Origin of the sequence: Halocynthiibacter styelae, assembly GCF_016123485.1 — a bacterium.
GTDB lineage: Bacteria > Pseudomonadota > Alphaproteobacteria > Rhodobacterales > Rhodobacteraceae > Halocynthiibacter > Halocynthiibacter styelae.
Genome location: NZ_JADCKQ010000018.1, coordinates 1 through 47,867, shown reverse-complemented (window position 1 = coordinate 47,867; position 47,867 = coordinate 1). Strand labels below are relative to the sequence as shown.

The 47,867-nt window shown below is 56.2% G+C and carries 44 protein-coding genes; 26 read left to right on the top strand and 18 right to left on the bottom strand.

Annotation, left to right across the window (positions count from 1 at the left end):
- Nucleotides 1-140 precede the first annotated feature (140 nt).
- Complete coding sequence (locus tag H1D41_RS17070; protein WP_228850060.1) at nucleotides 141-404, bottom strand: spike base protein, RCAP_Rcc01079 family; 264 nt, start codon at nucleotides 402-404, stop codon at nucleotides 141-143.
- 298 nt (nucleotides 405-702) lie between these two features.
- Here H1D41_RS17070 and H1D41_RS17065 point away from each other — a divergent pair, with 298 nt between their 5' ends.
- The 6 genes from H1D41_RS17065 (at nucleotide 703) to H1D41_RS17040 (ending at nucleotide 4,840) form a co-directional block, all read left to right on the top strand.
- Nucleotides 703-2,235: an acyl-CoA carboxylase subunit beta gene (locus tag H1D41_RS17065; RefSeq protein ID WP_228850059.1), complete on the top strand. Its 1,533-nt coding sequence runs from the start codon at nucleotides 703-705 to the stop codon at nucleotides 2,233-2,235.
- A gap of 102 nt (nucleotides 2,236-2,337) precedes the next feature.
- Nucleotides 2,338-2,754, top strand: coding sequence for a cupin domain-containing protein (locus H1D41_RS17060; RefSeq protein WP_228850058.1), 417 nt, complete (start codon nucleotides 2,338-2,340; stop codon nucleotides 2,752-2,754).
- Entirely contained in the window at nucleotides 2,751-3,206 is a 456-nt protein-coding gene (locus H1D41_RS17055) for a DUF6497 family protein (protein ID WP_228850057.1), read from the top strand. Before H1D41_RS17060 ends, H1D41_RS17055 begins: the two co-directional genes overlap by 4 nt.
- A 496-nt stretch (nucleotides 3,207-3,702) precedes the next feature.
- Nucleotides 3,703-4,068, top strand: a complete 366-nt coding sequence (locus H1D41_RS17050; protein WP_228850056.1) for a hypothetical protein — start codon at nucleotides 3,703-3,705, stop codon at nucleotides 4,066-4,068.
- Nucleotides 4,069-4,152: 84 nt separating this feature from the next.
- On the top strand, nucleotides 4,153-4,512 hold the full coding sequence (locus H1D41_RS17045) for a hypothetical protein (protein WP_228850055.1): 360 nt from the start codon (nucleotides 4,153-4,155) through the stop codon (nucleotides 4,510-4,512).
- 127 nt (nucleotides 4,513-4,639) lie between these two features.
- Entirely contained in the window at nucleotides 4,640-4,840 is a 201-nt protein-coding gene (locus H1D41_RS17040; protein WP_228850054.1) for a hypothetical protein, read from the top strand.
- A 52-nt stretch (nucleotides 4,841-4,892) separates the two neighbouring features.
- On the opposite strand, the gene H1D41_RS17035 is transcribed toward H1D41_RS17040, so the two are convergent.
- A complete protein-coding gene (locus H1D41_RS17035; RefSeq protein WP_228850053.1) occupies nucleotides 4,893-6,026 on the bottom strand; it encodes a DcaP family trimeric outer membrane transporter in 1,134 nt (377 codons plus the stop codon).
- 225 nt (nucleotides 6,027-6,251) lie between these two features.
- On the opposite strand from H1D41_RS17035, the gene H1D41_RS17030 reads away from it, so the two are divergent.
- Nucleotides 6,252-8,252, top strand: coding sequence for an acetyl-CoA carboxylase biotin carboxylase subunit (locus tag H1D41_RS17030; protein WP_228850052.1), 2,001 nt, complete (start codon nucleotides 6,252-6,254; stop codon nucleotides 8,250-8,252).
- Between the two features lie 380 nt (nucleotides 8,253-8,632).
- Nucleotides 8,633-9,847 (top strand): hypothetical protein, encoded by a 1,215-nt coding sequence (locus tag H1D41_RS17025; protein WP_228850051.1) that lies wholly within the window; start codon nucleotides 8,633-8,635, stop codon nucleotides 9,845-9,847.
- 22 nt (nucleotides 9,848-9,869) lie between these two features.
- On the opposite strand, the gene H1D41_RS17020 is transcribed toward H1D41_RS17025, so the two are convergent.
- Nucleotides 9,870-10,313: a DUF4174 domain-containing protein gene (locus tag H1D41_RS17020; RefSeq protein ID WP_228850050.1), complete on the bottom strand. Its 444-nt coding sequence runs from the start codon at nucleotides 10,311-10,313 to the stop codon at nucleotides 9,870-9,872.
- 157 nt (nucleotides 10,314-10,470) lie between these two features.
- Here H1D41_RS17020 and H1D41_RS17015 point away from each other — a divergent pair, with 157 nt between their 5' ends.
- From H1D41_RS17015 to H1D41_RS16975, 9 genes are all read left to right on the top strand, one after another.
- Nucleotides 10,471-11,475: a hypothetical protein gene (locus H1D41_RS17015; RefSeq protein ID WP_228850049.1), complete on the top strand. Its 1,005-nt coding sequence runs from the start codon at nucleotides 10,471-10,473 to the stop codon at nucleotides 11,473-11,475.
- The gene (scpA, locus tag H1D41_RS17010; RefSeq protein WP_228850048.1) at nucleotides 11,393-13,537 is read left to right on the top strand and encodes a methylmalonyl-CoA mutase; all 2,145 of its coding nucleotides are present in this window, start codon (nucleotides 11,393-11,395) and stop codon (nucleotides 13,535-13,537) included. Before H1D41_RS17015 ends, scpA begins: the two co-directional genes overlap by 83 nt.
- Before the next feature lie 175 nt (nucleotides 13,538-13,712).
- The gene (locus tag H1D41_RS17005) at nucleotides 13,713-14,183 is read left to right on the top strand and encodes a hypothetical protein (RefSeq protein WP_228850047.1); all 471 of its coding nucleotides are present in this window, start codon (nucleotides 13,713-13,715) and stop codon (nucleotides 14,181-14,183) included.
- A 140-nt stretch (nucleotides 14,184-14,323) separates the two neighbouring features.
- Nucleotides 14,324-14,797 carry a hypothetical protein gene (locus H1D41_RS17000; protein ID WP_107497033.1) on the top strand — a complete coding sequence of 158 codons (474 nt, stop codon included), beginning with the start codon at nucleotides 14,324-14,326 and terminating at the stop codon, nucleotides 14,795-14,797.
- Nucleotides 14,798-14,882: 85 nt separating this feature from the next.
- On the top strand, nucleotides 14,883-15,494 hold the full coding sequence (locus H1D41_RS16995) for a VOC family protein (RefSeq protein ID WP_228850046.1): 612 nt from the start codon (nucleotides 14,883-14,885) through the stop codon (nucleotides 15,492-15,494).
- Nucleotides 15,491-15,967: a GNAT family N-acetyltransferase gene (locus H1D41_RS16990; RefSeq protein WP_228850045.1), complete on the top strand. Its 477-nt coding sequence runs from the start codon at nucleotides 15,491-15,493 to the stop codon at nucleotides 15,965-15,967. The genes H1D41_RS16995 and H1D41_RS16990 overlap by 4 nt, the downstream gene beginning before the upstream one ends.
- A 41-nt stretch (nucleotides 15,968-16,008) precedes the next feature.
- Nucleotides 16,009-16,701, top strand: a complete 693-nt coding sequence (locus tag H1D41_RS16985; RefSeq protein WP_228850044.1) for a molecular chaperone DjiA — start codon at nucleotides 16,009-16,011, stop codon at nucleotides 16,699-16,701.
- A complete protein-coding gene (locus H1D41_RS16980) occupies nucleotides 16,701-17,708 on the top strand; it encodes an endonuclease/exonuclease/phosphatase family protein (protein ID WP_228850043.1) in 1,008 nt (335 codons plus the stop codon). The genes H1D41_RS16985 and H1D41_RS16980 overlap by 1 nt, the downstream gene beginning before the upstream one ends.
- Before the next feature lie 20 nt (nucleotides 17,709-17,728).
- Nucleotides 17,729-18,082 carry a hypothetical protein gene (locus H1D41_RS16975; RefSeq protein ID WP_228850042.1) on the top strand — a complete coding sequence of 118 codons (354 nt, stop codon included), beginning with the start codon at nucleotides 17,729-17,731 and terminating at the stop codon, nucleotides 18,080-18,082.
- Here the strand turns inward: H1D41_RS16975 and H1D41_RS16970 are convergent.
- From H1D41_RS16970 to H1D41_RS16955, 4 genes are all read right to left on the bottom strand, one after another.
- Nucleotides 18,079-19,659 carry a Ppx/GppA family phosphatase gene (locus H1D41_RS16970; protein WP_228850041.1) on the bottom strand — a complete coding sequence of 527 codons (1,581 nt, stop codon included), beginning with the start codon at nucleotides 19,657-19,659 and terminating at the stop codon, nucleotides 18,079-18,081. The genes H1D41_RS16975 and H1D41_RS16970 overlap by 4 nt on opposite strands.
- 97 nt (nucleotides 19,660-19,756) lie before the next feature.
- Nucleotides 19,757-21,946, bottom strand: coding sequence for an RNA degradosome polyphosphate kinase (locus H1D41_RS16965; RefSeq protein WP_228850040.1), 2,190 nt, complete (start codon nucleotides 21,944-21,946; stop codon nucleotides 19,757-19,759).
- Between the two features lie 39 nt (nucleotides 21,947-21,985).
- Nucleotides 21,986-22,663, bottom strand: coding sequence for an HdaA/DnaA family protein (locus tag H1D41_RS16960; protein ID WP_228850039.1), 678 nt, complete (start codon nucleotides 22,661-22,663; stop codon nucleotides 21,986-21,988).
- Nucleotides 22,663-23,766: an AI-2E family transporter gene (locus H1D41_RS16955; protein ID WP_228850038.1), complete on the bottom strand. Its 1,104-nt coding sequence runs from the start codon at nucleotides 23,764-23,766 to the stop codon at nucleotides 22,663-22,665. Before H1D41_RS16955 ends, H1D41_RS16960 begins: the two co-directional genes overlap by 1 nt.
- A 352-nt stretch (nucleotides 23,767-24,118) precedes the next feature.
- Between H1D41_RS16955 and H1D41_RS16950 the strand changes: the two genes are divergently transcribed.
- The gene (locus H1D41_RS16950) at nucleotides 24,119-24,430 is read left to right on the top strand and encodes a hypothetical protein (RefSeq protein ID WP_228847690.1); all 312 of its coding nucleotides are present in this window, start codon (nucleotides 24,119-24,121) and stop codon (nucleotides 24,428-24,430) included.
- 202 nt (nucleotides 24,431-24,632) lie between these two features.
- Here the strand turns inward: H1D41_RS16950 and H1D41_RS16945 are convergent, their stop codons facing one another.
- The 8 genes from H1D41_RS16945 to xdhA are packed head-to-tail and all read right to left on the bottom strand — an operon-like array spanning nucleotide 24,633 to nucleotide 34,513.
- Nucleotides 24,633-25,706 carry a BMP family ABC transporter substrate-binding protein gene (locus tag H1D41_RS16945; RefSeq protein ID WP_228850037.1) on the bottom strand — a complete coding sequence of 358 codons (1,074 nt, stop codon included), beginning with the start codon at nucleotides 25,704-25,706 and terminating at the stop codon, nucleotides 24,633-24,635.
- Nucleotides 25,703-26,476, bottom strand: coding sequence for an ion transporter (locus tag H1D41_RS16940; protein ID WP_228850036.1), 774 nt, complete (start codon nucleotides 26,474-26,476; stop codon nucleotides 25,703-25,705). The genes H1D41_RS16945 and H1D41_RS16940 overlap by 4 nt, the downstream gene beginning before the upstream one ends.
- An 11-nt stretch (nucleotides 26,477-26,487) precedes the next feature.
- Entirely contained in the window at nucleotides 26,488-27,420 is a 933-nt protein-coding gene (locus tag H1D41_RS16935) for an ABC transporter permease (protein WP_228850035.1), read from the bottom strand.
- Nucleotides 27,420-28,499, bottom strand: coding sequence for an ABC transporter permease (locus H1D41_RS16930; protein ID WP_228850034.1), 1,080 nt, complete (start codon nucleotides 28,497-28,499; stop codon nucleotides 27,420-27,422). The genes H1D41_RS16935 and H1D41_RS16930 overlap by 1 nt, the downstream gene beginning before the upstream one ends.
- Nucleotides 28,496-30,061, bottom strand: coding sequence for an ABC transporter ATP-binding protein (locus H1D41_RS16925; protein ID WP_228850033.1), 1,566 nt, complete (start codon nucleotides 30,059-30,061; stop codon nucleotides 28,496-28,498). The genes H1D41_RS16930 and H1D41_RS16925 overlap by 4 nt, the downstream gene beginning before the upstream one ends.
- Nucleotides 30,058-30,831, bottom strand: coding sequence for a xanthine dehydrogenase accessory protein XdhC (xdhC, locus tag H1D41_RS16920; RefSeq protein WP_228850032.1), 774 nt, complete (start codon nucleotides 30,829-30,831; stop codon nucleotides 30,058-30,060). The genes H1D41_RS16925 and xdhC overlap by 4 nt, the downstream gene beginning before the upstream one ends.
- A complete protein-coding gene (gene xdhB, locus H1D41_RS16915) occupies nucleotides 30,828-33,113 on the bottom strand; it encodes a xanthine dehydrogenase molybdopterin binding subunit (RefSeq protein WP_228850031.1) in 2,286 nt (761 codons plus the stop codon). Before xdhB ends, xdhC begins: the two co-directional genes overlap by 4 nt.
- The gene (xdhA, locus tag H1D41_RS16910; RefSeq protein ID WP_228850030.1) at nucleotides 33,110-34,513 is read right to left on the bottom strand and encodes a xanthine dehydrogenase small subunit; all 1,404 of its coding nucleotides are present in this window, start codon (nucleotides 34,511-34,513) and stop codon (nucleotides 33,110-33,112) included. Before xdhA ends, xdhB begins: the two co-directional genes overlap by 4 nt.
- Before the next feature lie 265 nt (nucleotides 34,514-34,778).
- On the opposite strand from xdhA, the gene H1D41_RS16905 reads away from it, so the two are divergent.
- The 3 genes from H1D41_RS16905 to H1D41_RS16895 all read left to right on the top strand — a co-directional run bounded on the left by H1D41_RS16905 (nucleotide 34,779) and on the right by H1D41_RS16895 (nucleotide 39,583).
- Entirely contained in the window at nucleotides 34,779-35,216 is a 438-nt protein-coding gene (locus H1D41_RS16905; protein WP_228850029.1) for a hypothetical protein, read from the top strand.
- 66 nt (nucleotides 35,217-35,282) lie between these two features.
- The gene (gene dnaE, locus H1D41_RS16900; RefSeq protein WP_228850028.1) at nucleotides 35,283-38,801 is read left to right on the top strand and encodes a DNA polymerase III subunit alpha; all 3,519 of its coding nucleotides are present in this window, start codon (nucleotides 35,283-35,285) and stop codon (nucleotides 38,799-38,801) included.
- 119 nt (nucleotides 38,802-38,920) lie between these two features.
- Nucleotides 38,921-39,583 (top strand): hypothetical protein, encoded by a 663-nt coding sequence (locus tag H1D41_RS16895; RefSeq protein WP_228850027.1) that lies wholly within the window; start codon nucleotides 38,921-38,923, stop codon nucleotides 39,581-39,583.
- 22 nt (nucleotides 39,584-39,605) lie between these two features.
- Here the strand turns inward: H1D41_RS16895 and H1D41_RS16890 are convergent, their stop codons facing one another.
- Together H1D41_RS16890 and H1D41_RS16885 are read right to left on the bottom strand one after the other, a co-directional pair.
- The gene (locus tag H1D41_RS16890; protein WP_228850026.1) at nucleotides 39,606-39,812 is read right to left on the bottom strand and encodes a SlyX family protein; all 207 of its coding nucleotides are present in this window, start codon (nucleotides 39,810-39,812) and stop codon (nucleotides 39,606-39,608) included.
- An 18-nt stretch (nucleotides 39,813-39,830) separates the two neighbouring features.
- On the bottom strand, nucleotides 39,831-40,622 hold the full coding sequence (locus H1D41_RS16885) for a phenylalanine 4-monooxygenase (RefSeq protein ID WP_228850025.1): 792 nt from the start codon (nucleotides 40,620-40,622) through the stop codon (nucleotides 39,831-39,833).
- Nucleotides 40,623-40,728: 106 nt separating this feature from the next.
- On the opposite strand from H1D41_RS16885, the gene H1D41_RS16880 reads away from it, so the two are divergent.
- The 4 genes from H1D41_RS16880 (at nucleotide 40,729) to hisG (ending at nucleotide 44,560) form a co-directional block, all read left to right on the top strand.
- Nucleotides 40,729-41,187: an Lrp/AsnC family transcriptional regulator gene (locus tag H1D41_RS16880; protein ID WP_228850024.1), complete on the top strand. Its 459-nt coding sequence runs from the start codon at nucleotides 40,729-40,731 to the stop codon at nucleotides 41,185-41,187.
- Between the two features lie 93 nt (nucleotides 41,188-41,280).
- Complete coding sequence (gene hisS, locus H1D41_RS16875) at nucleotides 41,281-42,768, top strand: histidine--tRNA ligase (protein ID WP_228850023.1); 1,488 nt, start codon at nucleotides 41,281-41,283, stop codon at nucleotides 42,766-42,768.
- Nucleotides 42,765-43,871: an ATP phosphoribosyltransferase regulatory subunit gene (locus tag H1D41_RS16870; RefSeq protein WP_228850022.1), complete on the top strand. Its 1,107-nt coding sequence runs from the start codon at nucleotides 42,765-42,767 to the stop codon at nucleotides 43,869-43,871. The genes hisS and H1D41_RS16870 overlap by 4 nt, the downstream gene beginning before the upstream one ends.
- The gene (gene hisG / locus H1D41_RS16865) at nucleotides 43,868-44,560 is read left to right on the top strand and encodes an ATP phosphoribosyltransferase (protein ID WP_107496381.1); all 693 of its coding nucleotides are present in this window, start codon (nucleotides 43,868-43,870) and stop codon (nucleotides 44,558-44,560) included. Before H1D41_RS16870 ends, hisG begins: the two co-directional genes overlap by 4 nt.
- A gap of 94 nt (nucleotides 44,561-44,654) precedes the next feature.
- Here the strand turns inward: hisG and H1D41_RS16860 are convergent, their stop codons facing one another.
- The gene (locus tag H1D41_RS16860; protein ID WP_228850021.1) at nucleotides 44,655-45,077 is read right to left on the bottom strand and encodes a DUF1489 family protein; all 423 of its coding nucleotides are present in this window, start codon (nucleotides 45,075-45,077) and stop codon (nucleotides 44,655-44,657) included.
- A 141-nt stretch (nucleotides 45,078-45,218) separates the two neighbouring features.
- Here H1D41_RS16860 and H1D41_RS16855 point away from each other — a divergent pair, with 141 nt between their 5' ends.
- Nucleotides 45,219-47,483 (top strand): adenosylcobalamin-dependent ribonucleoside-diphosphate reductase, encoded by a 2,265-nt coding sequence (locus H1D41_RS16855; protein WP_228850020.1) that lies wholly within the window; start codon nucleotides 45,219-45,221, stop codon nucleotides 47,481-47,483.
- Nucleotides 47,484-47,867: the final 384 nt, after the last annotated feature.

The following is a 47,867-nucleotide window of genomic DNA, read 5'->3' as shown; positions in this document are numbered from 1 at the left end:
TCTCAATACGATGTTCAAATAAAAAAACCCGCCTCAGTAGAAATACTGAGGCGGGCTTTTTTGTGCGCAGAGCGCGCTAATCATGCAGCCGATAGGCAGAAATCGAAGAACGTACTCCAAATGCGGCGCGGCGACTTGCCCTACACGACAAATCCATGAAGTCCGGACGCTGTTGTCCCGCTTGCATGAACCCGACGCGCCGCTACGGGTAGTATCGAAAAATCGCTCACAGAAACCGTCCGGACAGCCCCCGTTTCGCTGGTGAATACAATCGCGCCCCCCACTTCTGCATAAAGGCCGATGCAAATACGCGGAAGATCCGCTGCGTCATCCGGCGTTACTGGCAGCAGATCCCGTGCCGGGCCTGATAAATTCGGGCTGCGCCCTTCAAAAGGATTACTCATGGCTTCCCCACTGTTGAAGTATCTCTCTGGGAAATGTCAGTGAAAAGGCCTGGAAACCTGTTAAGCCAGCGTGCGGACTAGGTGCTTTCGAAGATTTTGCAACGCTTACAAAGAGAAACTCAGTTACTCTTAAAGTCATGTGTTCATATTTGCATATATTCATTTTCCTGGACTTAACTTGAGTGAAGTTTGCAAATTTGCTGAATTTCTCTTCCTTCTTACACTGGTTTCGCTCTAGTTTACTGAAACTATTCAACTCTGCATGTGATCGATGCGGAGCCAAAACCGGGAGCCCGTGATGAAAGATATTCTTCAGGAACTAGAAAGCCGCCGCGAAGAGGCCCGTCAGGGCGGAGGCGCGCGTCGGATTGAAAGCCAGCATAAAAAAGGCAAACTCACCGCGCGTGAACGCATTGACCTGCTGCTGGACGAAGACAGCTTTGAAGAATTCGACATGTTCGTGGCCCATCGCTGCACCGATTTCGGTATGGAAAAAGACCGCCCGGCGGGTGACGGTGTTGTCACGGGCTGGGGCACCATCAACGGCCGTATGGTCTATGTGTTCTCGCAGGATTTCACCGTGTTTGGTGGCTCTCTGTCTGAAACCCACGCGCAGAAGATCTGCAAGATCATGGATATGGCGATGCAAAACGGCGCGCCTGTGATTGGGATTAACGATTCCGGTGGCGCACGTATTCAGGAAGGTGTGGCTTCGCTTGCGGGTTATGCCGAAGTGTTCCAACGTAATATTATGGCGTCTGGTGTTGTGCCGCAGATCAGCCTTGTCATGGGCCCATGTGCCGGTGGTGCGGTGTATTCCCCTGCGATGACTGACTTTATCTTTATGGTCAAAGACAGCTCATACATGTTTGTCACCGGCCCTGACGTTGTGAAAACCGTGACCAATGAAGTTGTGACGGCGGAAGAACTGGGGGGCGCGTCTACGCACACCAGGAAATCTTCTGTCGCGGATGGCGCGTTTGAAAACGATGTGGAAGCGCTGGCCGAGGTCCGCCGTCTGGTTGACTTCCTGCCACTGAACAACCGTCAGAAACCGCCAGTGCGCCCGTTCTTTGATGATCCGGCCCGCATTGATGAAAGCCTTGATACGCTGATCCCGGATAATCCGAACACACCGTATGATATGAAGGAACTGATCACCAAGCTGGCGGATGAAGGGGATTTCTATGAGATCCAGGAAGATTTCGCCAAGAACATCCTGACCGGCTTTATCCGCCTTGAAGGTGGCACCGTGGGCGTGGTTGCAAACCAGCCGATGGTTCTGGCGGGCTGTCTTGATATTGATGCGTCCCGCAAGGCCGCGCGTTTCGTGCGTTTCTGTGATGCGTTCGAAATTCCTGTGCTGACGCTGGTGGATGTGCCGGGCTTCCTGCCGGGCACCAGCCAGGAATATGGTGGCGTGATCAAACACGGTGCGAAACTGCTGTTCGCTTATGGCGAAGCAACCGTGCCGAAAGTGACTGTGATCACCCGCAAAGCTTACGGCGGTGCCTATGACGTGATGGCGTCGAAACACCTGCGCGGCGATTTCAACTATGCCTGGCCCACAGCGGAAATCGCGGTGATGGGTGCAAAAGGTGCGACCGAGATCATCCATCGTGCTGACCTTGGCGACGCTGAGAAAATCGCACAGCACACTCAGGATTATGAAGACCGTTTCGCCAACCCGTTTGTGGCTGCGGAAAAGGGCTTTATCGACGAGGTGATCATGCCGCAATCCACCCGCAAACGCGTGGCCCGTGCCTTTGCGTCTCTGCGTGGCAAAAGCCTGCAAAACCCGTGGAAAAAACACGACAACATCCCGCTTTAACCGCTTCATCGTCGCGCAAGCGACGGTATGCACCCGCCGGCCCCATGGCGGGTGCATGCGCACCCACCCGGGCAGGCGCATACCGCCGATAAGGAACGTCATATGACCCGCCTTTACAAAAATCAGGCCTTCACAATCTGTCATGCGGATTCTGTGCCGTTTGAAGGGGCGGGATTGCGGCCGTTTTTTGAGTACCGGCAGCTGGGTATTCGTGAGGCGACGCAAGGGGCATATGGTGCCCATGTCATCCGGGCGGTGCCGGGGATGCGCAGCCCTGCGGAATGGCATTCCCATGATCTGGATCTTCAGATGGTCTATGTCACCAAAGGCTGGGTGGAATTTGAATATGAAGGCGAGGGGGCGCATATCCTGCGTGAAGGGTCCTGTGTTTTGCAGCCCCCGGGGATTCGCCATCGTCTTGTAAAGAACTCTGACGATATGGAACTGGTGGAAATCACGTCTCCGGCTGAATTTTCTACTCAACCAGAAGGCAAACCCGATGAGGTGAAAACAAAATGACGCGCTGGCTGATCATAGCGGCCGGGCTGGCCTTTTTGTTCTGGCTTTCTGCCACCGCAACCCTGCGCCTTGTTGGGCAGGGTGGTGGCGATCTCGTCAAGGGGACAGAGGTATCTGTGCCTTCCGGTCAGCGCGTCTGGTTTCTTGATCGCGACATCGGCGTCAGTGGTGATGCCGGTCAAACTGGTGGTTCTGCGCGAGTTCTGTATCGATTTGTTGCCCCACAGGTTGTTGAAAATGAATATAAATTTGATGATGTCAGTCAGGATATGCTTCATCTCTGTCAGGTCATCCTTGCGATTCATCCGGCAGATGAAGCACTGGAGTTTGAGCAAATTGTCGTGGCCCTGGCCGAACGGGAAACCACTATGGGCGAGACAAACCCGGACGTTGCAAAGTTTTTTGAAGCGTTCCGTTCAGCGGACAATACATGCGTCAGAGAGGTGTTCTGATGTTGTCATTTGTTGGGCGAAAATGGAAGAAAACCCCTTTAACTGTGGGAATTAAACCTCAACCCTGGCTGAAAAACGCCTGGAGGAAAATGCCTCTGTGTGCTTGCATTGGAAACCATGTAAAGGGTAGATTTAGTGATAGCCATCAAGGCTGCCGCTTTGAAACTTCCGGGAACCTCCCGGTATTCACTAACAGGAGATTGAAATGTCCCGTACCGTTAAAGCACTCGTTGCACTCAGCCTCGTCGCATTCGTATCTGCATGTGCAGGTCAACAGGAAGAGCCTGTTGTATACGAACCAGTTGTTGCTGAACCAGTATCCAGCAAACTGTAATTTCGTCTGGGGGTGGGCCAGCTCTGCCCCCGACACCTCTCTGACAGGTCTCGCTGCGCTCCCGCAGGGTCTGATATCCGATAACACCCCACGCAGTGTTGCCGGAAAACGTAAAATTTGCTATGCTACGGGCTCTATTTTTACGTTTCTATGGAGCAAAATATGTTTAATTCAAAAATTGCGACTGGCCTGTGTTTCTCACTTGTGGTTGTGCTGGGGGCATGTGCGCAGCAACCTGAGCCACTGCGGATTACGCCGCAACCAATCTACAATAAGCACGGCGATGTGGTCGGTTGCGAAGGTGGCGGTCAGTACGACTCGACCTCTCAGCAGGAAAATCCGTGTGAACCGCCTGAAACCGGGTGTGAATATATTCCGGGTTCCAACTATCCGTGCCTGCCACCAGAGCAGGATTGCGATCCGCAATCGAATGATGGCCATTGTTATGGTGTGCCGAACGACAAGGATAATGACCCGGATCCGCAGCAACCAACTGGTCCGACCAGCCCAACAGGGCCAATTAACTAAGCGTTTCAGCTTAACGGATTATCTTTACCGTCCGTTTGCTTTACAGGCTTTCCCCGTAACCACCACTTTGCGGGGAGAGCTTCCATGTTAAAGCACCGCGGTTTCCCGGGCCGTCTTCCGGGTACTGATTTTCAGTTTACCATCCGTCGTCCGAACAAGGGCGGCGTCACGCCACTGACTGCGCGTGAACGCTATGCCGACCGTCGCCCACCTGACCGGCGTGCGGATGCAGGATTTATCAAGGCGATTGTTGAAAACTTCGGCACTGAACCTTTTGAGCGCGGCAATCTGGATGCCGGGCGTCTGTCCTGGTTCTTTGGGCGCGAAATCATCGCCGCCGAAGATCCCTTTGATCCGGAAAGCTATGATGCGCTTCTGGTTCTGAACGAAGACCTGGCCCGCGCCAATTTCCCTGACGCTTTTGCGGAGGATGACTGGTCGTGAGCATCTTTCCGCTTTTCCCTGCGCAATATGCTGCCGGTTGTGTCGCTACGGCGCATCCGGGGTGTTGCTTTATGGGGAAGGCGGTAGGATTCCTGCTGAGAACACATATCACAGGAAGGCAGAAACCATGTCTGTTAAACATATCGCAGCAGCACTTTTCACATTCACACTTCTGGCGGGCTGTCTCGACAGTGATCTGGAACGCGGTGTCGCAGGTGCGGCTGCGGGGGCCGTTATTTCTGACGCAACTGGTGGCAGCGCCACAACAGGCGCGATCATCGGCGGGGCTGCCGGCGTCTTCTGCGACGACGTCAACATCTGTAACTGATCAGAATAATCCCGGGGGGGCACCTTTATCCCCCCGGAACCCGGGCTTTGGATCAGAAGTTAAACTGAACCGAAGCCTGAATGCGGTCAGCATCCGCAGTGCTGCCGTCAAACAATTCGCGTTCGCCGGTGAAATATTCCAGGCCGACGTTGACGTTCTCAACCGGGGCGTAGTTCACGGTGAAATGCACGGTTTCAAGGGAACGGGTGCCCGTGGCAACACCGGCGTCATCCCGACGGTAACCGTAAGCGGTGCCAAGGCTCCACTTGTCATTGATTGCATGGGTGATACCCAGGCTTGCACCTTCGGTTTCGACCGCATCATTGGTGCCGCCATCGTCATAGAAGCCGCTGCCGCCAAACTGGAAGTAGGGCGCAATGGCTTCACCGCGGGTATAGGTCGCGCTGATCAGCCCGCCATCCCAAAGCTGCGCGGTACCGCCAATGCTGGCACCCCAGGCGTCGACATCGTTGCTGCCGGTATCCAGTGTCCCGTACAGAACCGCACCGCGCAGGCTGAAGCGATCATTCGCCCAGTCAAGCGACGCAGTGGCAACCGGATCACTGCTGTCAAACACCGCATCTTCCACAGAGAAGGATGCGCTCAGGTTCTGGGCAAAGTCATGCGTGTAACGCACCTGGGTCTGACGGGCGAAGGTCAGGCCAGCCGGTCCCTGGAAATCCAGCGTGGTCGGGAAGGCGTTGAGCTGCATGAAGTTACTCCAGCTCTGACCAACCAGCCAGTTGCCCAGCGTGGCATTCGCGTGACGCAGGCGGAAGTTGCCGCCGTCGTCGCCCCCAAAGAAATCCCCTTCGATCTGAAAGCCAATGTCGCCAATACCGCTTGGGGCTGTACCACGCACGCCAAGGCGGGACTGGAGGGCATGAGCCTGGAAATTTTCATCGCTGGCGAACCCTGGGGTCAGGCTGGCAAGTCCGAATGTTGTGGTGCCAAGGTCAGCGTCCAGGTCCTGGATGAAATCGGCCTTCACATAGCCGTAAATATCAATTGTGCCGCCATTGCCAAAGCTCAGGCCGCTGGCGCGGTTGTTTTCAAGTTCAGCCAGCCGTGCGGTCAGCTCATCCACCCGGTGTTCCAGGTCTGCAGCGGTATCCGCAACAGCCGGGGCGGCGATCAGCAGGGCCAGCGCCGAGGCGGCAAGCGTGGTGTGTCTCGTCATGGTCATAAGAATGCTCCCTTCATGCGGCGCCCGGTTAGTCGGGGCCGTCAGGAATATATCGTAACTAATCGGTTCACTTTCACCTCACGAAGCGGTGCAGCACAGAACTGTGTTCGCGCCGTGAACCGACCGCCAAATCACAACAATGTGTCTGACCCTATGCCAACGCATTGTCCCATCCATTCCGGCACCCTGCGTGCCGCCTGATACCGATAGAACGAGGATCTGATCATGTTCAAAAAAATACTTATCGCCAACCGGGGTGAAATCGCCTGTCGTGTGATCAAATCTGCCCGGGCCATGGGCATTCAGACGGTTGCGATTTATTCCGATGCGGACCGCAACGCGCTGCATGTGAAAATGGCGGATGAGGCCGTGCACATCGGCCCGCCCCCTGCGAACCAGTCCTATATCGTGATCGACAAAGTGATGGATGCGATCCGCCAGACCGGTGCCGAAGCCGTGCACCCGGGTTATGGTTTCCTGTCTGAGAATTCCAAATTTGCCGAAGCCCTGGCGGCCGAAGGCGTGGCTTTTGTCGGCCCGCCAGTGGGTGCGATTGAAAAGATGGGCGACAAGATCACGTCCAAGAAAATCGCGAAAGAAGCGGGCGTATCCACTGTTCCGGGCTACATGGGCCTGATCGAGGATGCGGATGAAGCCGTTAAGATTTCGAATGAAGTTGGCTATCCGGTAATGCTGAAAGCCTCTGCCGGTGGTGGTGGTAAAGGCATGCGGATTGCCTGGAATGACGAAGAAGCCCGCGAAGGGTTCCAGTCGTCCAAGAACGAAGCTGCGAACAGCTTTGGCGATGACCGGATCTTCATCGAGAAATTCGTGACTCAACCCCGTCATATCGAAATTCAGGTGCTGTGCGACGCACATGGCAACGGCATTTATCTGGGCGAACGCGAATGTTCTATTCAGCGCCGTCAGCAAAAGGTGATTGAAGAAGCGCCAAGCCCCTTCCTGGATGAAGAAACCCGTAAACGTATGGGCGATCAGGCCGTCGCACTGGCGCAGGCGGTGGATTACGCCAGTGCGGGCACAGTGGAATTCATCGTCGATGGCGACAAGAATTTCTACTTCCTTGAGATGAACACACGTCTGCAGGTGGAACATCCTGTGACCGAAATGATCACCGGTGTTGATCTGGTTGAACAGATGATCCGGGTTGCAAATGGTGAACCGCTGACCATCAAACAGGAAGATGTGAAATTGAACGGCTGGGCGATTGAAAGCCGTCTCTATGCCGAAGATCCGTATCGCGGGTTCCTGCCGTCCATTGGCCGTCTGGTGAAATACCGTCCACCGGAAGAAGTCGTGCAGGCGGACGAAGTTGTGCGCAATGACACCGGCGTTTTCGAAGGCGGCGAAATCAGCATGTATTACGACCCGATGATCGCAAAACTGTGCACATGGGGCCCGGATCGCGCCACAGCGATTGAACATATGCGCAATGCTCTGGATGGGTTCGAGTTGGAAGGCATCGGTCATAACCTGCCGTTCCTGTCCGCCGTGATGGACCACCCGAAATTCACGTCCGGTGAAATGACCACAGCCTTTATCGAAGAAGAATACCCCGAAGGGTTTGAAGGCGTGGAACTGGATCGTGACGCGGTTCAACGCATCGCGGCCTCTGCCGCTGCCATGCACCGCGTCGCTGAAATTCGCCGTACCCGCGTGTCGGGCCGGATGAGCAACCATGAACGCAAAGTCGGCACCGAATGGGTTGTCAGCGTTCAGGGCGAAGACATCCCCGTGTCGATTGAAGCAGATCACGACGGATCTACCGTGCATTTCGATGATGGCCGCACCCATCGTGTGGCATCTGACTGGACACCGGGCGACAGCCTTGCGCGTCTGTCCGTTGACGGCAGCCCGCTGGTTCTGAAGGTCGAAAAGATCACCCAGGGGTTCCGTATCCGGTCCCGTGGTGCTGATCTGGAAGTCCGCGTGCGCAGCCCGCGTCAGGCGGAACTGGCGGCCCTGATGCCGGTCAAAGTTGCACCGGATACATCACGCCTGTTGCTGTGCCCAATGCCCGGTCTGATCGTGAACGTCGCGGTTTCCGTTGGCGATGAAGTGCATGAAGGTCAGGCGCTTTGCACCGTGGAAGCCATGAAGATGGAAAACATCCTGCGCGCCGAAAAGAAAGGCGTCGTCAGCAAAATCAACGCCGCTGCCGGTGACTCGCTTGCGGTTGATGATGTGATCCTTGAGTTCGAATAAGAAAAATGTCTGCTGAAGCTCCGATAAACAGTGCGAACAGATCTTTGCCTGCAGTGATAAGCCTCATCGCTGTGCTGCTGGTCTGGGGGCTTTTTCAGGCTGTCAGCTGGTATATTGCCGGGCAGTTCGAATATCCGCTGGATGATGTTTATATTCATCTTGCTGTTGCCGAACAAATTGTTGCAGGCGGTTATGGGGTGAACGCAGGCGAATATAGCTCAGCGGCGTCTTCCCCGCTGTACCCCTTTTTGTTGACGCCATTTGCAGGCGGGACCATGCATCGTTTCCTGCCTGCAATTATAAACCTTGGGGCGCTTATCGCATCAGCACTGCTTTGGGCGCGTTTTGTAACCCGGTGTTTTCAGGTTCCGGGTTGGCAGATGTGGGTTGTTCTGATCCTTGGCCCGATCGGGCTGAACTTTGCCGGTGTTGCCTGGGCTGGGATGGAACACGCTCTGCATGTGGCCGCGACGCTTGCAGTTCTATGTGGTATTCAAACCTATCTGCAAACCGGGCAGCTCACTTGGCTCTTGCTCTCAGGTGTACTCTTTGGACCATTGCTGCGCTTCGAGGGGCTGGCTGTGTCATTGGCTGTCGCTCTTGTCATTGTGCTTACGTCCTCAGGTAAGGGTAAACGTGGAATGTCGCGGGTGGCGGGGATCATCTGCCTTGGGATTATTCCCGTGTCATTGTTTTGCGTTTTTCTGATGCAGCTTGGCCTTAGTGCCCTGCCAAATTCAGTTCAGGCGAAGTTGGCCAATGCATCGTCACATGATGCTTTGACGACCAGTAATTTGGTTGAGGTTATTTCAAGTAAATTTGACAGGTTTCCGGCTGTTGTCCTGTTCTCTGTGCTGCTGGTTGCGATGATGATTTTTCTTTGGAACTTCCGGTCTATGCCACCGAAATTCCGGGCGATTCTGGGGGCCATGGTGTTTGCCGGCGCAGGCCATCTCGCCCTGGGGCAGTTCGGATGGCTGAACCGTTACGAAATCTATATTATGACTTTCGTAGTGGGGCTGTTCATTTTGTTCGTAACCGAAAAATATGCCGCACGTCCTGCAATCGCGTTCTTCCTGATTGTGTCGCCGTTACTTGCAAGTGGCTATTATTATAGTCTGACGAACCAACTGCTTGCCTTCTCGTCCAGGGTCGTTGCAATGCAGCAAAAGCAGATGGCGCGTTTTGTGGATGAATTTTATCAAAACCCAGTCGCAGTGAATGATCTTGGGTATGTATCATGGCAGAACCCACATTATGTCCTGGATCTCTGGGGGCTCGCGTCTGCGCAGGCGCTTAGCATTCGCCAAAGCAATCCCGCTGCGGGTTGGGCCGTGCCACTTCTGGCAGACAATAGCGTGGAACTTGCAATGCTCTACAAAGACTGGCTCCATAATGCTGTCGGGCCGGATTGGGTGGAGCTGGGAGACCTGGTTATAGATGGTCCGTTGGGAGTCGTGGGGAATGCCAACGTAACGTTCTACGCAACAACTGAAGAAGCTGCGGTGCGGTTGCATGTGATGCTTTCTGATTACGCACGAACGTTGCCCGATGGGGTTGAGTTCCGGTTTTCTCAGCAGAGTGAGCAACCATGACAGCTTTTTCCGAACCTCTGCACTATTCTCTTCTGTCGCGGACTTCCTGCTGGCGCAGCGGGATTTTGTCGATGGATCGGCTGATTTCGCGCACGTCCCAGGCAAAGGGTTTGCGCAGGCGGATGACGCCGTCTTTGCCGATCAACACCATCATGAACCCACGCGGGCGCAATTCCTCGCGCCATTCGGATGCGCCTGCCGGGTCTGCGTCGGTGATCACCACGACATCGCGTTCCAGAAGGGCTTCTGCGCCATCTTCCAGCTTGGACAACTGGTCTGCAAAACGCGGATCAAGCGGGCTGTCGGCAAAGACAACAATCAGCCGTGCCTGCCAGAGAAATTCTTCTGCGATCACATCCGCGGCCTCCAGGAAAGCCAGTTCCGGGATGTCCTCTGTCGCCTCCTGCGCAAATACGGGCAGGGCCAGACTAAGACAGGCGGCAAGGGCACAAAGGCATTTTTTCATCAATAACTCCTCTCTTTCAGAGATAGCGTTTTACGCGCCGATTGCGAGGAAAAAACTGAAACCTCTTCCAGAAACCACCAGGTTTAACCCTTCTGAAACACCTGCCGTGCCAGTCTGTGCGATGGGGCGTGATGGCCAGGGAACAGGTGCCCGGGCTATGGATATGGTCGGGGTGGGCCTGATGGAACTGGTTCTGCATCTCGGGGCGCATTGCTCCGGGCATTTGGGTTTTCAAAAATTTCTGGCGGCGAATACTGCCGCACTGTCACAGGAAGGTATTGCAACTGCGCTGCCAGCACAAACGAAAGGCGGCATGCTGGCCGGCCTGATGGTCGCGCAGGGGCATGAAACCCCGCTGACAGATCACGCCGCGCACCGCTCCGCCGGGCTGATGCGTCTGCATCTGGCGGATCTTACACGCCAGGACATGCAGTTGCTTTTACTGTCTGAACCGGGCCTTCTGGGCAATGTGGCGCTGAACCTGACAAGCGGGCAGCTTTATCCCGATGCCGCATGGCGTCTTGCCCGTATGCGCAATACATTTGAACGCAGTGTTACCCGTATCTGTCTGACCATCCGCAGTTATGAATGCTGGTGGATGCAACAACTGGCCGCAGGCATGTTTCAGGGCCACGCCCTTCCGACAGAGGCGCAGCTTGACAGGCTGGTCACCCAGCCCCGTCGCTGGCGTCACCTGGCGCAGGAATTGCGCGATGCCTTCCCTGCCGCAGAAATCCTGATCCTGCCACATGAAGCCCTGTCCGATCAGCACCCGCGCATGCTGGCCTTGCTGACCGGGGCCATTCTTGCTGACCCGGTAACAGATTTCACAACGCCTGCCGATATCGCCGGTGACCTGGCGCAGCTTGTTGCAGACAGGGATGAGGATCCGGGCACATATGCAGGCCAACTCCATAAGGGCGGCACATGGATGCCTTTCCCCAATTTCCACCGCGAGGTGCTGCAGGACGCCTATCGCGAAGACCTGACTTGGCTGCGCGGCCAGGCCGACAACAACATCACATTGATTGAAAATACCGGGGCACACCCCGGACAGGAAGACGAAAGAGGACACAACGATGGTTTCAAAGAAGAACGTGCCGCTGCCCGAAACATGGGCGACCCGGGCAGAGAAAGAACTGCGGGGGCGTCCGCTGGATGATCTGACCTGGAACACGCTCGAAGGGATCGACGTCAAGCCTTACTATGACGCCGCTGATCTGGACGGTATGGATCACCTGAATTCTACCGCTGGCCACGCGCCGTTCACACGCGGTGTGAAATCCACCATGTACGCAGGCCGCCCCTGGACCATCCGCCAATATGCTGGTTTTTCAACCGCTGAGGAAAGCAACGCGTTCTACCGCAAAGCCCTTGCCGCTGGTCAGCAGGGTGTATCCGTGGCCTTCGATCTGGCAACACACCGCGGCTATGACAGTGACCATGAACGCGTGGTTGGTGATGTGGGCAAGGCCGGCGTTGCGATTGACTCGGTTGAGGATATGAAAATCCTCTTTGACGGTATCCCGCTTGATAAAGTCTCTGTTTCCATGACGATGAACGGCGCTGTGATCCCAATCCTCGCAAACTTCATTGTCACCGGCGAAGAACAGGGCCACGACAGATCCCTGCTGGCAGGCACCATTCAGAACGACATTCTGAAAGAATTCATGGTGCGCAACACCTATATCTACCCGCCTGAACCCTCCATGCGGATCATCTCTGACATCATCGAATATACGTCCAATGAGATGCCTAAGTTCAACTCAATCTCGATTTCCGGCTATCACATGCAGGAAGCGGGCGCGAACCTCGTGCAGGAACTTGCGTACACGCTTGCGGATGGTCGTGAATATGTGCGTGCCGCGATCAATGCGGGCATGGATGTCGATAAATTCGCAGGTCGCCTCAGCTTCTTCTTCGCCATTGGCATGAACTTCTTCATGGAGGCCTCCAAGCTGCGCGCCGCCCGTCTGCTCTGGCATCGTGTGATGCAGGAATTCGAACCAAAGCTCGAAAAATCCTCCATGCTGCGTACTCACTGCCAGACATCCGGCGTGTCTCTGCAGGAACAGGATCCCTATAACAACGTTGTGCGCACGGCATATGAGGCCATGGCGGCGGCGCTGGGCGGCACACAGTCCCTGCACACCAATGCATTGGACGAAGCCATTGCCCTGCCCACCGATTTCTCTGCCCGGATCGCACGCAACACGCAGCTGATCCTGCAGGAAGAAACGGGCATCACCAATGTCGTCGATCCGCTGGCCGGTTCTTACTATGTCGAAAGCCTGACCGCTGAACTGGTCGACAAAGCCTGGGCCCTGATGGAAGAGGTCGAGGAAATGGGTGGCATGACCAAAGCCGTGGCCTCCGGTATGCCGAAACTGCGCATTGAAGAATCTGCGGCCCGGCGTCAGGCCAATATCGACCGCGGTGACGAAGTCATTGTGGGCGTGAACAAATACCGCCTTGAGAAAGAAGACGCGATCGATATTCTTGATGTCGACAACGTCGCCGTGCGCGAAGCTCAGGTCGCACGTCTGACCAGCATCCGCGATACGCGGGATGCAGCGGCCTGTGAAGGCGCCCTTGCGGCGCTTGAACAGGGGGCTTCTTCCGGCAATGGCAACCTTCTGGCGCTCGCTGTCGAAGCCGCCCGCGCCCGTGCTTCTGTCGGTGAAATCAGCATGGCAATGGAAAAGGCCTTTGGCCGTCACAAAGCAGAGGTAAAAACATTGGCTGGCGTTTATGGCTCCGCCTATGAGGGCGATGAAGGCTTTGCAAAGATCCAGAAATCGGTTGAGGACTTCGCAACTGAAGAAGGCCGCCGCCCGCGTATGCTGGTTGTGAAAATGGGCCAGGACGGCCATGATCGTGGTGCCAAAGTCATCGCCACCGCTTTCGCAGATATCGGCTTTGACGTCGACGTTGGCCCACTTTTCCAGACACCGGATGAAGCTGCGCAGGACGCCATCGACAATGATGTGCATATCGTTGGCATTTCTTCCCAGGCGGCAGGTCACAAAACCCTTGCCCCAAAGCTGATCGAAGAATTGAAAGCCCAGGGTGCGGAAGACATCATCGTGATCTGCGGCGGTGTGATCCCGCAACAGGATTATGATTACCTTTATAAGGCAGGGGTGAAAGCTATCTTTGGCCCGGGGACCAATATCCCGGACGCAGCCGAAGACATCCTGAAAATCCTGCGTGGCATGCGCTGATATCAAATGACACCCAGGTCATTGACCGGGGCAGATCTGTTATTCACGAAAAAACACAAAAGGCGGGGCAGAAAAAGAACGGTCTCGCCTTTGATTTGTCTTAGTGTGATGGCAGACATGCGACGGCACGGAAGGGGCGGGGTTGCCCCTTCCTGGATTATATTCGGAGACCAAAATGAAACTGTTTTTTGCATCACTCTTTATGATGCTTTCTGCTACTGTTGCCAGTGCCTGCCCTGATTACACCCGCTGGGGCTCAGAGATTAATATCACCGGGGAACAACTTTACTCACCACGCCAGTTTTCTGTGGTTGCAGGTGGGGACCAGAACCTGGAGAACTGCAAAATCGATGCAGCGAACTGGGGCGGGTCTCTGACCGGCCATGTGATTTCCGCGCCAGATTATTCTATCAGCATCAGTGGTGTGTCCGGCTATGATCTGGAATTCCGCGTGATTGGCACCTGTGACACGGTTCTGTTGATCAACAACGCCCATGGCACATGGTTCTATGACGATGACAGCTACGGCGATGGCGATCCTAAGATCCGCCTGAACAATCCTGGCTCAGATGGTGTTTATGATGTCTGGATCGGCACCTTCAATGGTGCAGCCTGTGATGCGACGCTGATTGTTGAAAGCTTCTGATATATGAACCGGATCGGGGGCAATTGTCCCCGATCTGACCATTTAGGCAGGCTGTTTGTCTGCAAATTAATTTTGCCAAACGGTATTTCTGCGCTACGCTTACCCTGGGGAAACAATATCTGTTGTCGAAGGAGGCTATTATGCGCCATTTTTTATATTCTCTGTTTTTTGTTATTCTTGCCGGAGGCGCTCAGGCCTGTCCGGATTATCAGCTCTGGGGAAATGAGCGGTACGAACTGACCGGCCGTCAGCTCTACAGCCCGGTTTCTATTAATGTCGTTGCCGGTGGTCAGTATAACCTGTCCAATTGTGGTTTACGGGCGCGCAACTGGTCCGGGCCGATGCCGGGTTATGTGATTGGCCGCCCGGATTTCTCACTGACCATCAATGGAATCAAAGGCTATCAGCTGGAATTCCGCGTCGTCAGCCAGTGTGATTCAACCTTGCTGATCAACACTGCCGGTGTGAACTGGTATTTTGACGATGACGACAACGGCAATGCGGATCCGAAAATTCGCCTGACCCGCCCGGCGGGTGATGGGATCTATGACGTCTGGATTGGTACATTCGACGGTAGCCAGTGTAACGCACAGCTGATCGTCGAAACCTTCTGATCGCTGAAATAAATCGCAAAAGCGGGCGCGGGGCATTGATCTTCGCGCCCGCTTTTGCGTTTCTGGGGGCGAGGGAGAGCAGCATATGTTTACATTTGATCACATCGCCATCGCGGCGGAAAATCTGACAGAAGGCGTTCAGTATTTTGAGGACAGCCTGGGCGTGAAAATGGCCCCCGGCGGTGAACATGTGCTGATGAGCACCCATAACCGTCTGCTGGGTCTCAAGGACGGGCTTTACCTCGAAGTGATCGCCATCAACCCGGATACCCCTGATCCCGGTCGCCCGCGTTGGTTCGACCTCGATAACTTCCGGGGTGCGCCGCGCATCACCAACTGGATCCTGCGTTGTGATGATATTACCGACACAATCGCGACACTGCCGATCAAAGCGGGGGAGCCCGTGGCCTTGTCCCGTGGGGATCTGCGCTGGCAGATGGCCGTGCCTGCGGATGGTAAGCTGCCCTACGACAATATGGCTCCAGCCCTGATCGAATGGGAGGGGGAGGCCCACCCGGCCAAACGCCTGCCGCAATCCGGCGTCCGCATGACAGGTTTTGACATTCAACACCCGGAAGCTCAGGCTCTGAAAACGCTCTTCGGCACGACAGAAGGCCCCGCGCTGAATTTCCACACGGGTGATGCCCGCTTCACAGCCCATTTTGAAACCCTGCATGGCCCCAGGTCCCTGTCATGACAATCCGCCCGGCCATCCCGGATGACATTCCCCGGATTGCAGCGATCTGGAATGCCGAAATCCGCAATGGCACCGCGACCTTTACGACAGATGAAAAGTCCGAAGCCGATTTGCTGACCCGCATACAGGGCGATGATCCCTTCCTGACCCTTCTTGAGGGCGAAAAGCTCACCGGTTTCGCCTGTGCGGGCGATTTCCGCGCGGGGCCGGGCTATGCGCATTCAAAAGAAATCACGATTTACCTTGCCCCCGCCCATCACGGCAAAGGTCTGGGGCGTGCCCTTATCGCGGCCCTGGAACTTGAACTGAAAGCGCTGGGCACCCATCTGATGGTGGCGGCCATTTCCGGGACGAACTCGGGCGCACTGGCGTTTCACAATGCCGTGGGCTTCAACCCCGGCGGGATCCTGCCACAAGCGGGCCGCAAACACGGAAACTGGCTTGATCTTCACCTTTTGTTCAAGCACCTCTGATCACACGGGACATTCCCCGCGTTTGCCGTTAGGATTGTGGCATGAGCATCTGGAACCGCATAAGTGACGCGCTTTCTGCGCTGGCTTCGGGGGAATCCCTGTCAGAAGTCTTTGAAAAGCTGCGTTCCACGCCGGAACGCTCAGTCGCGTTTACAATCGCGGTGATCGCCCTTGGCGCGAAAATGGCCAAGGCAGATGGCCAGGTGACGCGCGACGAAGTCACAGCTTTCCGCGAAGTTTTTCAGATCAGCGCCGAAGATGAAATTCAAGCCGCCCGTGTCTTCAACCTTGCACGCCAGGATGTGGCGGGGTTTGAAACCTACGCCGAACGGATCGCCAATATGTTTGACGAACATGACGGGCGGATCTGTTTCCTGATGGAAGGCTTGTTTCATATCGCAATGGCCGACGGTGAATATCACCCGAAGGAAGATGATTTTCTGGCCCGGGTTGCGGATATTTTTGGCATGGATGAAATGATGTTTCGGTCCCTGCGTACGCGTTTCGTGCCGGATACCACGCCAAACCCCTATGATGTTCTGGGCGTGACGACAGACACCCCCATGGATGAAGTCCGCAAAAAATGGCGCAACCTCGTACGTGATATGCATCCGGACCGCGTCATTGCCCGGGGCCTGCCCCAGGAAGCCGTGAAACTCGCAGAAACCCGGCTGGTCGCGATTAATCAGGCCTGGGAAGAAATCCGGTCTCTGAAACAGCCAGAGCCCGCCTGATGCGTGTCGCGACATGGAACGTTGAATGGTTCAACAGTCTCTTTGATGATGAAGGTCAGCCGCTTGTAACCGGTGACTGGTCTTCGCGCTGGAATGTGAAGCGCAGTGATCAGATCGCAGCCATCGTACATGTTTTGCGCGCAATTGATGCCGATGCCCTGATGGTGATCGAAGCCCCGGATACCAGCCGCAAACGTGACAGTGCAACGGCCCTGCGCAACCTTGCGAAAAAGTACAACCTGCGCCTTTCCGATGCGGTCACGGGTTTTGCCAATGACACGCAGCAGGAAATCACCCTGATGTTTGATCCGTCAAAACTGACGGCCGTGCACGATCCGCGCGGTGGCAATGGGGCATCGCCACGTTTTGATCAATCCTTCCACATGGATCTTGATCTGGATGCGCGTCCCGATGACGTCGTCTTTTCCAAACCGCCGCTGGAACTTGCTGTGAAAACGAAATCAGGTACGGATCTGCGCCTGATTGGGGTGCATGCCAAATCCAAAGCCCCCCATGGTGCGCGCAATGACGAACAGGCGCGCAGAATTTCGATCGAAAACCGCCGCAAGCAACTGGCGCAATGTGCCTGGGTGCGTGCGCGGGTGGAAGAACATCTGACAGCTGGGGAAGAAATCATTGTACTGGGCGATTTCAACGATGGTCCTGGCCTGGATGAATTTGAAAAGCTCTTTGGTCGGTCCGGTGTTGAAATTGTCCTGGGCGAAAATGGCAACAACTGCCTGTTTGATCCGCATGCTCGCATGGCCCTGTCCCGCCGTGGTATTGCCATTCCGACGACCTCACGTTTCTTCATTCGTGACGAAAACCGCTTCCTGTCAGCCCTGCTGGATTACATCATGATTTCCGCGGGCCTGCGCCGCAAAAATCCCCGCTGGCGCATCTGGCATCCCTTTGATGATGGCGCGGCTTATAATGATCCGAAACTGCGCGAATCTCTGCTCACGGCCTCTGATCACTTCCCGGTCACGCTGGATATTACGCTCTGACCCTTAAAGAATCACGCCTCATGCCCTATATTAAGGGCATGAAACAGATCGCCACCCTGGGGCTTATTGCAGCCCTCGCAACCGCCCCTCTCGCCACATTGGCCGAGGATCAGCCGCCCACTGAAGAAGGCTTCAGCCTGATGGGAGAGGGCGCGCAACTGCTTTTGCGCGGGCTTCTTGAGGAAATGTCACCGGCACTGGAAGACCTTGAAGGGCTTGCAGAAAACATGGGTCCGGCCATGGAAGAACTGCGCGGCATGATCGGGGATTTCTCGGCTTATGAGCTGCCGGAAGTTCTGCCAAACGGTGACATTATCATCCGACGAAAAACCCCGTTGGAAGATCCGCTGGAGCCAGGCGAAACTGAACTCTAGGCCTCCGCCCGAACCGATTTCTTCCGCTTCAGTCGCGCGTCCGCATCCAGAGATTTCGCCAGCGACTGGAACCGTGATTCCGCGACTTCGCCAAACAACGCATCGCCTTCTTTTGTCAGTGCCAGTTCAAGCTGCTTCTTCTGTGGGAACAGCTTCAACGCGGCCACGTCATTGGGTTTATTGACTGAGAACATTGCGCCAAAACGCATGGCTTTCCCCAAAATTTCTGCATCGCGAATTTCTTTTTCCGTCAGCATATCAAACAGTTCTTCGAACCGCGTTCCATCACGGCTGTTCTTATAGCGATGCAGCAGAGACAGGCCCAGGAACACACGTTCGCGGTGGCGCAACCCGCCCAGATTGGCACGTGTTGCGTTGTCAAAACAGACCTCAGCCCGGAAATCCGGATGCGCGCGCCAGGTGACATCATGCAGCAGGCAGGCCGCTTTGATCAGACGCTGGCGGTCGGCATTGGCGGATTTAAACAGCGGGCTGACAAATTCATACAGCGCCTTGCCAAACCCCGGCATGCGCGCGTCTTTCACTTCGGCAAAACGGCAGGCTTCAATCAGCGGATCCCGTTTGCGCAGACGATCGGGCATCTGTTCATACAGCATCCCTTCCCGGATCCCGTAGGAGGACACAGCAATATCCACCGGCTTAAACGTGCGCACCAGCTGTTTCAGAACACGACTGGCTTCCGGGACAAGGATCATCCGGGCTTCCGACGTGCCGGTGCGGGCGCGCAGTTCTTCCAGATCGTTTTCTTCAATCCATTTTACCGTATCCATCACGGATTTCGGCGTCATGCGGTATTCGTGCAGAACCGTCAGAGGATAGCCACGTCGTTCCATATCCAGCCGTGCAATCGCCCGCCAGGACCCGCCGACAAGGTAAAGACGTTCATAGTCCCCGGGCATCGCATCGCGCAATTCTTCCACGCCGTCTTTAATATGCGCCTTCAGGCCCTTCTTGCCGCCACGCACAGCCTTCAGGTTTTGTGGACCCAGGGCAGAGGTAATCGCGCGTCCGACTTCGCCCTCGGAAACCTCCGCAAGCTCCATGGAAGAACCACCAATATCACAGACAAGCCCCCGCGCCGTTGGCCAGCCCAAAAGCACCCCCTGGGCAGACAGGCGGGCTTCTTCCAGGCCGTCAATCACATGGATGTTCAGACCGGTTTCGCGCAGGACTTCGGTACAGAAATCAAGGCCATCGGTGGCCTCACGCACCGCAGCGGTCGCAACCGCTGTCAGTTGTTCCAGCCCCATACCACGCGCCAGTTCCTGAAACCGCCGGATCGCAGACAAAGCCCGCGCACGCCCGGTGACAGACAGCTTGCCTGTCTGGGGCAGATCCGCACCCAGGGCACACATGATTTTTTCGTTAAAGAAATAGGCGGGGGATCGCGCCGCGCCGTCAAACACCACCAGCCGGACAGAGTTCGATCCAACATCGACAACGCCAACACGGGACAGGCTGCGGACGGCGGGATCTTCAAACAACGGGCGGCCAAACAGGCCCCAGTCATCATGCAAGTCACTGTCGCCGCGGGTGGTCATCTTCTTACGGGTCATAGGTGTTCCGGTGTTACTGGTACGGGCAGGTCACGGGGATGTTATGCACCACCATGACGACTGCTCTGATTCAGGTCAAATAGTGTCAGTCGCCGCTTTAATCGTCGTGGCTGTGTGTCAGTTGTGGCACATCCGATGCCCCCGCCGATCCGCGCCCGGACAAGGACGGGTTTTCCATGAAAAAACGGTGGCAGTTGAACGGGCGGGCATCTGGTGCAAAGTCAGGCCGGATGAAACTGCCATCGGGTGCCATGACCCAGCTTTGTGCTTCATCGGCCAGGTTCGCGGCCATCACCTGGTTCATAACCTGGGCTTTCACCGTGGCATTGGTGATTTCAATCAGGGTTTCCACGCGACGGTTCAGGTTGCGCCCCATCCAGTCCGCGCTTGAGATATAAACACGCGCCTTTTTGTTCGGCAGGCCCACGCCATTGCCAAAACAGACAATGCGGGAATGTTCCAGGAACCGCCCGACAATGGATTTCACGCGGATATTGTCAGACAGGCCTTTGATACCAGGCCGCAAGCCACAGATCCCGCGAATGACCAGGCTGATCTTCACCCCGTCACGGCTGGCGGCGTAAAGCGCGTCAATCACCTCGGGATCAATCAGGGAATTCATCTTTGCCCAGATCTCTGCCGGTTTGCCAGCACGGGCGAATTCTGCCTCACGCGCGATCATTTCCAGCAGACGCGGTTTCAGGGTCAGCGGCGAAATCGCAAGATTTTCCAGGGCCTGGGGCTGGGCATAGCCCGACAGGTAATTGAACACCCGCGTCGCATCGCGACCAAGTTTTGCGTCACAGGTGAAAAGGCTGACGTCTGTGTAAATCCGCGCGGTGATCGGGTGATAATTGCCGGTGCCGTAATGGGTGTAGGTCACCAGACGGTCGCCTTCGCGGCGCACAACAGTGGAAATCTTGGCGTGGGTTTTCAGATCAAGGAAACCATACACCACATGCGCCCCGGCCCGTTCCAGGCGGCGGGACTGACGGATGTTGGCGGCTTCGTCAAAGCGGGCTTTCAGCTCGACCAGGGCGGTGACAGATTTGCCATCTTCCGCTGCTTCACACAGCGCGCTGACGATGGGCGAGTTCTTGGACGTGCGATACAGCGTCTGTTTGATCGCCACCACATCCGGGTCGCGCGCGGCCTGTTGCAGGAACCGCACCACCATATCAAAGGTCTCATAGGGATGATGCAGCAGCATATCTTTCTGCTGGATCGCCGCAAACATATCGCCATCATGGTCTTGTACCCGTTCCGGCACACGCGGGGTGAACACGGGCCACAGCAGATCAGGGCGCTGATCCAGCACAAGTTCCGACAGATCCGCAAGGCCGATCATTCCGTCAATTTCCACCAGATCCGCCTCTGTCGCGGGCAGCTCTTCCATGATCATCCGGCGCAACCCCTTCGGCGCACCCGTGGAAAGTTTCATCCGGATCACCTGGCCACGGCGACGGCGTTTCAGGGCGACCTCAAATTCGCGGACCAGATCTTCGGCTTCTTCCTCGACTTCAAGATCGCTGTCCCGCAACACCCGGAAAGCGCAAGACCCTTTGACCTTATAACCCGGGAAAAGCTGTTCAATATGCAGCAGCAGATGCTCTTCCAGCGGCAGGAAACGGGTGCATGTGTCCGTCGATGGCAGCGCCACGAACCGGTCAATCTGATGCGGCACTGGCAGAAGCGCCTGCAGGGGGCGTTTGTCTGATTTACGTTCCAATTGCAGCGCCAACGCAAATCCCGCGTTGGGGATAAACGGAAACGGATGTGCCGGGTCAATCGCCAGCGGTGAAAGCACCGGGAACACGTCATTCAGGAAATGATCATCCAGATAAGCCAGGTCATCTTCCGTCAGCCCACCCGCCTTCAGCAGATGAATGCCCGCGTCTTCCATCTCGCCGCGCAGCACATCCCAGGTGTCCTGTTGCCGTTCCATCAGTGTGCGCGCATCGGCGTTGATCAGTCCCAGCTGTTCCTGGGGTGTCAAGCCATCCGCAGCCGGTGTCATATTCCCGGCCTGGGCCAGTTCCCGCAGACCCGCCACACGCACGGTGTAAAATTCATCCAGGTTCGTCGCGGAAATCGACAGAAACCGCAGCCGTTCCAGCAGGGGCACCCGGGGATTGCAGGCCTCTTCCAGCACGCGCCAGTTAAACGCCAGCCAGGACAATTCGCGATTAAAGAACCGTTTGGGTCCGCTACGGTCTTCTTCAGGAAGATCAACAGGGGCAGGGAAGGGCGCTTTCAGGAAGTCGCTGGCGTGAACAATATCAGTCATAGGAACCTCCTGACGTCTGAATGTAACGGTTTAATGACGTTATGCGCCCTCATGCGCAATATTGTCCAGAACTTCCCCGGCCAGACGCAGACCAATGGGTTTGCCACGTGCCAGGGCTTCCTGATCCAGGGCCTGCACAAGCTGCTGCACCGCACCCAGGCTGCGATCCATGCGTTTCACCAGGTAATCCACCACGGGCGCTTTCACATCAATGCCGCGATCCGTGAACAGTTTCACCATCACCTGCATCAGCAGCATATCATCCGGCGCATCAATGCGAATGGCCGGTGTGCCCGCCATCCGGCTTTTCAGATCCGGCAGGGCGATGGGCCAATGCGTGGGCTCTTCCCGGCCCGTGATCAGCAAGGGCTGGCGATTGGCCAGCGTCAGATTGTGCAGATGGAACATCGCGCGCTCCAGGTAAGGGTTGCCTGCGATGTCTTCCAGATGCTCAACAACCAGCGGCGCGCTTGCCAGGGCTTCCACGTCCGCTGTGTTCAACCGGCGGGCATCGGTGATCACCGCCTCATTATCCTGCGCCCAGACATGGGCCAGATGCGTCTTGCCACTGCCGGCCCCGCCAATCAGCGCAAGCTTGCCCGCAGGCCAGGCCGCAGGGTTTTCCAGCGCGGCAAAGGCCACGGCATTGCTGTCGGAAACCAGAAAATCATCCCGGCCCATGGCCGGAGCAAGAGGAAGATCAAAGCTAAGCTGCATTATGCCTCGTCGCTGTCCTCAGCCGCTTCTTCAGGATGGGTCAGCGCATAGCGCTCATGCCCCTGATACAGGAGGCTGTCTTCATACTGGCTGATGACAAAACGTACGATCACACCAATAGAGGCGGCAACAGGCACCGCAACCAACATGCCGACAAAGCCAAACAACGTGCCAAAGGCAGACAGGGCAAAGATCAGCCAGACCGGATGCAGCCCCACGGATTTCCCGACAAGTTTCGGGGTGATCACATTGCCTTCCAGGACCTGACCAACGGCAAAGATGCCTGCGACCAGACCGATAGACCACCAGTCGCCCCAGAACTGAAACAGCGCCAGACCAATCGCCAGGGCCCCGCCGACCAATGCGCCGACATAGGGGATAAACGTCAGCAGGCCCGCGATGAAACCGGCCACAATGCCGAAGTTCAGGCCAACAAACATCAGGGACACCGCATAGAATGTACCCAGCACCAGACAAACCGTGCTTTGCCCGCGGACGAAAGCCGCAAGGGTGCGGTCAATCTGACTGGCAATCTGACGGATCACCGGGGCATGGTCACGGGGCAGCAGGCGATCCACCTGTTCCACCATGCGATCCCAGTCCAGCAGCAGATAAAAGGCCACAACCGGCGCAATCACCAGCGGCACGACAATATTCACAACGCCCTGGGCTGAGGACAGCAGCGCCTGCAGGATTTCCCCACCGCGTGCCTGAACAACTTCGCCGATTTTCGCAAGCGCGGTGCTGATCGGCCCGCCTTCATCCATGATTCCGGGGAACCTGTTGCTGAGGAAGGTTTCAAGCTGCATGAACAGCTCTGGCGCGGTTTCCACCAGTGAGATCGCCTGGGTGACCAGCATCGGGATAACGGTGAGGGCGACGATCAGGAACATCAGAATCGCACCAAGCGAGATCACAACCGTGGCGCTGACCCGGGACAGGCCTGCCTCTTCCAGACGGTCTGCAACCGGATCCAGGAAATAGGCAATTGCACCGCCCAGAAGGAAGGGCATCATGACGTTTCCGATGTACCACAGAGCAATCAGAAAAACGGCGCTGGCAATGCCCCAGTATTTAAGCTGGCTTTTAACTGGTAATCCCACAGTGAATCCTTTCGCGTCTATAGCCTCTGTATGCGGGGCGGATGGGGGGGAATGCAAGCCTGTCGAACCTGTCAGGATGTCTCGGGTGATCTCTTACCAAATCCTGAACGCCGCGTTCCCCGTATATGCATAAGATGTGCATAGAAAGTGCATACGTTGTGCATGCGATATTCCGTCGAATTTATCTGTTTCAGCTGCTCACAGATTGGTGTGCATGTGTGAACATATAAAACGCAATCCTCACGGTTCTGTGTCTTGAAGGTGATCTGAAGCACCCCCAAATCAATCACATCGGAAGCACAAAGACTTCCTCCAAAATTCGAAACACCCAGACCCTTGAAAGGTTAACGCTATGAAAACTGTAATCGCATCCATCCTCGCCCTGACTGTTGCTGCTCCTGCTTTTGCTGGTGCCAAAGATGTTGAAGCTCACTTCGCCCAGGACAACACCGGTATTGAAAGTGTTGTTGTTGAACGCTCAAGCCCCGTCACTGCAGAAGCTGTTGAAATCTTTGCAGACCTGGCGGCTGAAGCCGGCACTGGCATCGAGACACAAGCCAACCCATCTGTCGGCGCTACCCTGTCCTCCAAAGGTGGTGTGAACCCGGTAGCAGCCGCATGGTTCGCAGGCCAGCTGGCATCTGAGAATGCATCTGACCGGTAAGGTTAAAAGTTAATAACTTTGATGAAACGAAAAGGCCCGGAGAAACCTCCGGGCCTTTTTGTATTGACATAAGGGTATTGAAAATAAAAAGTTTTCCGGTTTTCCGGTTTTCCGGTTTTCCGGTTTTCCGGTTTTCCGGCAAAAGAAAACGCCCCGAACCAACTGGCCCGGAGCGTCGAAAAATTCAACAGGATCAATAAGATCAGTTCGGAATGTCGCCTTCAACGCCTTCGACATAGAAGTCCATACCCGCGAGTGTTCCGTCATCCGCGGTCTCACCCTCAGCCAGCCAGACAGAACCGTCTTGCTTGTTCAGAGGACCAGTAAATGCGTGGTATTCGCCGGACACGATAGAGTCAGAAATCGCCTGTGCTTCTGCCTGAACCTCAGCTGGAACGCGGTCAGAGAATTCACCGATCTCAACCATGCCTTCTTTGATGCCATCCCAGGTGCTTGTGCTTTCCCATGTGCCGTCGATCACAGCCTGGGTGCGCGCGATATAGTAAGGCGCCCAGTCGTCGATGATGGAAGACAGACGTGCTGTCGGGCCGAATTGTGCCATGTCAGATGCCTGACCAAACGCCATGATGCCGCGCTCTTCCGCGATAGTCATTGCTGCCGGGGAATCTGTGTGCTGCATGATCACGTCAACGCCCTGCTCGATCAGAGCAGTCGCCGCATCCGCTTCTTTCGCAGGATCAAACCAAGTGTACACCCAGACGATTTTGAACTCGACATCGGGGTTCACTTTTTGTGCATGGATGTAAGCAGAGTTGATGCCGCGGATCACTTCCGGGATCGGGAATGACGCGATGTAACCAACCTGGTTGGTTTCGGTCATATGGCCGGCAATGGTGCCCAGAACGGCGCGGCCTTCATAGAAACGTGCGGAATATGTCGATACGTTATCAGCGTTTTTATAACCGGTGGCGTGCTCAAACTTCACATCCGGGAATTTCGCCGCAACGTTGATGGTCGGGTCCATGTAACCGAAAGAGGTGGTGAAGATCAGGTCATGACCGGACAGCGCCATCTGTGTCAGAACACGTTCTGCGTCCGCACCTTCAGGTACGCTTTCCACATAGGATGTTTCAACGGCGTCGCCAAAGTGTTCTACCACAGCAAGACGCCCCTGGTCGTGTTCATAGGACCAGCCAAAGTCACCGATCGGGCCCACATAAACAAAGCCGACTTTCAGCGGATCTTCGGCATAAGCCGCGCCGCCAAGGCCAAGCGCAAGGGTTGCGCCTGCCAGAATGGATTTAACAGATTTCATTGATCTCTCCCGTGTTGGTCGTCAGGTTCAGTTTTATTCTTCTCTTCATCGCGCAGTGGCCGCAGATTTGTCTGCGTTTCAAGCAACGCGGTGGTGATGATCGCCGAAGGCACGGCAACGATTCCCAGCCCTATGAATAGCACAATCGCGGTAAAAAAACGCCCGCCGGTGGTGATGGGTACCATATCCCCGTAACCCACTGTGGTAAACGATGCAATTGCCCACCAGAAGCTTTCCGGGATTGAGGTAAAGACATCCGGCTGGGCGTCATGTTCAAACAGATAGATCCCGACCGAACTGATATAAAGCATCACGCCTGACAGAATGCCAAACACGTAAAGTTCGCCTTTCACCAGATGCAGGGCGTCGCGCAGGCGAAACAGGATCCGTGAGGAATGGAACGGCTTTAACATCCGTAAAATACGCATCAGGCGCAGGGTGCGCACCGCCTGCCAGTGCGGGTTCAGAAGAGCCAGGGCCGGTGCACAGGACAGAAGATCAATGATGCCCCAGAAGCTGAAGATATATTTCAGCGGTTTTGGGGAACAGATCACCTTCAGCGCATATTCCAGGATGAACACGCTGAGAATAAAGACCTCGAACTTCCACAAAAGGCTTCCGGCCCAGTCTGGCAGGCCCGGCACGGTTTCAAGCGCGATGGCAACGGCGGACAGGCCGATCAGCACATTCAGCCCGGTTGAAACCGTATAGCCAACCGTGGGGTGGCCGCCGTCAAGGATCAGAATGATGTCCTGCCGTGTCAGCGCCACTGTCTTACCCTTTAATGCGTTGCGTGGAATTGCTTGCCCAGCGAGGCAGGCGCATTCATCGCGGCTTTGTTTTTATCTGCGGACATGATCACCAGAACGACAATTGTGATGACATAGGGCGACATGGACAGATATTCGACCGGGATACTAACGCCCGCGGCCTGAAGGTAAAGCTGCAGGAAGGTCACACCACCAAACAGCCAGGCCCCCAGCAGAACGCGCCAGGGCTTCCAGCTTGCAAAGACAACAATCGCCAGCGCAATCCAGCCCGCGCCTGCGGTCATGCCTTCGGTCCATTGCGGTACACGCACCAGCGACAGGTAAGCCCCGCCAAGGCCTGCACAGGCACCGCCAAACATGATCGCCAGCAGGCGGATGCGCACTACCTTATAGCCAAGTGCATGGGCGGCATCGTGGTTTTCACCAACCGCACGCAGGATCAGACCAGCACGGGTATATTTCAGCACGGCCCAGACGCCCGCGACCAGAGCAATGGCAAAGTAAACCATCAGATCATGGCTGAACAGGATTGGCCCGACAACGGGCAGATCAGACAAAACAGGCAGATCCAGCTTTTCCGTGGATGGTGGTTTGATGCCTGCATAGCTCTGCCCCAGAAGGGCAGAAAGCCCCAGACCAAACAGCGTCAGTGCAAGACCGGTCGCCACCTGGTTGGACAGCAGATATTGCGTCAGCAGGCCAAACAGCAGGGACAGAACCGCCCCGCCAACGGCTGCTGCGACGAACCCCAGAAACGGGCTGCCGGTGTTCACAGCAATCATGAAACCGCAGATCGCGCCGAAGATCATCATGCCTTCGACACCCAGGTTCAGAACGCCGGCTTTTTCAGCAACAAGTTCGCCAAGTGCGGCCAGAAGAATAGGTGTTGCGGCGATCATCATGGTGGTGATCAGCACCACCGGGTCAAAAGAAGAAAGATCCATTACGCTGCCTCCCGTCCGAAACGTATTCTGAAGTTTGTCAGCACATCCATTGCCAGCAGGAAGAACAACAGCATCCCCTGGAAGGCCTGAATTGCGGCTGCTGGAATGGACAGCTGCAGCTGCGCCATTTCACCACCGATATAAGTCAGCGCCATCAGAAGCCCTGCCAGCAGAATGCCGATTGGGTTCAGGCGGCCCAGGAATGCCACGATAATCGCGGTGAAACCGTAACCGACGTTGAATTTATCGGTGATCTGGCCTGCGGGACCGGTGACTTCAAACAAGCCCGCAAGGCCAGCCAGCCCACCGGAAAGCCCCATGCAGATCACAATCAGCAGGTTCGGGCGCACGGATGCGAAACGTGCGGCACGCGGGCTTTCGCCCGTCAGGCGGATCTGAAAGCCCAGGATATGGCGGCTTAACAGGATATAAGCTGCAATCACCGCGATAAAGGCGGCGACCACGCCCCAATGCATGCCGGTGCCTGCGATCAGTTCCGGGTTTGAGGACGCGGAATAATGCGCAAGGTTGCGCGATCCCGGGAAGCCATGGCCCTCTGGGTTTTTCAGCAATCCGTTCGCCATGGATTTCAGGATTTCCTGGGCGATATAAACCAGCATCAGCGAGGTCAGGATTTCATTGGTGTTGAATTTCGTCTTCAGGATCGCCGGGATCATCGCCCAGAGCGTCCCGCCCACGGCACCCGCAATTACCATCAGCGGGAAGATGATCCAAAGCTCTGCAGGATAAAACGCAAGCCCCACCGCCGCGCCGAAAATCGCGCCCATAATATACTGGCCCTCAGCGCCAATATTCCAGATGCCGGCCCGAAAGCCCAGAGACAGACCAATCGCAATCAGGATCAGCGGCCCGGCTTTCACCAGCAGTTGCGGGCGGAAATAATCCGCGAATTCACCAAGAATCGGATCCCAGAAAATCAGGCGGATCGCTTCCACCGGGTCTTTGCCCAGGGCGGCAAACATAAAGCCCCCCGCGATCATCGTCAGCAGAACCGCCAGCAAAGGCGCAGCCAGAGACCACTGTTTTGAAGGGGTTGCGCGTTTTTCAAGCCGGATCATGATGTGGCTCCTTCATGATGTTCATCCGGGTGGCTGTGTGCCACTTCCATCCCATGGGCCCCGCCCATCATCAGGCCGATTTCATCCACTGTCAGGCCGACCGCCGGGCGTGCATCTGACAGGGAGCCTTCATTCAAAGCCGCAAAGCGATCAGAAATTTCCATCAACTCATCCAGATCCTGGCTGATCACAATGATCGCCGCCCCGCGTTCTGCCAGATCCAACAGGCTTTGCCGGATTGAGGCCGCGGCAGAGGCATCCACACCCCAGGTCGGCTGGTTCACAACCAGAACATCCGGGTCTTGCAGCACTTCGCGACCGACAACAAATTTCTGCAGGTTGCCACCGGACAGAGACCGCGCCGCATTTGTTGATCCTGGCGTGCGTACATCGAATTTCTTGATGATTTCCCGGGCAAATTCACGGGATGCGCCCCAGTTCACAAAACCGGATTTCGTCAGATCTTTACGCACAGCCCCCGTCAGCAGAGCGTTTTCAATCAGGCTCATATCAGGTGCCGCAGCGTGGCCCAGGCGTTCTTCGGGGGCCGCCAGGATTGCAAGTTTGCGCCGTTCATTCGGGGACAGATTGCCCACGGCTTTGCCATGCACTGTCACGGCACCCTGATCCGTCTTTGCCTCGCCGGAAATCGCGGCCAGCAGTTCATCCTGCCCATTTCCCGCAACCCCGCCAATGCCCAGAATTTCACCGGCGCGCACTTCCAGACTGACGTTCTTCAGGCTGGTGCCAAAGGGGTTTGGGCTGTCCACGGACAGATCAGAAACCGACAATACAACCTCGCCCGCATCTTTGGCCGCGCGTTCCGGCACGTGCAGAACCTCACCCACCATCATTTCCGCCAGTTCACGCGCAGATTTTTCGCGGGGTGTGCAGCTGCCCACAACCTTGCCCAGGCGCAAAACCGTGGCCTCATCGCAAAGGCTGCGGATTTCTTCAAGCTTATGGGAGATATAAAGAATTGCGGTGCCCTCACGGGACAGCTGACGCAGGGTTTCGAACAGAATCTCAACTTCCTGCGGTGTCAGAACCGATGTCGGTTCATCCATGATCAGAAGCTTCGGATCCTGCAGTAGACAACGGATAATCTCCACGCGCTGGCGTTCCCCGGCAGACAGATTACCCACGGTCGCATGCGGATCCAGCGGCAATCCATATTCTTCGCTGACCTCTTTAATCTTTGCTGCCAGATCGCCCATCTTCGGCGGCTTTTCCATGCCAAGCGCAATATTCTCCGCCACGTTCAGCGCATCAAACAGCGAGAAATGCTGAAACACCATCGCAATGCCATCGGCACGTGCAGCCCGGGGTTCAGAAGGTTCAAACCTCTGCCCGCGCAGGGTCATTGTGCCGCTGTCGGGTTTCACAAGACCATAGATCATTTTCACAAGGGTGGATTTGCCCGCGCCGTTTTCCCCCAGAAGCGCGTGAACTTCGCCCTCACGGATGTCAAAACTGACGCTGTCATTGGCCACAACGCCGGGATAGGCTTTGGTCAGCCCGTCCAGATGCAACAAAACCGGTGCTTCGCCCGTGTCACTCATGATGCGATCTCTCCCTCTGTGCCTGTGGTTGTGTCCACAGATGTTTCGTTCCCATATGCCAGCAACTCGCCCGCAACACCAACAGCTATTTCTGCCGGATGTTTCCCTAAAGCGGGGTTACCAATGGGGCAACGGATGGTGCTGATTTTTGCGGCAGTATGTCCCGCCTCAAACAGACGTTTCTGAAACCGCGCCCATTTTGTGGCCGACCCGATCACGCCACAACTGGTGAACCCATGGTTCAGCAACGCATGGCAGAGTTCCAGATCAAGCGCGTGATCATGGGTCAGGATGATGTGATGGGCGTTTTTGGGTGTGTGTGGCACAAGCTGTGCCGGGTGTTTTGCGATTGCCGGGGTGATCCTGTCTGGCAGGTCTTCTGGCAGACGTTTTGCGTCAAAATCCACAAGCGTGATCTGAAATCCGGGCAGGGGGGCCATAACGCGGCAGATGGCTTCGCCCGTATGTCCCGCCCCCCAGATCCAGAACGGTGCTCCCATCTGTTCTTCAATCAGGCTGTCGGCGATGAAATCCAGAACAACGGTGCCGCCACAACACTGACCAAGGTTGGGGCCAAGAGGTATGGTCTGGCGGCTTTGTATTTTGCCATCGGCCAGCATCTGTCGCGCGATCTTTGCCGCTTCCCATTCCAGCCGGCCACCACCGATGGTGCCGTCCTGATGGTCCGCAAACACCCGCATAGAGGCCCCGGCCTCACGTGGCGCAGATCCCATGACCTGCGCCACAGTCACTGTGATCCAGTCACTCATCCGCGCGCCCGTTTCACAGCGGCCAGGATGTTTTCAGCCGTCGCCGGGGCCTGAAGATCTGCGAAAGTATCACCGCAGGCAGATACCGCATCCGACAATGCCATCAGCGCAGAAATCCCGTGGTTGAACGGTGGCTCGCCCACGGCCTTGGACCGGTAAACCGTTTCAACCGGGTTTTCGTTTTCATACAGCGTGACGTTGAAAATATCAGGCCGGTCGGAACAGGCGGGGATCTTATAGGTGCTTGGCGCATGGGTGCGCAGACGACCTTTATCATCCCAGACCAGTTCTTCGGTTGTCAGCCAGCCCGCGCCCTGAACATAAGCGCCTTCCACCTGGCCGATATCCAGCGCCGGGTTCAGGCTGTTGCCTGCGTCATGCAGAATATCCGTGCGCAGAATGCGGTTTTCCCCGGTTAACGTGTCGATCACGACCTCAGTGACAGAAGCCCCGTAAGCGAAGTAATAGAACGGCCGCCCGTGCCCCTTGATGCGATCCCAGGAGATTTCCGGCGTTTTATAAAACCCGGTGGAGGACAGTGAAATCCGGTTTTCATAAGCAAGCTTCGCGCTTGCAGCGAATGTCAGAACCTCCTGGCCGATATGCACCTGATCCTCGGTAAAACGGACCTCAGATGGGGCAATCTGGTAATATTCGCCCAGAAAATCTGCCATGCGCGCGCGGATCGTATCACAGGCCGCCTGTACCGCCATCCCGTTCAGATCAGCACCGGAAGAGGCCGCTGTTGCTGACGTATTCGGCACTTTCGCGGTGTCCGTCGGTGTGATCTTGACCGCATCCATGCTGACGCCAAAGCGGCTGGCAGCGACCTGCGCCACCTTCTGAAACAGGCCCTGGCCCATTTCCGTGCCGCCATGGTTCAGGTGGATCGATCCATCCTGATAGACATGCACAAGCGCGCCCGCCTGGTTCAGATGCGTCAGCGTGAAACTGATGCCAAACTTAACAGGCGTCAGAGCCAGGCCTTTCTTCAGGATGTCATTTTCAGTGTTCCAGACCTCAGTGGCTGCCCGGCGTGTCTGGTATTCGGCATTGTCGGCCAGTTCATCCACCAGATCATTGATGATACAATCCGTGATCTCCTGCCCGTAGGGGGTGGTTTGCCCGGCGTTATCAATCATATCCGCATAAAAATTCGCGCGACGTACATCCAGGGCGTCTTTCCCAAGATCCCGCGCGATGTGATCCATCAACCGTTCCATCCCCAGCATCCCCTGAGGCCCGCCAAAGCCGCGATAGGCGGTGGCGCTTTGGGTGTTGGTTTTCAACCGGTGGCTTTCGATTGTGACATGGTCCAGATTATACGTGTTGTCCGCATGCAACATCGCACGATCCGCCACAGGCAGGGACAGATCCAGCGCCCAGCCACAGCGGGCGTAATGGGTGAATTCAACGCCCAGAATACGGCCCACATCATCAACGCCTGCGCGATAGGCGATGCGGAAGTCATGGCGCTTGCCGGTGATCATCATATCGTCATCGCGGTCATAGCGCATCTTGCAGGGCCGCCCGGTCTGCAACGCGGCCACGGCGCAGGCACAGGCCAAAGCATTGCCCTGGCTTTCCTTGCCGCCAAATCCGCCGCCCATCCGGCGGCTTTCCACACGTACCGCATGCATGGGTTTGCCGATGGCATGGGCGACTTTGTGCTGGATTTCTGTCGGATGCTGGGTAGAGGACGACACATAGATGTCGCCATTCTCGGCAGGCATGGCCAGAGCTGCCTGGCCTTCCAGATAGAAATGTTCCTGTCCGCCCATCTCAAAGCGGCCTTCAACAACGCGCGGTGCATTTTCAATGGCCGCGGATGCGTCGCCTTTTGACCAGATGCGCGGACCGTCTTCAAACCGGCTGTTCGCTTCCATCGCCTGATCAATCGTCAGAAGGGGTGTCTTTTCCTCAATCGTGATCTCACCAAGCCGCGCTGCTTTGCGCGCGTTTAAGTGGCTGTCCGCAACCACCAGAAAAATGGGCTGGCCCAGGTAATGCACGGATCCTGTCGCAAGCAGCGGTTCATCATGAATGGAAGGCGAGACATCGTTTTCAAAAGGCAAATCATCCGCCGTCAGGACCGCAACCACGCCCGGTGCGGCACGCACAGCATCCAGATTGATCGCGGTAATCACCCCATGCGCAACCTCTGATGTGCCAAAGGCCAGATGTAGCGTGTTGGCGGGCATGGGTACGTCATCAAGGTAACGCGCGGTGCCGGTAACATGCAGGCGGGCGGAATCATGGGTCAGGGATTTTGCAACGCTCATGGTGTCACCTCCAGCACAGAAACGGGTTTCCCCATCGCGTCCTGCATATAACGGCGCAGCATGTTTTGTGCCGCTTCCATCCGGTAGCTGGCAGACGCCCGCATATCGCTCATCGGGGTGAAATCCTGTGTCAGGGCTGCGCAGGCGGCTTCGATGCTTTCCATCGACCAGGGCTGCCCGATCAGTGCATTTTCTGCATGTGTCGCCCGTTTCGGCGTGCCTGCCATGCCGCCAAAGGCGATACGGACTTCAGACATCACTTTGCCATCGCCCATAATATAAATCGCCCCCAGCACGGCGGAAATATCCTGATCGAACCGTTTTGACAGTTTATACACCCGAAGCGCATCGCGTTTCTTAGGAATGCTGACCGCTTCAACAAATTCACCGGGTGCGCGGTCTTGTTTGCCATACTCAATAAAGTAATCTTCCAGCGGGATCTCGCGCTGCACATTACCATTGCGCAGATGCAGGCTCGCACCCAGGGCAATCAGCGCGGGTGGGCTGTCCCCGATGGGGGACCCATTGGCAATATTGCCACCGATGGTTGCCGCATTGCGCACCTGTTTCGATGCAAAACGGCGCAGCATTTCCCCGAAAGACGGGTAAAGATCATTGATAACAGGGCGCAGGGCTTCCACGGAAACACCGGCCCCGACGCGCAGATGATCGCCTTTGTCCTCAATCTGCTGCATATCCTGAATGCCGTTCAGAAAGGCGGTTTTTGGCAGCGCGCGCAATTGCTTTGTCACCCAGAGACCAACATCAGTCGCCCCGGCTATCAATGTGGCGTCCGGATTGGCGGCGTACCAGGTTGCAAGTTCGTCAGAGGTTTGCGGGCGGAAATGTGTTGCCGCGCCAGGGGGCTGGCTGCCCCCTGGGACCCCCGCGAGTATTTCCGGCAAGATGAAAGGTTTTGCGAGGTGATCGGGCACGGGCTGATCTGCGGCGGCCTCTGCTGCGCGGATAATCGGGGCGTAACCCGTGCAGCGGCAGAGGTTCCCGGCCAGCTGATCGTCGTAATCCGTTGCACCGTTTTTATGGGCCGTCGCCATCGACATGACAAAACCCGGCGTGCAGAAACCGCACTGACTGCCGTGATGTTCAATCATGGCGTCCTGCACCGGATGCAAGGTGCCGTCTTTTGCCACCAGCCCTTCTACGGTGGTCACGGATTTGCCATGCAGTTGCGGCAAAAACAGAATGCAGGCGTTCAGCGCGCGGGTGCCGTCGGGATCCTCAACCATCACCGTGCAGGCACCGCAATCGCCTTCATTGCAACCTTCTTTTGTACCATTCAGCCCACGTGTATTGCGCAGGTGATCCAGCAACGTTTCGGTCGGGTTCACTGTATTTAGCGAGACAGCTTCCCCGTTGAGGAGAAATTCAATCTGGCTCATATGTTAGTCCGTGTCGCCTTCTTTTCGGAAAACTGCGGGTGTAAATTGCCCGTTACCGTTTTCAATGCGCGGGCCCGATGCGACGTAAAGCCTCGCGCGCTTCCCTGATCGCACCAGAAAAGCGTGAAAATGTCGCAGTGGCAAGGGGGGAGTTCAGATAAGCGCCTGAAAGATCCTTCGGGAAATGGTGAAAATCACGATTACCTTTTGACATCCGGGGGGAAAAACGTCCTTTTGCGGATATATTAAGTACGAGGGAAATAGAATGAAACTCAAAAGCCTGCTTATGCTGGCAGGGGCTGGTGTGCTTGCCGCCTGTGTCACAACCGCCGCTGGCCTTTCTTTTGGCAACAACACGGGTGATTACCCGAATGACAATGAATGTGATGATCCGCGTTTTACCGGCGGTGGCATGGCCTCTTCCCTGAGCGTGGATAACATCGGCAAAGATGCGACGGATTGCCAGACGCTTTACAGTGCGCAGCGCATTCGTCTGGCACGCACCCGTGCACAGTGGGATGTGGCGCAATGCCGGGCCATTGAATACGGAAATAATTCTTCGCGCTGGGCGCGGGACAATGAATGTGACGATCCGCGCTTCACGGGGCCTGGCGTGGATGAAATCCTTGTGCCTGCTGATCTGCGTGCTGATGCGGCCGATTGCCGGGCGCTGTGTAACGCTGGCGAAATCTGGCTGAAATAAACAATTACTTCCCGGGCGGCGAGAATTGGGTTTCGCCGCCCGGGTGCGCCCCTTAAACTGGTCGCTATGACTGACCAGCCTCGATTCATCCATCTCCGCGTACACACCGAATATTCCCTGCTTGAGGGGGCCGTTCCTGTAAAGAAACTGCCCGGCTTGTGCGATGGCATGGGGATGCCTGCGGTCGCAGTGACCGATACGAATTCCATGTTTGCGGCGCTGGAATTTTCTGTGACGGCGAAGAAAGCAGGCGTGCAGCCCATCGTCGGTTGTCAGGTTGATCTGCGATATGATCCGCCTGCAACAGGTGAAAAGCCGCGCAATCCCGCGCCTGTGGTTCTGCTGGCCCAGAATGAAACCGGCTATGAAAATCTGATGAAGCTGTCCTCCTGCCTGTATGTGGATGCTGGCGGTGAGCTGCCGCAAGTCACGGTTGAGGATCTGGAGAGACACGCAAGCGGGCTGATCTGTCTGACAGGTGGGCCGGAAGGGCCGCTGGGTATGCTGATTGCGCAGGGGCAGGATGCCAAGGCGGATGCTTTGCTGGCCCGCATGATGACGGCATTTGGCGATCGTCTTTATATGGAACTGCAACGCCACCCGGGCGAAGGTGGTCAGCTGACGGTGGCTGAACGCGCAACTGAACGCGGTTTTATTGAACGTGCCTATGCGCTGAATATCCCGCTGGTCGCGACCAACGACGTCTATTTCCCCAAAACCGATATGTATGAGGCGCATGACGCCCTGATCTGCATTTCCGAAGGGGCCTATGTCGATCAGCAGGATGACCGCCGCCGCCTGACTCCCCAGCATTATTTCAAAAGCCCCGCAGAAATGGCGGCGCTGTTTGCCGATCTGCCGGAAGCCCTGGAAAGCACTGTCGAAATCGCGCAACGCTGTGCCTTTGGTGCTTACCTGCGTGACCCGATCCTGCCAAAGTTTGCGGATGACGAAGTCGCAGAACTGCGCCGCATTGCGAATGAAGGCCTGCAAAACCGCCTTGCCGTGATCCCCCATGCGGTGACGCCGGAAAAATACCAGGAACGCCTGGATTTTGAACTTGATATCATTGAAGGCATGGGCTTCCCTGGCTACTTCCTGATCGTTGCGGACTTTATCCAATGGGGCAAAGATCAGGGTATTCCGGTTGGGCCGGGCCGTGGGTCTGGTGCGGGGTCTTTGGTCGCCTATGCGCTGACGATTACTGACCTTGATCCGCTGCGCTATTCCCTGCTGTTTGAACGCTTCCTGAACCCGGAACGTGTGTCGATGCCGGATTTTGATATCGACTTTTGCATGGATCGCCGGGAAGAGGTGATCAAATATGTGCAGGAAAAATATGGCCGCGACAAAGTAGGCCAGATCATCACCTTTGGTGCGCTTTTGTCCAAAGCCGCCGTGCGTGACATTGGCCGTGTCTTGCAGATGCCTTACGGCCAGGTGGATCGCCTGTCTAAGATGATCCCGGTGGAAGGCGTAAAGCCCATGTCCATCGCGCAATCTCTGATCGAAGAGCCCCGCCTGCGTGAAGAAGCTCGTAATGAAGAAGTTGTCGAACGTCTTCTGAATTACGGTCAGCAGGTCGAAGGTTTGCTGCGGAACGCATCCACCCACGCGGCTGGTGTTGTGATTGGTGACCGGCCGCTGGATGCGCTTGTGCCGCTCTATCAGGATCCGCGATCCGACATGCCCGCGACCCAGTTCAATATGAAATGGGTGGAACAGGCCGGGCTTGTGAAGTTCGATTTTCTGGGTCTGAAGACCTTGACCGTCATTCAAAACGCTGTCGATCAGATCAAAGGCGAAGGGCGTGATATTCATATCTCTGCCGATGGCACACAGCTGTATGAACCGCCCGAAGGCGCGGTGAATGAAATCAACGCGATCCCACTGGATGACAAGGTTTCATACGATCTGTATTCCGCCGCCCGCACCGTGGCTGTGTTCCAGGTGGAATCGACAGGGATGATGGATGCGCTCAAGCGCATGAAGCCCACCTGTATTGAGGATATCGTTGCGCTTGTGGCGCTGTATCGTCCCGGCCCGATGGAAAACATTCCAACCTATTGTGAGGTGAAGAACGGCCTCAAAGAGATCGAATCCGTCCACCCGCTGATTGACCACATTCTGGAAGAAACCCAGGGCATCATCGTCTACCAGGAACAGGTGATGCAGATCGCCCAGGTCATGGCGAATTACTCTCTTGGCGGCGCGGATCTTCTGCGTCGTGCGATGGGTAAGAAGATTAAAGAAGCGATGGATGCCGAACGCCCGAAATTTGAAAAGGGTGCGGCTGAAAACGGTGTGCCAGCCAAGAAAGCCAGTGAGGTTTTCGACCTTCTCGAAAAATTCGCGAACTACGGCTTCAACAAATCCCACGCGGCGGCCTATGCGGTGGTGTCTTACCAGACCGCCTGGCTGAAGGCGAACCACCCGGTGGAATTCATGGCCGGTGTGATGAACTGCGATATCCATCTGACGGATAAGCTTGCGATTTATGCTAATGAAACCCGCAAGCCGCAGGATCGCGATGGTCTGGGGATTGAAATCATCCCGCCCTGCGTGAACCGCTCGCTTGCGACGTTCTCTGTGTCTGAAGGCCGTCTGGTCTATGCGCTGGGCGCGCTGAAAAATGTTGGTCTTGATGCGATGCGTCTGGTGGTGGAAGGCCGTCGGGTGGATGGCGTCGATAAACCGTTTGCCACGCTTTACGATATGGCGCGGCGTGTGGATCTGAAACGTGTCGGCAAACGCCCGATGGAAATGCTGGCGCGTGCCGGTGCGTTTGATCAGCTCGACAACAACCGTCGCCGGGTTTTCGACAGTCTTGATGCGCTTGTCGCTTATTCCGCTGCGATCCATGAACAGCGGGCGTCCAACCAGGTGTCTCTCTTTGGCGAAGCGGGCGATGACCTGCCCGAACCGCGCCTGCCGCAGGCGGTTGACTGGCTGGCGGCGGAACGTCTGACCGAGGAATTCAAAGCCATTGGGTTCTATCTGTCCGGTCACCCGCTGGATGATTACATGCCTGCTTTGCGACGCAAAAAGGTTATGACCCTGGCTGAACTTGAAAAGGCCTGTCAGAGCGGCGCAAAGATTGCGAAAATCGCGGGTTCTGTTTCCGGCTGTCAGGAACGCAAATCCGCGCGCGGCAACCGTTTTGCCTTTGCGCAGCTCTCTGATCCAACCGGTGGCTATGAGGTCACAATTTTCTCTGACACGCTGGAAAAATGCCGCGATCATCTGACTACCGGCAATAACGTTGTGATCACCGTCGAAGCCACGATGGAATCGGATCAGCTGAAATTGCTGGCGCGGTCAATCGTGCCTGCCGATGGTGTCGCGGCGGATGCGGGGAACATGGGACTGCTGGTTTTTGTGGAGGAAGCCCAGGCGATTTCTGCGGTGGCTTCCGTTCTGGATCAGTCGGACGCGCGGGGCAGGGGGCCTGTGAAGTTCTGCCTCATGGCGCCAGATTTGCCGGGCGAAGTCGATATTGAACTGCCAAAGCAATTCGCCCTTAATCTACAGATCAAAAGCGCGATCAAAAGCCTTGATGGCGTTATGGCTGTCGAGGAAATATAAGCGCGGTCCCGCCTGTCCGGACGCCTGATATCAGGGCACTCGACAACTCATATGAATTTGTCATAAAACCTCCTCGTCGTTCCTGACACAGGGGCGACGGGGTATGAGGGATCATGAATATGGGTTTTAAGCTGGGTACATCAGGCCTGCTTTTTGCGGCTGTGCTTCTGTCAGGCTGTCAGACAATGACGCTTGATGGCGGTGGCGTGTCGCGCAGTCTTGTTGCTGGTGGCAGCCCGTCAAGCTCTCATACTGCCGATACGTCTGAAGACGCCAGCGCAGAAATCAACCGCTTTGCCCGCCGCAGCCGCACCGCAGAACCTGTGGTGGAACATGGCCTGACCCGTGTGTGTGGCACCACCCGTCAGCAACGTGGCGAAGAAGTCGACCGTGCGCCGGGGCAGGGGGTACGCCTGTTTGACACCGCGCCCGGCACCAGTGCACCGCGTGATTTTTACCTGACCGGGTTTGATGATGGTTGCGCGCGCAAATTCACCGCAGCCCTTGCTTTGCTGGGGTCACCGGATGTGCATGAAGGTTTTCGCTATGCGGGCGGCGTGCGCAATCGGCCTTACAGCGATATGGACAACGCTTACGAGCGTTTCAAAAACCGCACCTGTGGCGTGTCAGATGGTGAAGCTTGCCCGGATGGGCGGCGCAGCCGTCTGAACCGAAATCTCGCTTTCCTGACGGTTTACAATCGGTTCGGCTATTCCGGTGCGCGCAGTGAACTGCTGATCTGGAAGGGTGACGTGGTTGCCCGTGAAGTGATCAGTAACTGATCCCACCAGGCTTATGCCCATTCTACCAATGTGGTGGGCGCTGATCTGCCAGGGGTATACTGCCGCCGACTTCCATTTCCCGTTGCGCTTCCCGCTCCATCAACATGGAGGAGCGACGTTTCAGAACATCCAACTCCTTTTCCTGGCGCGCCACGATATCGGATAGCTCCTCTACCGTGCGGGTCAGATGGGCGATTTGTTCTTCAAGCTGCAGGATACGATCAGTCATATCCTGCACATAGGCGTTTTACGCCGCCTGGTCAAACAGCGGCGTGTGATCGCCCAGGGATTTGGCCTGATCAATCAGCGCCACCAGATCCTGATCAAGCGCCTCTGTCAGCGCCTCAAAGCTTTCAATCGCAAAATATACCGGCTGCACAATGTCGATCCGATACGGGGTGCGCAGCACATCCATCAGGTCAAAATCACGCACTTCCGCATGACCATTCATCGCATTCTCAGCCTCTGCCGGGGAAGACCCGATCCCCGCGCCGTAAGCCCGCACACCGTCTTTTGTGTGGATCAGGCCAAATTCCACCGTGAACCAGAACAGGCGGAACATATGCCAGCTATAGCCTTTGCCCAGCGTTTGCGCCTGCTGCCCGAACCGTTCAATAAAATCGCAATAGGCGTTGTTGGTCAGCAGGGGGCAATGACCGAAAACCTCGTGGAACAGGTCAGGTTCTTCGATGTAATCCATATGTTCACGCCGGCGCAGGAAGGTGGCGATCGGAAACTTGCGGTCCGACAAAAGATTAAAGAACCGCGTCGGGGCAATCAGGGCAGGCACGCCTTCCACACCTGCACCGGTCAACCTGTTCAGGCGTTTATCAATGTCAACGACCTGTGGCACGTTACCGGCGTTCAGGCCAAGCGTTGCAATCCCCTCCAGGTAGCTGTCAACCATCACGCCCTGCAGCGCATCCATCTGACGCGTAAACAGTGTGCCCCAGACCGTGCGATCATCTTCCGTGTAGGGGTAGCAGCCCTGTGCATCCGGTGCCAGTGAAGCATATCCATTGTCAGTCTGTTTGGTCATCGCATGTCTCCTTTGTTTCAGGATAGGGGGCCGGGTTGAAACAGGTGTTTCAGAATGGCGGGCATTCTGATATATTTGACATGAATAATTCACGTCGGGGCGTAATTTGGAACTCACAGACCAGGAAAGAGCCCTTCTGCGGGAAATTCAGCGCGATTCCACCCTGCCTGTGGCCGAACTGGCCCAACGGGCGGGGATGGCGCAAAGCACGGCCTGGCGCAGGCTTCAGGATTTTGAGGCGCGCGGAATTATTCGCGGCCGCGTCACCCTGCTGGATGCCGCAAAGGTTGATGCGGGCTTTTGCATTTTCGCTAATATCACCCTTGCGGATCATTCCGAGGATTCTGTCACAGCTTTTGAAAGCCTGGTGCAGCGTCATGCCGAAATCATGGAATGCCACAAACTGACCGGCGGGGCCGATTACGTGCTGAAAATCCGCACCCGTGATGTGGTGGAATATGAAAACTTCATGACTCACAACCTGCTGCGCTACCCGTTTGTCCGGGGGGTATCGTCGTCTGTTTCCCTGAAAGAGCTTAAATCGACGACAGAACTGCCGCTTTAAGCTGAAGATTATGTGTCACAGCCCCTGTTGTCTTGCCCCGCGCCTGCACGCGGGTTACAGGTGCGCGTGAAATATGACCCAAAGGTAAGACCAATGGCCAAAGTAAAGAAATCTCCGCGTCCCAAGGCAGAAACCCCTAAAGGCTTCCGCGACTATTTCGGGCATGAGGTGCATGAGCGCAAAACGATGCTCGATGCTATCGCGGCGGTTTACCATCATTATGGCTTTGAGGCGCTGGAAAGCTCCGCGGTGGAAACCGTGGAAGCCCTGGGTAAATTCCTGCCCGATGTCGATCGCCCGAACGAAGGTGTGTTCGCCTGGCAGGAATATGAAGAAGATGGCAACGGCGACTGGATGGCGCTGCGCTATGATCTGACAGCACCACTGGCCCGTGTTTATGCCCAGCACCGCAACGATCTGCCGACGCCCTATCGCCGTTTCGCGATGGGCCCGGTCTGGCGCAATGAAAAGCCAGGCCCTGGCCGTTTCCGTCAGTTCTATCAATGTGATGCGGATACTGTTGGCGCACCTTCTGTCGCGGCAGATGCTGAAATCTGTGCGATGCTGGCGGATGTGTTGGAAAAAGTTGGCATTGCCCGGGGTGACTACATCGTACGCGTCAACAACCGCAAAGTTCTGAACGGTGTGCTCGAAGTCATGGGCCTGTCTGATGATGCTCAGCGAGACGACGTTCTGCGCACCATCGACAAGTTCGACAAAGTTGGCGAAAGCGGCGTGCGTGAATTGCTGACAACCGGGCGCAAGGATGCCTCCGGCGCGTTTATCGATGGTGTTGGCCTTGCGGCCGAACAGGCTGATCCTGTGATCGCATTCCTGACGTCCAAAGGCGCAACCACGGCTGAGACACTGGCAAATCTTGCCCAGGCCGTCGGCGAATCTGCCATCGGTGCGGAAGGCGTGAAGGAACTGCAACAGATCGCGGACCTGCTCGACGCCCAGGGCTATGGTCCGGATCAGGTGGACATTGATCCATCTGTCGTGCGTGGCCTTGGCTATTACACCGGTCCGGTGTTTGAAGCTGAACTCACCTTCGACATTCAGGATGAAAAAGGCCGTACCCGTCAGTTTGGTTCCGTCGCTGGCGGTGGTCGTTACGATGATCTGGTGAAACGCTTCACCGGTCAGGCCGTGCCTGCAACCGGTGTTTCCATCGGCGTTGACCGCCTGCTGGCTGCCCTGCGCATGAAGGGCCGCGCGGCAAGTGCCGGTCCTGGCCCGGTTGTGGTCACCGTGATGGATCGCGATCGTATGGCGGATTACCAGGCCATGGTGTCTGAACTGCGTGCGGAAGGCATCCGGGCGGAAGTGTACCTTGGCAATCCAAAGAACTTCGGCAACCAGCTGAAATACGCAGACAAACGCCAGTCCCCGGTTGCTGTCATTCAGGGTGGCGATGAGGCCGAGCGCGGCGTTGTCCAGATCAAGGATCTCGTGCTGGGTGCGAAGATTGCCGAAAGCGCGACCCATGAGGAATGGAAAGCCCAGCCTGCCCAGCGTGAAATTGCACGCGCTGATCTGGTGGCTGAAGTCCGCAAAATCCTGGAAGGAAATGCCGGATGACCAACACAAGCGCTGCGTCGCTGCGTCTGGTTGCGGAAGCCGCCAGATTGCGCAGCTTTTTTGAAACCTCTGGTGCGACCCTGGTTGAGGCAGACATGCTGCAACCGGCCGAAGTCCTGCTGGATCTGTACGGCGAAGACATTCGCGCCCGGACCTATGTGACATCCGATCCCCTGCGCGGCGAATTGATGTTGCGCCCGGATTTCACCGTGCCTGTGGTGCAGATGCATATGAACCACGGTGCTGAACCGGCCCGTTACACATATTCCGGCAAAGTCTTCCGGCGCCAGGAAGAAGACCTGGGCCGCGCCAGCGAATATCTGCAGGTCGGCTATGAGGTATTTGATCGCGAAGATCCCGCCGGGGCCGATGCCGAAGTCTTTGCGCTGTTCAACGGTGTTCTGCGTGGCAAGGGCCTGTCTGCGGTCACCGGCGATATGGGCATTCTGCGCGCGGCTGTGTCCGGGCTGTCCGCATCGGATCGCCGTAAGAACGCCCTGCTGCGCCACATCTGGCGTCCACGCAAATTCCGCAGCCTGCTGGATCGCTTCTCTGGTCGCACGCCTTTGCCTGCCGCACGGGCAAAGCTGCTTGATCTGCTGGAAACCAATACGCAGGATGTGCTTCTGGAAAATGCAGGTGCCCAGGTTGGTATGCGATCTGAAGAAGATGTGCGTGCCCGCCTGACGGTCATTCAGGAAGACGCGAAAGAAGCGCCGATTTCCCGGAATGAAGCCGAGATGCTGGAAGAACTGCTTACCCTGCGTGCCCCCGCGCCACAGGCGCTCAGCACATTGCGCGACATTGCTGTTGATATGCCATCTGTTGCCACTGCGACCGAAGCTTTCGAAGCCCGGCTTGCGGCCATGGCCCAGCGTGGGATCGACACAGCGAATCTTGATTTTGATGCAAGTCACGGTCGCAGTTCCATGGAATATTACGACGGGTTTGTTTTCAGCTTTGGCAAAACCGGCCAGCCTGCGGTGGCCACCGGGGGACGTTATGATGCGTTGACCCGTGTGCTGGGGCAGGGGCGTTCCATTCCGGCGGTGGGCGGCGTGATCCGCCCTGATCTGTTGCTCGCTGCGGAGGGCGCGATATGACCCTGAAACTTGGTGTGCCCTCCAAAGGGCGTCTGATGGAAAAAACCTTCGCCTGGTTTGGCAAGCGCGGCATTGAACTGGCCCGTACCGGATCTGACCGCGAATATGCGGGTGCCGTTGCCGGTGTGGAAGGCGTGGAACTTGTTCTGCTCTCTGCCAGCGAAATTCCGCGTGAACTGTCCGAAGGTCGCATTCACCTGGGCGTCACCGGCACCGATCTTGTGCGTGAAAAACTGGCCGCCTGGGAAAACCAGGTGGAAGAAATCGCACCGATGGGATTCGGTCAGGCCGATCTGATTATTGCTGTGCCGAAATTCTGGGTCGATGTAGAAACACTGGATGATCTGGATGCGGCCTCTGCCGCCTTCCGCGCACGTCATGGGTTCCGCCTGCGCATCGCCACGAAATACCACCGGATGATTCGTGAATTTCTGCGCGATCACGGGGTTGCCGACTATCAGCTGGTCGACAGTCAGGGCGCAACAGAAGGTGCTGTGAAAAACGAAACGGCCGAAGCCGTGGCGGATATCACATCAACCGGTGAAACCTTGCGGGCAAACCACCTGAAGATTCTCTCTGACGGTCTTGTGCATCGGTCACAGGCAACGCTTTTGCGATCACGTAAAGCGCCCTGGGCCGATTCTGAACGGACCGCGCTGAAAGCGCTTCTGGCGAAACTCGACGTTTAACGGCGGGTTGCCGCAGCGCACGCTGCGTATGCATAAGATGTGCATAGATAGTGCATGGATTGTGTATGTGCCGAATACGGGTTTTCAGGCTGGTTCAGCACAGCCCGATATCTGAAAGCTCTCGGGCCAGTTCCGGGGGCAACGCATCATCTTTCACGCGGTTTGCAGGCAGATCCACAGGGGCATCTTCACCCTTCAGATAACGCCAGCCCTGAAAGGCCCGCCTTGGCGCGGCAGTGGTGCGGATCACATCGGATTTCAGAATAATCGCACAGCGGCGAATCCCGTCTTCCCCTGTGATTTCATCAAGCCGTAGAATTTCCTGACGTGCCTGAACCACACCTTTCATCACCCAGTAAAGCGATCCGCCATCCAGCAACTCAACCTCACGTTTAGGCCACATGCGTGTCACGTGCCTTGTGGGTGTATGCAGGGTGCCATGGCTTTCCCGGGACAGCAAAAGCTGATCCGGTGAGTCGATTCCAACGCATAGTTTTATGAGATGAAGATTCCCCATATGACCCCGTATCTTGTGTATTTCCGTTCTGCAACCACTATATTTTGCAATTTAGGAAGATAAAATCGTTGACGCTTCACAGCTGCGCGAGGTAGTTTGTGATCCTCATTTAACACCATTTACCGATGTCAGGAAGCCGCGATGAGCCGTTTTGCCGCCCCGATTGCCGAACAAATCTGGGATATGAAATACCGTCTGAAAAATGCGGATGGCTCAGCCGTTGATAAGGCCGTGGAAGACAGCTGGCGTCGTATCGCGCGCGCGCTTGCGGAAGTCGAACAAGACAGCAAAGGCTGGGAAGAAAAGTTCTACGCAGCCCTGGAAGATTTCAAATTCCTGCCAGCCGGCCGTATCGCAGCGGGTGCCGGCACAGGCCGTGCTGTTACCCTGTTCAACTGCTTCGTTATGGGCACCGTGCCTGACAGCATGGGCGGCATTTTCGACAACCTGAAAGAAGCCGCGCTGACCATGCAGCAAGGTGGCGGAATCGGCTATGATTTCAGCACCATACGCCCCCGTGGCGCCGACGTAAAAGGCGTTGCTGCCGATGCCTCTGGCCCGCTGTCATTCATGGACGTCTGGGACGCAATGTGCCGCACAATTATGTCCGCAGGTTCACGCCGCGGCGCGATGATGGCGACCATGCGCTGTGACCACCCGGATATCGAACATTTCATCACAGCCAAATCTGACGCGGCCCGCTTGCGGATGTTCAACTTGTCCGTTCTGGTAACCGATGACTTCATGGAAGCTGTGAAAGCAGATGGCCCGTGGGAATTGAAATTCGACGGCAAGGTCTATCACACTGTAAACGCACGTGATTTGTGGAACCAAATCATGCAGTCAACCTACAGCCAGGCTGAACCAGGTGTGATTTTCATCGACCGTATTAACGCGATGAACAACCTGAATTACTGCGAAGATATCGCGTCTACCAACCCATGTGGCGAACAACCTCTGCCGCCTTATGGCGCGTGTCTTCTGGGCTCCATTAACCTTGCCCGTCTGGTTGCAAATCCGTTTGAAGCCGAGGCGGACCTTGATGAAGAACAGCTAAGCGAACTGGTCGCGACCGCTGTGCGCATGATGGACAACGTTGTTGATGCCTCCCGTTTCCCACTGGAAGCCCAGGCCCGTGAAGCCGCTGCGAAACGTCGTATTGGCCTTGGTGTGACCGGCCTTGCAGATGCGCTGTTGATGACCGGTCTTGAGTATGGGTCAGAGGAAGCGGCGCGTCAGACCGAAAGCTGGATGAAACGTATCGCCCGCGCCGCCTATCTGGCGTCGGTGGACCTTGCCAGGGAAAAAGGCGCATTCCCGCTGTTCGATGCGGACAAATACCTGGCGTCCGGCAATATGATGCAGATGGACGATGATGTGCGCGCTGAGATTGCTGAACACGGCATTCGCAACGCTCTGCTGACCTCGATTGCGCCAACCGGCACCATCAGCCTGTATGCGGGCAACGTCAGTTCCGGCATCGAACCTGTCTTTGCCTACAGCTATAAGCGTAAGGTTCTGCAGAAGGACGGTTCCCGTACTGAGGAAGAAGTCGTTGATTATGCGGTGCAAATGTGGCGTGATAAGTTCGGCGATAAAGAACTGCCGAGCTATTTTGTGAACGCCCAGACCCTTGCCCCCGCAGCCCACGTGCGTATGCAGGCGGCAGCACAAAAATGGATCGACAGCTCCATTTCCAAGACCATCAACTGCCCGGAAGACATCAATTTTGATGACTTCAAAGAGGTCTATATGCAGGCTTGGGACAGTGGCTGTAAGGGCTGCACGACCTACCGTCCGAATGATGTGACCGGTTCTGTTCTGTCCGTTTCAGAAGAAAGTGAAAAGACACCAGAGGCCGATGAAGGCGCTGATGTTGTTTACATTTCCGAACCACTGGATCGTCCACAATCCCTAGAAGGTCACACTTACAAACTGAAATGGCCAGATTCAGAGCACGCGATTTATCTGACCGTGAATGACCTGATTGTTTCGGGGCAACGCCGTCCGTTTGAAGTGTTCATCAATTCCAAAAATATGGAACATTACGCTTGGACTGTGGCTCTGACACGGATGATTTCCGCGGTCTTCCGCCGTGGCGGTGACGTAAGCTTTGTCGTCGAAGAACTGAAAGCAGTCTTTGATCCACGTGGTGGTGCCTGGATGCAAGGCAAGTATGTGCCATCTATCCTGGCGGCCATCGGGGGCGTGATCGAGACCCATCTGATCAGCACAGGTTTCATTGCTGGCGAAGGCATGGGGCTGAAGTCTGACCCACAAGCTGACGTCGTGCAAATCGGCGGCACCCCACGCGGCAAAGCCTGCCCATCCTGTGGTCAGTTCGATCTGCAAATGGTCGAAGGGTGCATGACCTGCCGCAGCTGCGGCCACAGCAAGTGCGGGTGATCTGACCGCATGCTGTAAGGCAGATGTGGGACACACCATAACTTGGCCACTTAGGGGCATTTTTTGGCCACTACACACACATCAAATGACCACTGGCGATTTTATCGCCAGTGGTTTTATTTATTTTCAATGCCTTAGGCGTTTTTTGATTTTTGCTGCTGAAATCTGACAGCGTTTGGCTGTGTTTCCGCCGACCACTTGCATTGGTGGTGCAAAAACTCTCTAAAAATCCCACAGGTTCCGGAACCTTTCATACTCATCAGCCGCCCCCATCAGGGTCGTGGCCATGCGCCGGGCAGGTTTGCCTGGCTTTGAAAGGATTCTGTTTTGACTCGTTCCACCACTCTGATCCCCGTCAGCCCCATCAGGTTCATTGGCGAGCTC

Bases quoted from the DNA above. Each gene is read 5' to 3' on its own strand.
- hisG (WP_107496381.1), top strand. From the start codon at position 43,868: ATGACCCTGAAACTTGGTGTGCCCTCCAAAGGGCGTCTGATGGAAAAA.
- H1D41_RS17015 (WP_228850049.1), top strand. From the start codon at position 10,471: ATGGATATGGTCGGGGTGGGCCTGATGGAACTGGTTCTGCATCTCGGG.
- H1D41_RS16935 (WP_228850035.1), bottom strand. From the start codon at position 27,420: ATGGATCTTTCTTCTTTTGACCCGGTGGTGCTGATCACCACCATGATG.
- H1D41_RS16985 (WP_228850044.1), top strand. From the start codon at position 16,009: ATGAGCATCTGGAACCGCATAAGTGACGCGCTTTCTGCGCTGGCTTCG.
- H1D41_RS16925 (WP_228850033.1), bottom strand. From the start codon at position 30,061: ATGAGTGACACGGGCGAAGCACCGGTTTTGTTGCATCTGGACGGGCTG.
- H1D41_RS16980 (WP_228850043.1), top strand. From the start codon at position 16,701: ATGCGTGTCGCGACATGGAACGTTGAATGGTTCAACAGTCTCTTTGAT.
- H1D41_RS16975 (WP_228850042.1), top strand. From the start codon at position 17,729: ATGCCCTATATTAAGGGCATGAAACAGATCGCCACCCTGGGGCTTATT.
- H1D41_RS16965 (WP_228850040.1), bottom strand. From the start codon at position 21,946: ATGACTGATATTGTTCACGCCAGCGACTTCCTGAAAGCGCCCTTCCCT.
- H1D41_RS17060 (WP_228850058.1), top strand. From the start codon at position 2,338: ATGACCCGCCTTTACAAAAATCAGGCCTTCACAATCTGTCATGCGGAT.
- H1D41_RS16950 (WP_228847690.1), top strand. From the start codon at position 24,119: ATGAAAACTGTAATCGCATCCATCCTCGCCCTGACTGTTGCTGCTCCT.
- H1D41_RS16995 (WP_228850046.1), top strand. From the start codon at position 14,883: ATGTTTACATTTGATCACATCGCCATCGCGGCGGAAAATCTGACAGAA.
- dnaE (WP_228850028.1), top strand. From the start codon at position 35,283: ATGACTGACCAGCCTCGATTCATCCATCTCCGCGTACACACCGAATAT.
- H1D41_RS17045 (WP_228850055.1), top strand. From the start codon at position 4,153: ATGTTAAAGCACCGCGGTTTCCCGGGCCGTCTTCCGGGTACTGATTTT.
- H1D41_RS17070 (WP_228850060.1), bottom strand. From the start codon at position 404: ATGAGTAATCCTTTTGAAGGGCGCAGCCCGAATTTATCAGGCCCGGCA.
- H1D41_RS16885 (WP_228850025.1), bottom strand. From the start codon at position 40,622: ATGACCAAACAGACTGACAATGGATATGCTTCACTGGCACCGGATGCA.
- H1D41_RS17055 (WP_228850057.1), top strand. From the start codon at position 2,751: ATGACGCGCTGGCTGATCATAGCGGCCGGGCTGGCCTTTTTGTTCTGG.
- hisS (WP_228850023.1), top strand. From the start codon at position 41,281: ATGGCCAAAGTAAAGAAATCTCCGCGTCCCAAGGCAGAAACCCCTAAA.
- H1D41_RS17025 (WP_228850051.1), top strand. From the start codon at position 8,633: ATGTGGGTTGTTCTGATCCTTGGCCCGATCGGGCTGAACTTTGCCGGT.
- H1D41_RS16870 (WP_228850022.1), top strand. From the start codon at position 42,765: ATGACCAACACAAGCGCTGCGTCGCTGCGTCTGGTTGCGGAAGCCGCC.
- H1D41_RS17000 (WP_107497033.1), top strand. From the start codon at position 14,324: ATGCGCCATTTTTTATATTCTCTGTTTTTTGTTATTCTTGCCGGAGGC.
- H1D41_RS16990 (WP_228850045.1), top strand. From the start codon at position 15,491: ATGACAATCCGCCCGGCCATCCCGGATGACATTCCCCGGATTGCAGCG.
- H1D41_RS16905 (WP_228850029.1), top strand. From the start codon at position 34,779: ATGAAACTCAAAAGCCTGCTTATGCTGGCAGGGGCTGGTGTGCTTGCC.
- H1D41_RS16945 (WP_228850037.1), bottom strand. From the start codon at position 25,706: ATGAAATCTGTTAAATCCATTCTGGCAGGCGCAACCCTTGCGCTTGGC.
- H1D41_RS17035 (WP_228850053.1), bottom strand. From the start codon at position 6,026: ATGACCATGACGAGACACACCACGCTTGCCGCCTCGGCGCTGGCCCTG.
- H1D41_RS16960 (WP_228850039.1), bottom strand. From the start codon at position 22,663: ATGCAGCTTAGCTTTGATCTTCCTCTTGCTCCGGCCATGGGCCGGGAT.
- xdhB (WP_228850031.1), bottom strand. From the start codon at position 33,113: ATGAGCGTTGCAAAATCCCTGACCCATGATTCCGCCCGCCTGCATGTT.
- H1D41_RS17005 (WP_228850047.1), top strand. From the start codon at position 13,713: ATGAAACTGTTTTTTGCATCACTCTTTATGATGCTTTCTGCTACTGTT.
- H1D41_RS17020 (WP_228850050.1), bottom strand. From the start codon at position 10,313: ATGAAAAAATGCCTTTGTGCCCTTGCCGCCTGTCTTAGTCTGGCCCTG.
- H1D41_RS16860 (WP_228850021.1), bottom strand. From the start codon at position 45,077: ATGGGGAATCTTCATCTCATAAAACTATGCGTTGGAATCGACTCACCG.
- H1D41_RS17065 (WP_228850059.1), top strand. From the start codon at position 703: ATGAAAGATATTCTTCAGGAACTAGAAAGCCGCCGCGAAGAGGCCCGT.
- H1D41_RS16855 (WP_228850020.1), top strand. From the start codon at position 45,219: ATGAGCCGTTTTGCCGCCCCGATTGCCGAACAAATCTGGGATATGAAA.
- xdhA (WP_228850030.1), bottom strand. From the start codon at position 34,513: ATGAGCCAGATTGAATTTCTCCTCAACGGGGAAGCTGTCTCGCTAAAT.
- H1D41_RS16895 (WP_228850027.1), top strand. From the start codon at position 38,921: ATGGGTTTTAAGCTGGGTACATCAGGCCTGCTTTTTGCGGCTGTGCTT.
- scpA (WP_228850048.1), top strand. From the start codon at position 11,393: ATGGTTTCAAAGAAGAACGTGCCGCTGCCCGAAACATGGGCGACCCGG.
- H1D41_RS16930 (WP_228850034.1), bottom strand. From the start codon at position 28,499: ATGATCCGGCTTGAAAAACGCGCAACCCCTTCAAAACAGTGGTCTCTG.
- H1D41_RS17030 (WP_228850052.1), top strand. From the start codon at position 6,252: ATGTTCAAAAAAATACTTATCGCCAACCGGGGTGAAATCGCCTGTCGT.
- H1D41_RS17050 (WP_228850056.1), top strand. From the start codon at position 3,703: ATGTTTAATTCAAAAATTGCGACTGGCCTGTGTTTCTCACTTGTGGTT.
- H1D41_RS17040 (WP_228850054.1), top strand. From the start codon at position 4,640: ATGTCTGTTAAACATATCGCAGCAGCACTTTTCACATTCACACTTCTG.
- H1D41_RS16970 (WP_228850041.1), bottom strand. From the start codon at position 19,659: ATGACCCGTAAGAAGATGACCACCCGCGGCGACAGTGACTTGCATGAT.
- H1D41_RS16890 (WP_228850026.1), bottom strand. From the start codon at position 39,812: ATGACTGATCGTATCCTGCAGCTTGAAGAACAAATCGCCCATCTGACC.
- xdhC (WP_228850032.1), bottom strand. From the start codon at position 30,831: ATGAGTGACTGGATCACAGTGACTGTGGCGCAGGTCATGGGATCTGCG.